Source organism: Pedobacter humicola, from assembly GCF_056490705.1.
Map to the genome: position 1 here is coordinate 519,045 of NZ_JBWJIG010000001.1, position 57,671 is coordinate 576,715.

Sequence of the window (57,671 nt, forward strand, 5' to 3'; positions counted from 1 at the left end):
CCATATCAACACCACCGACGTATTGATAGAGGTTTAAGATTTCTTCCTGCGAATTTTCGATCAGTTTGATCAATTTAAAAAAGGTAAAAATTTCGATCAGAAAAGCGGCTTTAATGATCTCGAAGAGATAAAGTGGGATCTGGCTTATATCACCCTGATTATTTCGACTAAAATCCAGGTAAAGAATGCGAATCCTGCTCTGAAATTTCTTAAAAACCGGAATGGCATTTTTAATGCGCTCCACTTCAAAGGGAAGTTTTTCTTTAACGAGTTTTCTCGAAACTTCAATTAACATATTTAGCTGAGATAGCGATTTGGTAAAAATGAGCAGGTGTCTTTTATTCCAATAGTTTAAATAGGTAGCATTAAAAGTAATTAGAAGAAGCGCCAGTATCAAACAAACGGATATTTTAATTGACAAGATTAGCAAGATGGCTAAAATTATCAAATCGATGGATAACCACTTAAACCATGATGGTTTTTCTACCAATTGATCATTTAACAGCAACACCACGGCATAACTATCGTTACTATTGAGTTTAATCAATTCGGCCTGGATTTTTTCCCTTATGGATTGGTTTGCTGTAAAAAAAGAACTCTGATCTTTTATTTTTTTAAGTGCTTCATGGTTATTGGTGGGTTTTGCCAGTTTGTTATAAAGAAATTGTTGACCGATTTTGCTGCTTGTGCGATCGATCTTTGCAAATAGCTGATCGAAATCAATATCGGCCATAGTTTGAGGAGAAAGTACGTGGAAAGTATGGTGCTTTACATAGGTGGCATACCAACTTGCCTTATCGAAATTGATAAAATCTGTTTTTACTTTCCCCCAATTTTCTTTAAGATCTTTTAAAATTTGCTGCTTCTTTTTCCTTTTATCAAAATAGTTAAATAAGATAAGGAACAGTAATGCTGCAATTCCAAATATGATGTAGGTTATGTAATGCGCTGAAAGCATAAAATATACAGGATAATGTTTTTATTTTAATAATTTTTCAATTACCTGCCTGTAACTGTCACTAACAGGCAATTCTTTATCTTCTATAAATAATGCATTTTTTCGGATCGCAGTTACTTTATTGATATTTATGATAAAGGATTTGTGGATCCTTTCGAAATGCTCAGGCAATTCCTCTTCTATATTTTTCATACTCGAACGGACTACGGCCGCTTTCGGACTAATAGAAGTGTGAATCTGGATATAATCTTTTAACCCCTCCACATAAGTAATATCGTTGAAGTTGATCTTCATTAAGCTATAGCCCACATTCACAAACATATAATCCTGTTTAGGCAGATTGGATTGCGCCGCAGACTGCTTAAGTTCGTACAAATCTTTGGCTTTATTACAGGCTTTCATGAAACGGTCGAGTGATACCGGTTTCATTAAATAATCTACCACATCAAGTGCAAAACCATCCAAAGCATATTGTTTATATGCCGTTACAACAATTACCATAGGCTTTTTAACCAAACTTTGGATAAACTGTAATCCGGTAATGCCGGGCATCTGAATATCGATAAAAATCAGATCTATCGATTGTTCCTGCATGATTTTATTGGCAGCAAAAGCATCATCGCAACTGGCTACCAGCTCTAAAAATGGAATGCGGCTAATGTTATCAGCCAATAATTGTAAGGCCAAAGGCTCATCATCAATAGCTAAACATTTTATCATGCCGTTAATTTTATGGTGAGGTGCACATTAAACCAACCATCCTTTTTTTCTATTTCCAATTGGTGGTTTTTACCGTAAAGCAAGTTTAATCGTCTGCTTACATTGGTAAGTCCGATACCCGATGCAGTATCTTTTACCTCATTTTCATCTGGATTGAATTTATTTTTTATAATAAAACTCAGCTGCTCATCTTCTGTTTTCAGATCAACAAATATTTTAGGCTTTTCGATCATCCCAACCCCGTGTTTAAAGGCATTTTCGACAAAAGGAATCAATAACATTGGTTCTATTTCATCAAATTCGCTTTCGATATGCATACTGGTTTCAATCTCTACCTTTTTTCCGAAACGTTGTTTTTGCAGGTCGATATAGGCCTGTAGATATTCAGTTTCCGTTTTGATGGATACTTTTTCTTCGTCTGTTTCGTACAGCATATATTGCATTAAACCAGATAATTTCATTACTGTTGGCTCCAGTTCGTTGCTTTTTAACCTTACCAATGCCACAATATTGTTCAGTACATTAAAGATAAAGTGTGGACTGATCTGCGAGCGCAAAAACGAAAGCTCGGTTTTCATGTTTTCCTGTTCGCGCTGTAAAGACCGTTTTTCTTCACTAATCCGGTCAGAAATCATGGTAAAGGCCGTACTTGCCGCAATGGTTAATAGAAATGTAGGGGTGTTAAACCAAAGTGTTCTGCCCAAGTTAAAGTTAAAATCGGGTAATAAAATATGGAACAATATGGAGTGGACAGTAATGGCAAGAAGTAAACAGGCCGCGAATGACAGCCCGTACCATAGATATTTTTTCGTGTAGAAGAAAGAAGGAATTAAAACCTTACTGTTTAAGTAAAAAATAGCAATCCAATAAAAGTAACTGATAAAATTTAACCGTAAAAACTGAGTTTCTTCGTAGCTGCTTAATGGATGAGGAGGACGACTTCTATTCACATTAATAATGTAAGGCAAAGTGATTAAAATAACCCAAACCAAAATATGAAGGGTCACCTTTATCCACTTTTTTGAGAAATTAATCGTCATTATTTTTTCTTTGGCGCTTTGCATCGCTAAGTTATTATTTATTATGTTTTTTAAGGTGTTTCATCATATCGAATTTTAAGGGCTACTGATATTATTAAAGATTAGCGCATCGGGACATTCACCTTTCAATAAAAGCCCCGGTGCTGTGTGCTACTCGTATCTTAATGCATCAATTGGATCTAAATTGGACGCTTTCTTTGCAGGGTAATAGCCAAAGAAAACACCCGTAATGGCACATACAACAAAGGAAATAACGATTGAGGACTCTGCGATTAAAATTGGCCAGTTTAAGAAGTAGGAGATGAGGTAAGCCGAACTTACGCCCAATATTACGCCAATAATACCACCGGTGATACTGATTAAAATGGCCTCTATTAAAAATTGCATTAAAACATCTTGTCCGCGGGCGCCAATAGACATGCGCAAACCTATTTCCCGTGTACGCTCGGTAACCGAAACGTACATAATATTCATAATACCGATCCCGCCAATGAATAAAGAAATACCTGCTATTGCAGTTAAAAGGACGGTTAACATACCACTTGTGGCGCTAATGGTACTTATTAATTCAGCCTGTGTACGCACTTGAAAATCATCGGTTTCTGCAGCTGTCAACCGGTGGCTTTGTCTCACTGCATCCGAAATTTCGGTGGTAGCCGCAGCACTTGACGCTTCAGTTGTTGCAGATGCATAAATACTTTGCAGATAATTGGTTGCAGTAATTCTTTTTTGTACGGTTGTGAAAGGGGCAAGGATGATATCATCCTGATCTTGTCCGAAATTACTTTGTCCTTTTGATTCTAACACACCAATGACCTGAAAAGGGATGTTCTTAAAACGTATAATCTGGCCAATCGGATTACTTCCATCAGGAAACAGATTATCGATCACGGTTTTACCTAAAAGACAAACCTTTGCAAAACTTTTGACATCATTTTCAGAAAACAAAATGCCATCTTTAAGTTTCAGTTGACGGATATTTAAATAATCAGGACTTACGCCTGTAATGGTTGTGGGCCAGTTATATCCACCTTTAATGGCTTGTCCGCTGGTAGATACTACTGGCGATAAGCCATTTATATTTTTCGACTGTAGCTTTTGAATCGCAGTGATATCTTCCAGTTTTAAAGTCTGGATGCTGCTTCCCTGTAAACGTACACCACCAGGTTCGTTGCTTTGCGGCATAATGGTTATCATATTCGACCCCATTCCAGAAAGTGAAGAACGGATGCTTTGTTTCGAACCTTCGCCAATCGCCATCATTGAGATTACCGCTGCTACACCAATAATAATACCCAACATGGTTAGGAAAGCACGAAGTTTATTTCGTTGCAATGCCAAAAAGGCAATCCTTAATAAATTTGTTATGGCCATGATTTCCTAAATTAATAATCATCCGATTCAGGCAAACTGGCCAAAGCCTCTTTTGCCGAACGTTGATTGGTGTTAATACTGTCTTTTTGGATCTTACCGTCCCTTAGCATAATCGTCCTGGTGCTGAAGGCTGCGATATCGGGTTCGTGTGTCACAAAAACAATGGTTTTTCCTTCTGCATTCAGCTCCTGCATTAACGCCATAATTTCGTACGACGTGCGGGTATCCAAATTTCCGGTAGCTTCATCGGCCAGGATCATCACCGGGTGATTCACCAATGCCCTTGCAATGGCCACACGCTGCTGTTGTCCGCCAGATAACTGACTGGGGGTATGATCAAAACGCTCAGCGAGTTTCACCGATTCGAGCGATTTTATGGCTCTCTCTTTCCGCTCATCAGCAGAAATGGTTTTGTTATAAAACAGTGGAAGTTCTACATTTTCCAATGCCGATGTTCTGGGCAATAGGTTGTAAGCCTGAAATACAAAACCGATTTTGGTATTTCTCAAACCGGCCAGCTCATCACGGTTTAAACTCTTAACATCAACACCATCCAGATGATAGGTCCCGTCTGTTGGTTTATCCAAGCAACCGAGAATATTCAGCAAGGTTGTTTTCCCTGAACCACTACTTCCCATAATGGTTACAAACTCACCGGCCTTAATATCGAATGTGATACCTTTTAGTGCCCGAACAGTTTGATCGCCCATTACAAACTCACGTTTTAAGTCGTGTATATCTAATATCTTCTGTTCCATTATTTCCTTCTGTTACCGCCCGGGCGTTTTGGCATGAAAGGACTAGATTGACCCTGACTTGCTGCCTGGCTCTTGCCCATACTTTGTGCCCCTGTAATCACGACATCTGTTGCTGCTAATCCTGATAATACTTCAACATGTGTATTGTCGTTTATACCTGTTGAAATTTTCTTTTGCACCAGTTCCTTTGCACTTTTTTGTACCCATACATAAGCTTCGTTTGCTGCTGCTGGTTTCCTTTCAGGATTTACCCAGGTCATTTGATATTTACCGGCCAAGGTCGAATCCGGGACATATTTTATCGCCTTTGTTGGAATGAGTAGCGCATTATTCACTTCTTTTGTAAAAATGGTAATGTTTGCGGTCATTCCAGGTTTTAGCTTATTCGCATCGTTCGAGGTATTGATAATCGTTTTATAGGTCACCACGTTCGATGAGATGGAAGGGCTTAACCTGATTTCCTGAATGGTTCCTTTAAAAGTATCGTTCAAAAAGGCATCTACGGTAAAAGTTGCCCTTTCACCTTTCGAAATATTACCTACATCAGCCTCATCTACAGATGCTTCTACCTGCATTTTGGTTAAATCTTTTGCAATACTGAAAATGGTTGGCGTACTGAAACTTGCAGCAACGGTAGTTCCTTCACTTACGCTTCTCGAAAGTACCGTACCATCAATCGGTGAATATATGCTGGCGAGTGATAAATTCTTTTGCGCAGAAGCCAGTTGAGCTTTAATGCTGTTAACAGATGCTTTAGAAGCATTGTAAGTGTATAAGGCATTGTCGTAATCGGCCTTGCTTACCGCCCCAACTTTGTACAGATTGCTCTGGCGGCTAAAATTACCCTGCTGGTAAACCAATGCACTTTGGGCACTCACCAAATTGGCCTCATACTGATTTACAGTCGCCTCGAATAAGGTTTTATCCAATTCGGCCAACAGTTGCCCTTTTTTAACTTTTGAGTTGAAATCGGCATAAAGTGTTTTAATGGTTCCCGATACCTGCGTACCTACTGCCACTGTATCAACCGGCTGTACCTTACCTGTGGCGGTAACATTTTCAGATATGTAACCTGTTTTGGGTTTCTCGGTTTCCAGAACCACCACCTGTTCTTTTTTGCGCAAAGCGAAGTACCAAACCGCAAACAAAGCTATCGCGATACCAAGGATAATGAATATTGTTTTCTTTTTCATGATTCAAATATTAAGTTGACTAGGCGGTAGCCATCATCATGTATTTTAGTTAGTTATAGGAACTCCTGTGTAAAAATTATAGATTCTGGTGTATAAGTTTGCAGTGTATTTTGCTTGTACAAAGGCCTGCAAAGCCTGTACATATAAATTTTTCTGTTGCAGGTTTTCTACAATATTGTTAGTGCCTTCTTTTAACGCCGCATTCGAAATCCTTAATGCTTCGCTTGTATAGTTAAACTGTTCCTGCGCAGCAGCATATTGACTGTTTGCATTTTGCACATTAATGTAGGCACGTTCAACATTTTGGGTCAGCGTGGTTTTGGTATCCAGAAGAGATAAACGCGCCTGTTCTATGCTGATATTTGCTTTTGCTACATTGGTTTTCGTTACCCTTCGGTCGAAAATTGGGATCGAAAGTGTTAAACCCAAATTTTGATAAAAGCTGTTGTTCAACTGGTAACCATAACCGCCTACATTATTGTTGCTATAACCTGTGTTCAGTGAACCACCTAAACTCAAAGTTGGGCGTAGTGTTGATTTGGCCTTGGCCAATTCTGTTGTTTGCAGCTGAATATTTATTTCCCCACTTTTAACTTCCGGACGGGTGCGCAATGCCTTATCCTGCGCAGAAGCTAAGTTATCCAGTGCTGGTGCTACTGATACAGTATCTGTTGTACTTACCTCGAAAGCAGTTGTTGTTGGAATTTGCAACAACTGTTTTAATGTTAAGATATTCTGTTGCAGTGTATTTTGAGCGGTAACTAAAGTGTACTTATCGTTAGCATAAGTAGCCTGCAACTGTAAAAGATCTTTTTTGGCAATAGTTCCGAATTTAAGCTGCTGTTCAGATTGTTTTACCTGTGCTTCACTGGTGGTTAACAGATCTTTTAAATAGGTAATATTTTCTCTGGCCAATAAAATATTCAGATAAGCCTGCGTGATAGAAATCGTAATATCATTTTTAGCGGCTTCTACAGATAAATTTGCGGTTTGCAGGTTTAGTTCTTTGGCTTTAATATCATTCTTTAAATAACTTCCGTTATATAAGGTGATATCTGAACTTAAGCCAAAACCACTGGTATTTTGTAATCCAGATTTGTAATTGGTAATAGCCTGCGATACATTTCCGGTTAAATTGGGAAGCACGGCCGATTTTGATGCAATTAAGTTCTGTTCGGCGGTTTGGGCATCTAATTTTAAGGTATTAATACTGATATTTTTCTCCTTTGCATATTCAATCGCAGTTTTTAAATCCCAAACTTTTGGGACTTCTTGTGCTTTAGTTGCATAAGCCGCTACAAGCAAAATGAATATGACAATATATTTGATGTATCTGCGCATGGCGAATAAATTTTGTGTCTCTTTTAGAACTATTGAACACAAAAATATATCCGGTTAAAAGGGTATTTGATCAATTGAGACGAACACCTAAAATGCTGCGACGAAAGCTGGAAACTTTGAGACCACTCAAAATTTGAGATTGAACACGCAAATACATTTACCGCGTTTTTGAACCACATTATACATCAAGACCAGCTGAATTTGTACATTCTTCTATCCAGTCACGATGCTTCGGGATCAGCATCTTTCCTAAATAAAGACCCTGAAATAAATTCAGGGTGACGACCGCATGAGGATCGTTTCTGTTAAACCGTTCGTAATGACGAGCCGCTTTCATTTACAATTAAGGTATGGTTTACCCCACATTTTAAGGCGAAGTTATTCCTTTGATGCCCCACAGGGAAGTCGAAGGCGATTGGGTAGCTGTATTCTTTTATCTTTTCGATCACAATATCATAAATGGTTTTACCAAATTCTTCCCCGGCATCATCCGGTTTTACCTTAAAACCACCAACAATTAATCCTTTTAAGTTTTTCAATTTGCCACTACGTTTCAGATTCCATAACATTCTATCGAAGCTATACAGGTATTCGCCGGTATCTTCTATAAAAAGTATTTTATCCCTTGTATCCAAATCAGAATCACTGCCTGCCAAAGTTTCAATAATACTTAGGTTCCCCCCAACCAAAATACCATCCACTTTACCCATGCGGTTATTGATATTGATAGGAGCGGTGTAGCCCATTTGCTCACCAATTAAAGCATTTTTTATCGACAAAATGGTTTCAATCTGGATCGGCTCTGCTTTGTTCCAATCATCTGGAAAACTATTGCACATTTTGGAGTGGATAGAAGCAATGCCATAATTTTTAGCCAGATGGCAGTGTAAAACGGTAATGTCGCTAAAACCAATAATCCATTTAGGATTTCTTTTGAACAACGTGAAATCAAGTTTATCGATAATCCTTACAAAACCGTAACCGCCACGGGCACACATAATGGCTTTGATCGTGGGATCATCGAGCATTTTTTGGAAATCAATTAGTCTTTCTTCATCCGTACCGCCATAGGTAAAATCGCGTTTGCCAATCGTATCACCCACTTTTATAGTAAACCCCCAGCTTTGCATCTGTAAAACTGAAGGTTGTATCTGTTCCAGTGTAATAAATCCGGCAGGACTCGTTATCCCAATAGTGTCGCCAGGTTTTAAATAAGGAGGTATCTTGAATGATGCACTTTCATTTTCTACAGTATTGGCTAAAGTTTTAAAAGCGGGAAGTATAGTTGAAGCTGCAATAAATGAAGAAAGGAAATGTTTTCTGTTCATCAAAAATAGGAATGTCATGTGATCTGGCTAATATAAGATTTTAATATTCCGTATAAAAGAAAAGGGATTTATATCCATAAATCCCTTTTTTAAACCAAACAAATTAATCTGTAAAAGATTAGTATAATGTGAATTATATAAATAACCAAGAATGAAATAAAATGTTTTGAGATTTAGAAAAAAGTTTTACTATTCTGATCCGATAGCTACTGGATGCAGTGAAGAATCCATTACTTACAAGTTGATCTTTAATATGCTTAATGATTTGGATTGTTCATAGATATGGTTTTCAGGCCACTGTATTTGCTAGACAGCACTGATGGAAACGGAAATACTTTTTGGCTAAATGATATTGTATTGCGGAAACATTCCCAAAAAAATTGAAGTGGACAGCAGGAAAAACCCCTAACTATGAGCACCAAAACTGCGCTTCTAGGTATTGAAAAAACCAAATATGGGTCGGTTAAATTTCTTAAAAGGTAAAGGCTACCCATCGCGGATAGCCTTTGCTAACAACAAAACAAATATAAGATAACCAAATCTTGCCTGATTGAGCAGAATCAGGGTAAAGTGCTATGAGATACACTTCGCGGCCTAGTAATGGATTCGAACCATTGTAAAGAGTTTATGAAACTCCAACCTTCCAATCGGTCAACTGGCCAATGTTTTATATCTGCCTTAACGCTAAATAATCCTTTAACGCTAAAATCTGTTCTTTATTTAAGCTATCTTCATCCGCCGAAACCTGATGTTCATCTTTTTCCTTTTTTAGGGGGTACAGGAGATTCGGGTATTCATCTATAGCTGGATATTGAAAATAGATGGACATGTTTTTAGTGTTTAATGGTTTAACATATTTTTGTTATTGATTAATGTTGAGCAAATATAGAAATAAGTATATAATATCTATGGATTTAGTAGTATTTATTTTGAATTATCTTTCAACTTGTTCATTTTCAGTAAAATAATTTTTAATCCGGTGTTTTTTTATCTGAAAGATATTGGTGAATCAGATATATACTATAAACATGAAGCCGGTTTTTCTTTAAAAGTATGAATAGCCCGGGGCAGTAATCCCGGGAAATTATCGTCCATCTTTCTAAGCCCATAAATTCAATTTCAGAAAAGCTAATTATTTTAAGGATATTTGCAGTTCAAACATTAAAATAGTAATTGTGTCTTTAGATAAATTAAAACTTAGCAAACCACTTGTAGCGGCCATGACTGATGCAGGATTTTTAACACCCAAAGAAATCCAGGTCAGAACGATGTCGCGCATTTTAGGTGGACAAGATGTTATAGCGGTGGGACCAGAGGGTTCGGGAAAAACAACAACTTATGTTTTAGCTACTTTAATGAAATTGAAGTATGCTTTCGAGGAGGCGCCAAGAGCTTTAATTTTAGTGCCTGATGCAGAACATGTAGATCATGTTTTAGAGCAGTTTAAATTATTAAACCGCAATAATACCTTCAGGATTTTAGGCATCGACAGCCGTGGAGCTGTTGATACTCAGATGAACGAAATAACAGATGGTGTAGATATTATTGTTGCGGTGCCTGATCGTGCCCGTGCTCTATATTTGAAACTGGCGCTCAATACCAATAAAATTCAATTATTTATTGTTGATAATGCAGAGCTTATAGTTAAAAAAGGTTTGCAGTTACCTGTTGTAGAATTAGCCAACAGTGCCTATAAATCTCAGCATGTGGTATTTACTGAAGTGATGCACGAGAAATTAAACCATATGATTTCTCCTTTCATGAAGGATTCTGCAACAACAATTGAGGTAGACGAAATCGGAGAAAAGCAGGCAGAGGTTTATCAGCAGATGCTTTACCAGGTGCCAAATTTCAGAACCAAGCTGAATCTGTTAACCCTATTATTAAATGATACAGAGGTTTTTGATAAGGTGGTGGTTTTTGTAAATACACGCTTAACCGCGCAAACCGTTTATAAAAACTTTAACCATACTAAAGAAAACGAAGTTAGTATTTACCGTTCTTTATTTTTTGATGATAAGGGTTATGATGATATTGAAGATTTTAAAGATAATCCGGAAGCCAGGGTTTTAATTGTAGCCAACGAGAATCTTGAAGAACTGGATATTCAGGGAATCCCTTTTATCCTGCATTTAGAATTGCCCGAGCAGAAAGAAACCTTAATTCAACGGATTGTTAAACATGGCGATGAAGATGTGGTAGCCATTACTTTTTCTACCGATATCGAATTGATAGAGGTGAAAAAGATTGAGCAGGCTATTGGTCAAAAGTTAGAAGTAATGGAATTGCCTGAAGATTTGAAAGTGGTTGATGCTTCCGCTAAACCAAAGAAGAAGAAAGGTGGGGAAGAGGAAGAAGATACTGATCGCGGGGCCGCCTTTCACGAAAAGAAAGCCAGTAACTTAAAAAACTACAATTATAGCGCCGGTACTAAAGCTAAAATGACTTATAAAAATAAGAAGGGGCTATCTTAAGGAGGGAGCGTTACCCTGAATTTATTTCAGGATCAATTCTGCTTTTCAGATCCTGAAACGAGTTCAGGAGAAGAGGTTTTCTATAAAATAAATAAAAAAGCTCCTCAGAAATTAATCTGAGGAGCTTTTTCTTTAATCGCTAATTATAACTAGTATAAAGTAAACTCTACACGACGGTTTTGTTGACGGCCAGCTGCAGTTTTGTTAGTTGCAATCGGTTGGTCAGGTCCGTAACCTGTAGCTTCGATTCTTGATGCATTTGCACCTTGAGATACTAAATAAGCTTTTACTGATTCAGCTCTGTCTTTCGATAAACGTAAGTTTAACTCTCTACCACCAGTATTATCAGTGTGACCAGCTAATTTTAAGCTAAAGTTTTTCTCTACCAATAGAGCAGCAACACGATTTAAAGTGGCATACGATTTAGAACGGATAGTTGATTTACCTAAATCGAACTCTAAGTTAGAAATCGCATCTTTAACTACTTTACGATCTTCTTCAGTAATTACCCTTGTTTCTTTAATGATTGTTTTTGGAGCAGCTAAAGGACATCCGGAACCATCAACTACTGTACCTGATGCAGTACCAGGGCATTTGTCGAATTTGTTTGCTACACCATCATTATCGTCATCACCCAGATCTTTGGCATACTGATCTCTGTCGCGCTGTGCATTTTGCTCAGCAGTAGATAAAGCACTTCTTAATTCAGCACTTTCTTCTGCGCTTTGTTTACGTAGGTTAGCCAAAGCACTGTAGTTTTGCAACTGAGGTTTGTCTTTGCTTCCCAATGCAAACTCTAAACCTGCGTGTGCATAGGCAAATCTGCTTTTAGGCAACGATTCAGGAGACTTAATGAAATTCACATCGTAACCTAAATCAATATTGATTCCCTTTGCAACACCTAGTTTAACACCAGCTCCAACAGGGATAAACCAACCTTCTCTGCCGTTACTTTCGCTTACAACTGCACCACTTGTGCTGTAATCAGACGACATATAACCAGCACCACCTTTTAAATAAGGGATTAACACTGCATTTTCGTTGTTGATGTTGATGTTTGCCACATTAAAAACAGCTGTTAAAGCTCCAGACCATTCAACACTTTGTTGAAAGTCGGTAGTTCCGTTTGTAGATTTAATGTTGCCTCTTAAGAAATCTGCCTGCAGACCTAAAGATGGTAAGATCTGTTTTCTAACATTTGCACCGTAACCGATACTTTTAAACTCTCTTGCTCTAACACTTCCCGATCCGAAGATGGTGTTAGGAGAAAGTATTCCGCCGTGTACACCTACACTCCAGGTACGGAAAGATTTTTCTCCGAATCTGGTGCCTGTTGTTGTACTCGTTGTGGTTGGCGTCTCCTGTGCAAATAATTGTGATGATAAACCTAGTAAAGCAACCAACATTGTTGATTTTGTAATTCTCGTATTCATGTTCTTCTATTTTGTAATTATTAGTCTCTTAACAGTTTTTATATCGTACTGTTTTGCTTCGACTAAGAAAAAATCTTGCCAAAAGATAAAATTCACACACAAATAGCATGTTATCAGAAGATTAGCAAGTTAAAATAATTTCACAAAAATGTTACTTAAGAGGAGGGGATACCCATTATTTTGTATATTATTCTATACAGATCTACATTTCGTTATCGGTTTTTTTATTTTTCAGATGGATTTTTCTTTTCGTTTAACAGCATTTCCACGGTCTTTTCGATTCTGCTGAAACGAGTTTTTTCTTGTTTAGCCGTTAAAACCCAAAGTACATATTCCTTCCGGTGGGAATAGGCGAGTTGGTTGAAATACGCTAACGCTTGAGGGGAATTTTCCAAAACAACCTTTAGATCATTAGGAAGTTTAACCGTTTTGTTTACCGGATCTATATATTCGCCAAATTCATTGGTTTTGATATGTTCGTTCCGCATCCCAGATGGTTTTACCTCAGTGATGAATTTTAAACGTAAGGCCGTCCAGGTTTCGTTTACAGCTGCAGATGCGCAGGGAGTTAAACCAAAAGTATCCAGCTCTTCCCAACTTTTCATCAAATCCAGATCAGATTTAATTTTTGATGATTTCTTCGGGTAAAATATCCAGATAATGGTTTTTGTATCAATCTGTTTAAGATTGCTTTGGATTTGTTTATCCAGCTGGTCTTTACTTGTTGAAAAGGCAATCAACACATCGAAATGAGCTTCTTCATTGTATTTCAAATCAATATCTGAAGGAATATCGCCAAATATGGCATGAGCCTGCTCTGGGGCATTAATTACCTTAATTACAGTACCTGGCTTTACCTGAAGCTTTTTTAAAAATAGATTTTCCATTTTACAGTTGAGATTTTAGCCATAGAAGCGCAGAAATACGAAATGTTGCTGTTATAATGTATTATTTCAATCAACTCTGTGTTCTTTGCGGTTAAAAACGATTACAATCTTAATTTAGCAAAGAAATCCCAAAAAACAATCCCTGCAGAAATCACGATATTAAAAGAATGTTTGGTTCCAAACTGGGGAATTTCGATGCATTCATCAATTTTTGCCATCACTTCATCGCTTACTCCATCAACTTCGTTCCCAAAGATCAGGGCATATTTTTTATTTGGATCGGGTTTGAAAGTATTCAACATCGTACTATTTTCAGCTTGCTCAATAGCCACAATCTCGTAGCCCAGATCCCTCAAAGCATCAACAGCCTGTAAAGTATCGGTATAATGAATCCAATCAACAGATTGTGTAGCTCCAAGGGCGGTTTTTTCGATTTCACGGTGTGGTGGTTGTGCCGTAATGCCACAAAGTATTACTTTTTCTAATGCAAAGCCATCCGCTGTGCGGAATACTGAACCAACATTGTGCATACTGCGCACGTTATCCAAAACCACAACAACAGGTAGTTTTTCCTGTGCTTTAAACGCTTCAATATCCGGACGGTTTAACTCGTCTAATTTTAATTTTCTCATTAATTTTTTAAAGGGATTACACCAATGAAGGGATTACACCGATTGGATATCATTCCGGAATTGTATTTATCGTTGTACATCAATGGTTAATATTTTTATAATTTAACTGGTCCGCTACCAATTTCACTGATATAAATTGCAGTAGGGTAACCTATTTTATTTACGTAATAATCTGTTAATTGTTTAGCAAAGTCATCTTCGAAACCTTTTTTCAATAAAGCAATTGCACAGCCGCCAAATCCGGCGCCCGTCATACGTGCACCGATAATATGTTCGTAGCCTGCACAAAAATCGACTACCGCGTCGAGTTCTTTTCCGCTCACCTCATATAATGTTCTTAAAGATTCGTGCGAGGCATACATTAACCTGCCGAATTCTTCCAGATTTCCTGCATTTAATGCTTTAGCTGCCAAATGAACACGATCATTCTCTTTCACCACATGCGTAGCACGGTTTAAAATAATTTCATCCTTAATTAAATGACTATGCAGTGCGAATTTTTCAGCCGTTAATTCGCAAAGATAATGCAGTGTGATTTCTTGGTTTAATAGTTTTAGTGCTTCCTGACATTCTGCTACACGTTCGTTGTATTTAGATTCGGCCAGTTCGCGGGGCTTATTGGTATTAATGATCGCCAGAACATAGTTGCCAAGGTCAACATCAACCATCTTGTACTTTAAGGTTTCACAATCCAAAACAATGGCCTTGTGTTTTTCGCCAAAAGTAACAGCAAACTGATCCATTATACCTGAATTTAAGCCGATAAAATCGTTCTCTACACGTTTAGCAATTTTAACCAGCTCAAGTTTATCATAGCCAAGATCAAAATAGGTATTCAGAGCATAAGCCGTTGCAATTTCGATAGAAGCGGAAGAAGAAAGTCCGGATCCGATAGGAATATTTCCATAGAATAAAAAATCCAATCCGGTAATTTCCTTGCCATCTTTGATAAATTCGTTAATCACACCTATAGGATAATTAGCCCATAAACTGCCATTTTTTTCGTTTATAACGTTACTTTCAACTTCTGTTTGAATATCGAAGTTTAGACTCTTAAATCTGAATTTATGATCGTTGTTTGGCGCAATGGCAAGCCAGGTGCCTAAGGTAATGGCACAGGGCATCACTAAACCCCCATTATAATCGATGTGTTCGCCAATCAGGTTAACACGCCCTGGAGTAAAATAAACCGCATCGGCATTTTTGTGGTATTGTGCTGCAAATTTTTCCGCTAGGTTAATGTTCATTTGGCTAAATTATATTTATAAAAAGCATTAATAATAGTATGTTTGTTTAGGAAACAAAAGCCCTAAGTTACAATTTATGAGCGTTCAGCAAATACCTACAGGAAAAATTATTGATGGCGAAGAAGTTATCGCAATCGAACTCACCAATAGTAAAGGCACATATGTCAAAATATTCAACTACGGTACCATTATCAACAAATTTGTAGTTAAAAATGCCAAAGGTGAAATGCAGGATATCGTTCTTGGTTTCGATACTTTCGACGAATATCTCGATCCGGCTTATTTAGAAAATTACCCCTATTTTGGTGCCATTGTTGGCCGGTATGCGAACCGCATTAAAAATGGCAGGTTTAGCATTGGCGAAGAAACCTATCAGCTGGCGCAGAATGCAGGCACCGATACCCTTCATGGTGGTGTAGTGGGCTTTGATCGAAAAGTTTGGGATATTGTTGAAATAGGTGAAGGATCACAATCATCGGTTACATTCCAATATGAAAGTGTGGATGGTGAAGAGCATTTCCCGGGTAATCTTATCGTCGACTTAACGTTCGAACTCACTGAAAATGATGAGCTGATTTTAAGTTATGAAGCTGAAACTGATAAAGCTACAGCAATTAACCTAACACACCATAGTTATTTCAACCTGGCACCAAATGGTGGAAACATCAAAAATCATCAACAGCAGATCTTTGCTTCAAATTACTTAGAGCAGGATGATAATTATTCGGTAACGGGCAAACTGATTCCTGTTGAAGGAACACCATGGGACTTTACCAAATCTAAAGCAATAGGAGCAGATTGGAATGAGGAAGAAGGGTACGATCAGACATTTGTTCTGGATAAAATTTATGGCGATTTATCCCTGGCCAGCAAAACAATTGAAGAGGATAGCGGTTTAGTTTTAAGCGTATACACCACAGAGCCGGTAGCACACTTATATACTGCGAAATATTTAGGCGTCAAGAACGGAAAAGGCGGAAAAGATTATGAAAGTTACGGTGCCTTTTGTGTAGAAACCCAGCATCATCCAAATGCGGTTAATATACCTGAGTTTCCAAGTACCATTTTAAACCCTGACGATCTCTATACGCAAACAACAATTTACAAAGTCTCACTAAACAAATAAATTATGTTCACGATCGACGACATCCACGCAGCAGAATCAAAAATTAAAACTGGTGCAGATTTCCCAATGTTTATAAAAGAAATCAGGGGAATGGGTGTTAAGCGAAACGATGTTTATGTATCAAACGGCTTGTCGATTTATTTTGATGATGAAGACAATGCCCAACAGTTAAGTCCTGACGGATATCCACCGCTGATTATAAATGATGAAGCATCTGCCGGCAAGTTAACACATGCTTTGGAAATACACCAAAAAGGCGAAACAGATTATTTCACATTCTGCAAACAGGCAGCGGATGCCGGGGTAGAGAAATGGGTTACCGATCTGGACGAAATGACCTGTACCTATTTGGATGCAGAAGGCAATGAATTGGTAAAAGAAAAGATAAGAGAAGTATAATTATATTAAAACATCAAGGCCCGAAATTTAGGGCCTTTTTTATTTATGGAAGATCGTTTGCTCGTAAGTGTAATGTAATGGAGAATTCTTTTCTTAAATCCTTTCCAACACCATTTTTATCGCTTGTTCTACAATTTTGTTGGGCTCCTTGCTAAATTTGAAATTTACACGGCTTGCCAAAATCGCATTTATGGAAATTGCGTTGTGGCCTAAAACTTTGGCCAAAGCATAAATCCCTGCGGTTTCCATTTCCAGGTTGGTAATGCGGTGTTGGTTGCTTTTAAAACTATTGATCAGCCCAATAAAATCGGGAACTGCATTTTTTGCACGCACAATTCTGCCTTGCGGTGCGTAAAATCCAGGTGCCGTGATGGTTATGCCTTTTGCCATATCTTTGCCAATGGTATTTAATAAGGCCTCGCTTGCTGCAGTTAAATAAGGATTTATATTTTTATGATGACCAAAGTGGACTTTAACAGCGTCCATCAGGAGTTGTTCATCACCAGATAATTGCTGAAGATAATAATTCATTAAAGCATCCATCCCTAAGCCGTGCGACGATGCCAGGATGGTTCCCATGGGAATATCAGGCTGAACGGCACCAGATGTACCCACACGGATAATATTTAATGAGGTAAGCGATTTTTTGATTTCACGGGTTTCGAAATCGATGTTTACCAAGGCATCCAGCTCATTAAAAACAATATCGATATTATCTGTACCAATACCTGTTGAAAGTACCGTGACACGTTTTTTACCTACAAAACCGGTATGGGTAATAAATTCGCGTTTACCCTTTTTAAATTCTATCTTATCGAAGTACTTACTTACTTCCCCAACACGGTCAGGATCGCCAACGGTAATTACCGTATCTGCAATATCACCCGGCAAAAGATTTAGGTGGTAGATACTGCCATCAGGATTGATGATTAAGTCGCTTTCGGATATTTTCATATTTATTTATTAAATAGTTTGAAGATATTTTAATTTAACACCTTCAATCTTATCAAATTTACTTAAAACCTGATTGAGCTGTGCCTTTCTAACTTCAAATTTCAATATACATTCTGTATCAAACTGTTGACCTAAAATCTGCAGGTTTTCATCTTTACTCAATTTCATCACGTCATTCATCTGCAGGTAATCGAAATGCGCTTCATAAACATCATTTACGGTTTTAGTGACAATAACAGAAGCTTTAATGGCTTCTATACTAGCTGTTTTGTAAGCGTTAATTAAACCTGGAACACCCAATAAAGTTCCGCCAAAATAACGCACCACTACGATTAATACATTGGTAATATCTTCAGACAATAGGCAGTTTAGGATCGGCCTGCCCGCAGTACCCGAAGGCTCTCCATCATCGTTCACCCTAAAAACATTTCGGTCTGGTGTTAAACGGTATGCATAACAAAAATGATTGGCCTTGTTATGTTCTGCACGAAGTTTAGCAATAATTGGTTTTACTTCTATCTCACTTAGAATTGGATAGACATAACCAATAAACTTACTTCCTTTATCACGAAATATACCTTCTGAGGCACTTTCGATAGTTTTATACGAATCATCGAACAGCATTTTGCGATAATGTAATAAAAATAACGGCTGCAATAGCCAAAATGATACCTGCGTAATTTAATTTGCTCAGTTTTTCTTTAAAAGCAATCACGCCAATCAGTGTCCCTATAATGATTACACCCAAATTCATGGCCGCAAAAACTGTTGATGGGTTTTCTGCCAGTGCTTTGTGGGCTTTCATATAAAAAAGAATATTCCCGAAATTAAAAAGGCCAAGAATAAGTCCGCAAAACAGATTGACAACCTGCAATTTGATTTTACCGGCAATCAGCATCGAAAGCACAATCAGTAAGGATACGATAAATGCGAGGCAAAAGATGGTAAAAAGCGAGGTGGTATAAGGCAGTTCCTTATAGAGTGCAATCTGTTTAAATAGTACATCGATTACACCAAAACCAATAAAAACCATAATAGGGTAGAGTAAGTTCCCTTTATCACCTTCTTTCTGATCAGATTTACGCAAAAAGGTGAGGACAATAGCTGAAAAACCAATGCATAGACCTATTATTTTGAACTGATTGAAATCTTCCTCAAAGATAAAATAAGCAGCCAGTACGGGGATAAATAAGGATAAACGCTGTGCTATATCGGTTTTAACGATCCCGAGGTTTTTAACAGAAGCGGCAAGAAATAGAAATATGGAAGGTAGCAATATCGCTAAGGCAATATAAACAGGCCATGGCGCACTGGCAGTAACCAGTTTAACATCGGGCTTAAAAAAGAGAAAACACAAGATTAATGCCGTAAAATAATTAACAGTAACGGCCTGAATAATGCTGATCTGGTACCGCTTAGCCAATTTTAATAAAATGGCCACGGTAACACTACAGCAAATGCTTAAAATAATGTAAATCATGTATTGATGTCGTTTATATAGATAGAGAGTTTGTCGGTCCCAATTTGGATTTCTTCCTGTAAATTTCCATTAATGGCAGGAGAAGGAACACCATCGTTCCAACTGTTTGATGAGGTAAAAATACGTGCTTCATCCCATAAATTGGCGGTTAAAAATTGATTTAATACATTAGCACCACCCTCAATAATGACTGATTGTACATCCATCAGGTAAAGCTGAAAAGCTATTTTTTGCGCCAAATAAAAGTGCATATCTTCCATCTGGACGTAATGGATATTATCGGTAACATCGGTTTTAATTTCGTTAAAAATAATGGTTTTGGCTTCTTTATTGAAAATATGATTACTGGCAGGTACCTGGAGATTTTTATCAATGATCAAACGAACCGGGTTTTTACCTGGCCATTCCCTTGCAGTCAATTGCGGGTTATCCATAATGGCAGTTTGTTTGCCAATTAATATCGCATCCTCCTCCGTACGCCACAGATGTGCCAGACGTTTAGCTAAAGCCCCACTGATCCATTTCTGGTGACCATCTTTTGTTGCGAAATAGCCATTTGCCGTTTCCGCCCATTTTAAAATGATATATGGCCTCTGTTGCTGTATCCTGGTAAAAAATCTTCTGTTGAAATACCGGCACTCATCATCTAAAATCCCACTTACGACTTCAATTCCTGCATTTTTCAGTTTCTCTATTCCTTTTCCATCCACCCCCGAGAAGGGATCTCTATTGCCAATCACCACCTTTTTTAACTGATTTTTCACCAATAAGTCGGCGCATGGTGGCGTTTTACCAAAATGTGCACATGGCTCGAGGTTAACGTAAGCAGTAGCTTGTTTTAATAAATTTTCAGCTTCATCTCCGTATTTTTCAAATACAGCTTTAACCGCATTGGGCTCGGCATGGGCTTTTCCATATTGCTGATGATAACCTTCGCCGATAATTATGCCATTTGCCACGATTACGCAACCCACCATAGGATTTGGACTTACATTACCAATTCCCAGGGCGGCCAACTCCAGACAGCGTTTTATATAAAATTCATCGCTCATTAGGGCAAAAGTAGTAAAAAAAGCGTCATGGGTTTATCAAAACCGATTTGTTATCATCTCAATTGAGTAATTTTGTATCATGAAAATTGGAGAACTAGCCGCGCATTACGAAGTGGAACTTGAGCCCATATATGAGGGCGATGAGGCGAAAGCGCTATTTAGTATTGCTGCCGAGCAGGTATTGGCCTTATCTCCAGGTAAACTGATTATGCTGAAGGATAGAGATATCAGTTTCATTAACATGCAAAAGCTCTTGAGCATCTTAAATGATCTGCAGATCGGTAAACCCATTCAACACATTTTAGAAGAAGCTCATTTTTATGGCTCCGTTTTTAAGGTAAATGAACATGTACTCATCCCAAGGCCCGAAACAGAAGAATTGGTAGACTGGATGATTTCAGCTTACAGCTCACGGCTGTCAATTGACGATATTAAGAAAATTAGTATCCTTGATATCGGGACCGGATCTGGATGTATCCCGATAACCTTAAAAAAACATTTGCGGAATGCCGAAGTTTCTACATTAGATGTATCGGCGGATGCAATTGTTGTTGCCCGGGAAAATGCTTTACAAATAGGCGTTCAAATCAATTTCATTGAAGCTGATATATTAACTTTTAAATCTAAACAAAAATTTGATATCATAGTCAGTAATCCCCCATATATCAGGGATTTAGAGAAGGTTGACATGCACAATAATGTTTTGATACACGAACCACACCTCGCACTATTTGTGAGTGATGAGAACCCGCTGATCTTTTATAAAGCCATCGCTGAATTCGCCAAAACAAATCTCAAACCAGTCGGGAAGCTCTATTTCGAAATCAACGAATATTTAGGTAATGAAACAGTTGAAATGCTAAAAGATAAGGGGTTTGTAAACATTGAGTTAAGGCAGGATATGCAGGGAAAGGATCGGATGGTGAAAGCTGAAAGTCCGGTATCAGAAGTGAGGGAGCAATAACATCGAAATTCTCTGTTCGTCCTCCTGATCTTATAGCTATCGGATTTGTCAGGGGCTATACTTATTATAAAATCGGTTGATCTAAGCCCTCGGATGAAACTGTGTAATTACTTCCCTTAAATAATCGCGATCGATGTGGGTATAAATCTCCGTTGTCGTAATACTCGAGTGGCCAAGCATTTCCTGCACGGCACGTAAATCAGCGCCACCCTCAATTAAATGGGTAGCGAATGAATGTCTTAAAGTATGCGGACTAATTGTTTTCTTTAAGCCTGTAGCTATTGCCAGACTTTTAATCAGGTTGAAAATCGATATTCTGGATAGTTTAGCGCCGAAACGATTCAAAAATATAAAATCTTCGTTTCCTTTCTTGATGTCAGCATGTACGCGGACTTCAGTGATGTAAATATCCAACAGCTTTAAGGCCACACCTCCGATCGGGACCAAACGCTCTTTATTTCCTTTCCCGATTACTTTTATAAACTCGATTTGCGGAAAGAGATTGGAAATTTTCAATTCTGTTAACTCGGTGACACGAAGACCACAGCCATACAATACTTCCATAATGGCCTTGTTGCGCATTCCTTCAGGTTTTGAAGCATCTATCGCTGCGATGAGTTCATTTATCTCATGGATATTTAACGTATCCGGTAATTTTCTGCTGAGCTTTGGGGCTTCAATTAATGCTGTCGGATCGTTGGAAATCACCTCTTCGAGCATTAAATAGGAGAAGAAAGCTTTCAGACCTGATATTACACGTGCCTGTGTACTGGCCTGCATCCCCAATTCATTTAGCCAGGAAATAAATGATTTTAAATGTGTGATGGTAATATCCGTCAGTTTTGGTTCTTCATTTAAAGATGTGTAATACTGTATCAATTTGTCGATATCACTCAGATAGGCATCAACAGAATTGCCGGATAACGACCGCTCTAACTTCAAGTACGACTTAAATCCTTTAATATATGATTGCCAAAGCATGTTTTTATTTGAGATTTTTTATAACATTGCAACGTTACAACATTATATGATGAAAATACAAATTATTAACGGCCCAAATTTAAACTTACTAGGCGTTCGCGAACCATCTATTTATGGTAATACCAGTATTGAAGATTACATTAAAGAATTAAAAACTGCTTATCCGGATGTCGAAATAGCATATTACCAAAGTAATGTAGAGGGAGAAATTATCAATAAACTACATGAAGTGGGTTTTAGCTACGACGGCGTAGTGCTTAATGCTGGTGGTTATACGCATACTTCTGTGGCCATTGCAGATGCCATTGCTGCCATTAAAACGCCTGTAATTGAGGTACATGTATCGAATATTTATGCCCGCGAAGAATACCGCCATGTTTCTTTAACCGGAAAAAACTGTCAGGGCGTTTTAACAGGCTTTGGCATGAAAGGTTATCGTTTGGCGATTGAAAGTTTATTGACCTAAATCTTTAATTGCTACAGCAATTCACAAATTTTCAGTTGATTCAGGTGGATTACAAATCCACAGATCTCCGGTCTGGAAAACATTTCCAGACCAAAAATTGGCGATTCAAGATTTATTTAAGATTCGAAAAATATTTAATTTTCTTAATAAAAAATGCCCAAACAATGCTGTTGTTGTACACGCCAGTATGTTTAGTGTAATCTTTTTGGATTGCTTTTCTCTTTTTGCCCGTTTTTGACAATGATTTAAGGAAATGCCAGTGCCCTTTACTTACTGCCATTGTAAACTTAGGTTTCCCGCTAAGTAAAAAATGCCACCAGGCGATAAAATCGATAAACATCCGGATTGTTATCCTAAAGATAGCATCGCCTAAGGGCAGATTTTTCTGCATAATGATCAGGTTGTTCCTGAAATTCAGGTAAGTTTTAAAAGGATTTTCTGTCTGCAATGTCCCACCGCCAACATGATAAACTTCAGCATCCGGACAGAACATAATCTTATAATTCAGGTTCTTCAAGCGCCAGCATAAATCTATTTCCTCCATATGGGCAAAAAGGTCAGCATCTAAACCGCCTGCTTCCTGCCAACACTTGCTTTTGATAAAAAATGCAGCACCACTGGCCCAAAAAACTTCTTTTTGCGCATTGTATTGGCCATTATCGAACTCATAAACATTGAATAACCTGCCACGGCAGAAAGGATAAGCATAAATATCCAGATAGCCACCTGCGGCACCAGCATATTCAAATTGGTTTTTGTTCAACTGCCATTTAATCTTTGGTTGTGCTGCTGCAATCTGTACATCGCTTTCCATCAGATCAATTACGGGCTGTATCCAATTTGGGATCACCTCTACATCCGAATTGAGTAAAATAAAATAATCAGCTTCAACACGTTCTAAAACTTGATTATATCCCCCCGCAAAGCCATAATTAAGATCATTTTGAATGATTTTAACGGTTGGGAAATTTTCTTGTAAAAACAGAACGGAGTCGTCTGTTGAGGCATTATCGCCGACAACAATTTGCAGGTTATCATATTCCGACCGCAAAATTCCAGGTAAAAACTGCTTTAAATACGCCTTTCCATTCCAGTTTAAAATTACAATAGCTACTGATGGGTTCATTCTATTTATTCGGGTTTAAATTTCCAGCGCTTATGGCTCCAAAGCCAATATTGGGGCTGTTCTTTAATAATATCTTCTAAAAACTTAAAGTGCAGATCTGTAATTTCAAATTCATGCATTTTTTCGGGCTCAAGGCACATCGGCAAAACCTCTATATGGTAATAACCTTTTTTAACTACCTTAACTTTAAAATAGTATATCGGTCTTTTAGTAGATTTTGCAATTTTTTCTACGCCCAACAAAGCAGCGGTAGGCTGATTCAGAAAATTAACAAAGTATTTTGTTTCTTCTCTCGTTGGCGACTGATCACTTGCAAAACACAAAAGCGTCGGTTCATTTTTGTAGGCGGCCATACCGCGCAAAGTTTGCCGCATGGCAATAAATACATTTCCATATTTTGTCCGTGCATAATCGAACCACTTTCCAAAAACTTTATTTGAAATGGGTTTAAAAATCACCATGGTTTTTGCAGAAATGTTAAGACCAAGCGCTAAGGTTCCCAACTCCCAGTTGCCATAATGACCTGTACAGGCGAGTACGCTTTCTCCAGCTTTAAAGTGGGCTTCTAAATATTCCAATCCAGTAAATTTTACCCTTTTTAAAGTTTCAGCCTTTGAAATACTCGTCATTTTAATGATTTCAAAAATGAGTTCGGCCAAATACAGAAAGAATTTTTTCTCTATAACTATAATTTCGTTAGGTTTTTTTTCAGGAAAGGAGCAGGTTAAATTCTGTCTGATAACTTTTTTTCTATAGCCTATTACGTAATAAAGCAGATAATATAGTAATCTTGCAAAAAAAAACAGCAAAGGCAAAGGGAGCAGCGACAATAGGTATAAAAAAAATACGCCAACGTGCGCAATCCCTCTTTTAATCATTATTTTTAAAACGTTTCAGCTACAAACATAAATTTTCAAATGCAGAATACAGCTATACTTCCATTATTTTATCTTCCGCCAGTAGGTTATTTTAGTCTATTGCAAAAGCTGGGGACAGATTTTTTAATTGAAAAACATGAACATTTAGCCAAACAGACCTATCGCAACAGAGCCAGTATTTATTCACCAAACGGGAAACTGGACATAACCGTTCCAGTGGTTAAAGGCTCAAAAACACATACGAAAATGAAGGATGTTCGGATCAGTTACGATTTTAAATGGCAACGGTTGCATTGGTTGAGTTTGGAAAGCTGCTACAGAAGTTCTGCTTATTTTGAGTTTTACGAAGATGAGTTATCGCGTTTCTACACCAATAAATTCGAATTTTTATTCGATTACAATCTCGAGTTGGTGGAATGGTTAAGCAAAAAACTAAAACTGAACAAAAGCTTTGAGGTAACACCCGAATATTTTGATGATATCGCACCCGAATTGGATTTCCGTACCATCATGAATCCCAAAAAAGAAGAAGATATTGTAAACAATAAGCCATATTATCAGGTTTTTGAAGATAGACATCAATTTTTACCCAACTTAAGTATTGTTGATCTGTTATTTAACCAGGGCCCCCAGGCCCGGCTATATCTGTAACATATGGGAAAAAACAAAGCACGTAACCGCCATAAACATTATAAGGTACCAGCACCCGGTACAAGTCCGGGGCTATATGCCATTGATGATGATGCATTAAAGCCGCAAATCGTACTGCATACTTATAACGAGAAAAGTTACAAGAAAGAAGAACTCGAAAATATCAATAACATTGATAAGCTGATTGAGAACAAAGATTTTTGTTATTGGTTCGATATCAAAGGTTTGGCTGATCCGAATATTTTCGAAACATTATATTCAAAATTGGATATCAGCAGGTTGGTTCTCGAAGATATTACCAGTTCTTATCAGCGTCCAAAATTAGATGAGTACGACAATGACAAATACATTTTCGCTGTAAGCAGGCATCTGTTTTTAGGTGAAGATAATGTTTTAAGCAACGATCAGATCTCTTTTATTTTATCAGAACGTACGCTGATTACGTTTCAGGAAACTTATGCCGATTGTTTCGAACCGGTTAGAAAACGTTTGGAAATAGGGAAGGGGAACATCCGCATTGGTGGAAGCAGTTATTTAATGTACGCCATCATGGATGTAATTGTAGATAACTATTTTACATTATTAAATTTTTGGGGCGAAGAGTTGGATGCCATCGAAGACCGCTTGTACGACCATCCCGACCGCCGGATTATGTACGATACCCAGGCGATTAAAAGGTCATTAATTATGATCCGTAAGGTAGCCTGGCCGGAAAGAGATAAACTGAATGATATTATCCGAACCGATAGTCCTTTGATATCCGATCTCACCAAAACATACATGAAAGATGCCTATGATCATTGTATCCAAATCATTGATTTTATAGAATCGTTGAAGGAAATTGCATCGGCAAATATTGATATGAATTTATCGATTATCAGCAACCGTATGAACGAAATCATGAAGGTGTTGACCATCATTTCTTCCATATTTATCCCATTAACCTTTATTGCCGGTATTTACGGGATGAATTTCAGCAGGGAAGACCCGGCAACCGGAAAAATATTAAAAGATAATATGCCCGAATTATATGCGGAACATGGTTATTTATATACCTGGATTGTAATGGGGGTGATTGCGATCTTACAGGTCATTTATTTTTGGCGCAAAGGTTGGTTTAAATAGTGTTTTTGTGCTTATACCAATAATTGGTATATTTAAATTAAATGAATATATATGAAACCATTTTAGCAATGGAAAGATAATGGATCATGTATTAAAAGGATATAGATGTTCAGCGGTCAAATCGTGTCTCATATTCTATAAGCCCGGGGAGGATGGCTGAGTTGAAATAATCAGAATTTTACATCAGATGACTAACATTAAAAATCACTTATTGTAAAAATCAATCTTTAATATTAGTAGCTTTAGGGCGTTTTAGGTTAGGTTATAGATGCAGTCATTCGAAATTGATAAAAGCGACGTACTCAAGGTTAAAAATGCAATTTTAGCTGGTGATGAAACTTTAAAGGTAGTTTTAGAGGAATACCATGCTTCAGAAATTGCCATTCTTTTCGAACGCCTGGATAAATCCGAACAAAGGCATATTATTAATCTGCTTCCGGCAGAAATCGCATCGGAGATTATCTCTGAGATGGATGAAGAATCCCACCCGGAAGATTTACTTTTTGAACTCCATCCCGATAAACGTACCGAAATTGTTGAAGAACTGGATTATGATGACGCAACCGATATCATTTCCCAGCTGGAAGATCACGAGCAAAAGGAGATTTTAGAAGACCTTACCGAAGATCATGCTTCAGAAATCCGGAATCTTTTAACTTACGACGAAAAAACCGCGGGTGGTTTGATGAATACAGAACTGATCTGTGTAAACATCAACTTAACCAAAAAAGATGCGATCGACGAGATCATCCGTCAGAGTGAGGAAATGGAAGAATTTTACACCATTTATGTGGTGGATGATGAGGATATTTTTAAAGGGATTGTTTCGTTAAAAGACATCATCAAAGCGAAACACAATGCCAAAATCACCGAATTGGTTAAAATAGATGCCGTGTATGTGCATCCTGATACCGATCAGGAAGAAGTGGCGAACCTGATTTCCCAATATAATTTAACCAGTATCCCGGTAATAGACGATCATCAGAAATTACTTGGTAGGGTAACATTCGATGATGTAATCGATGTAATGGAGGCTGAAAGTACCGAAGATATCCTGAAAATTTCGGGGGTATCAGAAGACGAGGAATTGAGCGGTAACTGGGTAGAGGCGGTAAAATCACGTTTGCCTTGGTTAATTATCAACCTTGGAACTGCATTTTTAGCTTCATCTGTTGTGCGCTACTTTGATCCAACCATCAAGTTAATTCCTTCTTTAGCAGCCTATATGACGATTATTGCAGGTATGGGCGGAAATGCGGCTACTCAGGCGCTTGCTGTAACGGTTAGGCGTATTTCACTTTACGACTTGACTGATAAACAGGCTTATCGAACTGTTTTGAAAGAATTTACAGTAGGTTTAATTAATGGTGCATCTAATGGATTAATCGTATTTATTTTTGCTTACTTTTTTGACGGCAACCCTATGCTTGGATTGGTTATCTTCCTGGCTATGACGGGTAATCTGGTTATTGCAGGCATTACTGGTGCCGGAATTCCACTTATTTTAAAACGTGTAGGTATTGATCCTGCCATTGCATCATCTATAATTATTACTACTTTTACCGACGTTTTTGGTTTTCTGCTAATTTTAGGATTGGCCAGCAAACTATTACTATAATCAGGATTTACTTGATTTGGGATTCAGGATGTTATCCTGCCAAACCTAAATGGAGCCTGCTAACTTAAAAAGATTACATAACTTTAAATCCAAAAAATCTGATCCCGATGCAAACAACAAGACACGATTGGACAAAAGAAGAAATATACGAAATTTATAACAGACCATTTTTAGATCTGGTTTACGAAGCCGCAAGCATCCACAGAGAAAATAAAGACTATAATGAAGTTCAGGTAAGTTCATTAATCTCGATCAAAACTGGTGGCTGTGCCGAAGATTGTTCATATTGCCCACAGGCAGCACGTTATCATACGGAATTAGAAGTTCAGCCCTTAATGCAGGTGAGCCAGGTGGTGAGCGCTGCCGTTAAAGCAAAAGAGGGTGGTGCATCACGTTTATGTATGGGGGCCGCATGGCGCGAAGTACGTGATAACCGTGATTTTGACCGTGTAATTGAAATGGTAAAAGCTGTAAATGATATGGATATGGAGGTGTGCTGTACTTTAGGTATGCTGACCGAAAATCAGGCACAGCGTTTGGCTGATGCGGGCTTATATGCCTATAACCACAATATCGATACTTCTGAAGATGATTACAAACGTATTATTTCGACCAGGACTTACGATGATCGTTTAAATACCATTAAAAATGTGCGTAAAGCTAAATTAACGGTATGTAGTGGTGGTATTATCGGTTTGGGCGAAACAGTAGAAGATCGTGTTTCGATGTTGCAAACCTTATCCAATATGGAAAAACACCCTGAATCGGTTCCTGTTAATGCATTGGTTCCGGTAAAAGGAACACCATTAGAAAACCAGCCACGTGTGCCAATCTGGGATATGGTAAGGATGATCGCTACGGCACGTATCGTGATGCCAAATTCGGTGGTACGTTTATCAGCAGGTAGAAATGAAATGAGTACACTTGAACAGGCTTTTTGCTTTATGGCTGGTGCAAGTTCTATTTTTGCCGGAGACAAATTGTTAACTACACCAAACCCTGCTTTTGTAGATGATATGGCGATGTTTGAATTATTAGGCTTAAAAACACGCAATGCCTTTAAAAATGGCCGTCCTGCAAATACAAGGATAGCAGAGGAAGCGGTTTAATCAAAAAATATAATATAAAAAAGTCCCGATTTTGATCGGGACTTTTTTGTTTTCAAGTGGTTTTCTTATTTAGATATTACTATCTGATCTTCTTCTATCTGTGTCTTACACGGCCGTTACCCTAACCTCAATATTTCCTTTTACAGCTTTAGAATACGGACAAGCCCGATGTGCCTTATCCGCTAAAGCTTGCGCTTCCTCATGGGAAATTCCAGGAATGTGCACATCCAGATCTGCTGACAGCACGAATGAATTGCCATCTTTATTAAAGGAAACCAGCACTTTCACATTAGCTTCACTGATATCTACACCTTCGCGTTCGGCAACTGATCCCAAGGCACCTAAATAACAAGGACCCCAGGCTGCTGCAAACAATTCTTCAGGATTGGTTGCCCCGCCTTGTCCGCCAAGTTCTTTCGGTTTTCGCAAATCAAAATCTAAAATTCCATCACTTGATTTGATGTGTCCATCTCTTCCTCCAGTAGCTGTTACTTCAGCTGTATATAGCTTTTCCATAATGTTATATTAATGTGAATAGCTTAACAATTGATAATGGCCTTTGTTTTATACAAGGTTTGTTATACTATATCAGCTCTTCCTGCTGAATATATTTTAATGCTATTAATCCGCATAATGAAACACTTGCCTTAAATCTTGATTTTTACGGATAGTTTATAGATGTCATAAGCTACTTTTTGGATAAGGTCGAATTGCTCCGGAATTAAATCTTCGCCTTTTTTTATCGTTAAGCCAGTATCATTTAGCCTGATTAACGGAACATTATCTATGGTATTTGTTCCTTGTACTAAATTTTCAATGGCAGTATCGAGTAAATAAGTGGTATTATTGGCAATGGGTTTTAAAGCATCGAAACTTTCAAAAATAAATTGATGTTCCTTATTGTATAATGAAAGTGTTGCCACATAAGAAGAGAGCAAGTGACTTAAAGCCGTAAACTGGTGTACTTCTTTAATAAACAATTGTTTGCTTTTCGGCTCAGAAAACATTCTTTGAAACAAGGAAGCTAAATTGGCAGTACTTACATAAACTTCTTTCCTTGCCAGCTTATACTCGGTTCTGTTGTAATTCTTTTCAAAATACAATTTCACTACCTGTGCGTAGTAGGCTTTATTTGCCTTTAAAATATCAAGCATGGCCTCCTTAAGTTTTTCATGCTCCCAGGTTGGGAATAAGGAATAACTCGCGATCAGGGCTATGCCTGAGCCAATAAAGGTATCGTAGATCCTTTCGCGCGCCAGCGCAATCGATCCCATACCCAGGAAATCGAATAGGATCAAGATATAAGGTGTCATAAAAAGTACGCTTACCACATAGTTTTTCCGTTGAAAACTATAACAACCAATCATACAGATCAATAAAATCACGAAAAGGGTATTTCGATCATGGATGTAGGTTAATACACCCATACCAATAAATGCGCCCACAGTAGTTCCGATCAAACGTTGATAGTTACGCTCTTTGGTTAAGCTAAAACCCGGTTTCGAGATCACCAGAATAGTAAGGAGAATCCAATAACTATGCGAGAAATTCAAAACTAGGGATACCACGAAACCTAAAAGCATTACTACGGTTACCCTTAGCGAATGTCTGAACGTAGAAGAACTATAGGTTAAATTTTCTGTAAATAGTTTGAAATCGAATTTTTGCCTCGTAATAAATTTCTCTGTATCTACCTCAGCCTGCCTGATATCTTTACTGTTCCTGATTTTAAAATAGCTGAAAATGGTTTTAACCCTGGCCAGTATATTTTCGATATTAACTTCAATATTTTTCAGGGCAATAATGCCGAGTGTATTGTATTCCTGATTCTGGTTGTTTTTTTCCAGATTATTGATTTTGATTTTTAAACGCTCGATCTCGATCAGTAAACGTTTCGAAACAACTGGCGTTCCACCGCTCTTTAAGGCAAATGCAATATCATCCAAAGCATAGGAAATCCGCTTAATGGCCATTTCATAATCCGATAAAATGCCTGCTTTATCAAACTGGTCGTGCAGCTGCTGGTAGTTATAATAGGTAGACATGACCTGTTCGAACAGATCAACCATATCTACAAATACCAGTAACAAAAATCTTCCTTCAGGGGTAGAATCCCTTACGATTTCTCTTGTTCTGAACAACAATTCCCTTACTGCATCTTGTTTTTCGTGTACAGAAACCTGAAGTTGTAAAAGATCTGAATAGGTTTTATCGTAATTGTTATTTTGATGATAAAACTTGGCTTTTTCACGCAGAAACTCTGCAACTTCTAAAATAGAATCACTAAGCGATTGTTGTACCAAACGGAACGGGCGGAGGCGGTACACAAAATAGCTTAAACCGGTATACCAAAGGCTTCCGGCCAACACCATAACCGCATGCAACAATACTTCCTGCCAGGGGCGTACATCATCAATGCTCAATACCATAATCAACAGCACTGCAGTGCCTACCGATGCAGCCCTCAAGCCGTAGATGTAAAACATCGAAAATACAAAGCTCGATACAGCGAGTAAAAAACCGATAAAATAATGGTTTTTGTTGGTTAAACCGGTAATGATCGAAAAGGTAAAAATTAGTGCTGTGGTAATCAGCATTGCATTTCTCCGGTGTACCATGGGGCCAGGACTATCCACAACACTGACACATAACGCTCCGAGAGATAAAGTCATGCCATACTTCAACAGACCAAACTGGGCCAGGATTAAAGAGGGGAGCAGCACGCCAATAGTGATGCGTAGACCGTCGGCAAAATACGTACTCAATAAAAAGTCTTGTATATTTCTAATGGGTTGCCTAATCTGCATGTTACAAAAATAACTATAATAGTGATTTTTTTGTTGTGATTAAAATTAAGTTTTTTGCTTTTTTTATGATTTTAAGCAGAAAACGGGTAATTAACTGATTAGTAAAATAATAAGAAATGTTGACAAGTGTATAATCCTAAATTGTTAACAAACTCAATATAGATGGGACACAACGAATTTGAGACCACTTTTCACCAATGTAAACTGTTGATAAACAGTATTTTTAGGTTAATAACTTTGTGCATAAAAACGTTTATTTTTCTCTTGACAGAAGTGCGTTTTCATACTAAATTAGATCATATCAAATACGAAGTACTTTGAATTCTGATAAAACAATCCAAAAGAGATAAAGAACCGAAAGGGGAATTGTTTCGGATCGTTTATAGGGAAAACGATTAATTTCTGAAAGGGTTAAACCGAGTAAGAATATATATAACCATCGAAAGATTGGACGATAAGAAAATCGCACAGGCCCAAACAGAGATTATGGAAAACTAAGAAGTTTACGGACGGAAGAGTTGGAAATAAATTTTCACGGATCGCAAAAGTTGCAAAACCTAACGAAAACGGAAAAATCAGAGTAACAAGAATTAGATGCGCTAAAATGCAACTACGGTTGTTTGTAGCGTTAAAACGGGGAACTGAATCGAAAGAAGAAGCGCCCCGTTTTTATTTTGCCCAAATCCGATCAACCGATCAAAAAAGAATAGCTAATTTTTCCGCTTATTATCCCTAAAATATTAAATTTACCGAATGGCCAAAAAAGGTAAATCAGTCTCCAGTCCTTCAAAAAAGATATTCGTTTTAGATACTTCGGTGATTTTATACGATCATGATGCAATAAATAATTTTCATGAACACGATGTGGCCATTCCCATTCAGGTTTTAGAAGAACTCGATAATTTTAAAAGCGGAAACGATACCCGGAATTTTGAAGCCAGAAGTTTCATCCGTCTAATCGACGAAACCTCTAAACAAAAACTGATCAGCGACTGGATAGCCTTGAAAAGCCCGGGTTCAGGGAAATTTAGGGTAGTATTAAATGAAAAACCTTTAACGGTAGATGCAGAAGCGGTTTATGGGAAAGGGAAAACCGACCATAAGATTTTGAACGCGGCTTTAAGCTTAAAAGAGGAACATCCTGATAAAAAAGTAGTACTGGTATCGAAAGACATCTGTCTGAGACTAAAAGCAAAGGCACTCGATTTAAATGCGGAAGATTACGAAACGGGTAAAATTAAAAACGTTGATGAGCTTTATGCCGGAAAAACAGAAATCAATAATTTCTCCGTTGAAATTATTGAAGCAGTAAAAAAGCAACCGTTTATCGATGCGGGTGAGATCGAATTGCCCCCAAAAAATGCCAATCACTTTTACATTTTAAAAAATAAGAGAAAAACAGCCAATGTATTTTACAACAATAGTTTAAAAACAATTGCAGCTGTTTCTACCGGTCCGATATTTAAGATCAAACCTAAAAATATTGAGCAGGCCTTTGCCATTCATGCCCTTTTAGATCCGGAAATTAGACTGGTAACTATCCAGGGAAACGCCGGAACCGGTAAAACCCTGCTGGCTTTGGCCAGTGCCTTAGAGCAACGTAAAAACTTCAGACAGATTTATGTTACACGCCCCATTGTTTCACTGAGCAATAAAGACATTGGCTTTCTGCCTGGTGATGCAAAATCGAAAACGGATCCCTTTATGGCACCTATCTGGGACAACCTAAGGTTCATTAAAGAACAGTTTATCGGCGATGAAAAAATGTCGGAGAAAATTGATGAACTGATTGCAACCGAAAAAATAGCCATTGCGCCATTGGCCTTCATCCGTGGAAGAACGCTCACTAAAATCTTCTTTATTATTGATGAAGCACAAAATTTAACCCCGCATGAAGTAAAAACGATTATTTCGAGAGCAGGTGAGCATACCAAAGTGGTTTTTACGGGCGATATTTATCAAATTGACACCCCTTATCTCGATTCGGAGAGTAATGGATTATCTTATCTAATCGAAAATGCAAAGAACCATCCACTTTACGCACACATTACCTTACACAAAGGCGAAAGGAGTGAATTGGCTAATTTGGCAAACGAGTTGCTGTAAAGATTAGAAGGTTTCCCGCTGATTTCGCAGACAAGAGCACAGATTTAAACTGATCTGTTTAGGCACTGGTTCAAAGCCCTTACACCACCTGAATTTATTTCAGTTCCTGGTTGCAGGGGCATTTATTGCAAATGTATTTCCTAATGATATTTCTTCAGGCTCCTCAAACAGATAAACAATCCAATTAAAGTTAACACTGCACTTAAAATAAACGGTGCACCAGGAAAGTAAACCGGCGCTTTCCCTTCAATAAAATAAGCGAAAATATGTGTCATTACCCATGGGGCAAATATAGCAGCTAAACTCTGCAAACCGGTTAATACACCTTGCATTTCACCCTGGGCATTTGCTGGTATTTGATTTGAAATCAAACCCTGCATCGCTGGTCCGCCTATACCCGCCAAACCATATGGCAACATAAAGGCAAACATCATCCAGCCTTTAGTTGCAAAGGCAAATGCTACAAAGCCGATGATGTATAAAATCAGACCAAAATAAACGGCTTTTTTTTCTCCGATCTTGGGAAGGATGACCCTGATCAAACCACCTTGAACAATACCCACCACCAAGCCTACAAAGCCTAAGGAATAACCAACCCAGGCGGCATCCCATTGGAATTTTTCCATGGTGTAAAACGTCCAGTTAGATTGCACCGAGTGACTGGCAAAGTACAATAAGAATAGGGTAGCCATTAAACCCAATAATGCCGGATATTTACCAATGCTTACCAACGAGCCGATCGGGTTTGCTCTTTTCCAGTCAAAAGCCCTGCGTTTTTCTACAGGTAATGATTCCGGCAATATAAAATAACCATAAAGCCAGTTGATTAAAGATAAGCCAGCAGCGATCATAAAAGGAACCCTTGTACCGAAATGACTAAAAACACCGCCCAAAACCGGACCTAAAATAAATCCTACGCCAAATGCCGCGCCAACCAGGCCAAAATTCTGTGCTCTTTTTTCAGGTGGCGAAACATCGGCGATGTAGGCTTGCGCCGTGGTAAAACTGGCTCCGGTAATGCCTGCGATAATTCTTCCTACAAATAACCAGATAATAGAAGGGGCGAATGCCAGGAAGATATAATCGATGCCCAGTCCGAACAAAGAGCTTAACAAAACGGGCCTGCGCCCATACCGATCGCTCATGGCCCCGATAATTGGAGAAAATATAAATTGAACAGATGCATAAGCCAATGTAAGCCAACCACCGTATTCTGCAGCCAAACCGAAACCTCCGCCGGTAAAATCCTGTATCAGTTTTGGTAAAACAGGAATGATCAACCCAAAGCCTGTAAAATCGATCAGGAGGGTAACCATAATAAAACTCATTGCAGATTTCTTCTTGTTTGCCATTGTATAAAGGTTGAAACGCAAAAGTATCAGAATTAGTTAAGAATGTAAATTTTAGTTCTGTACAGCCCAATAAACCTTACACTATTTGAAACCTGTAAGATTTAGGCAAAAGCGCTTAAACTGGCCCTCAATAAGTTAAAATCCCGCCGGGAGTAAAAAACCTATCACAAAGGTCAAAACTTTTCCACAATGCCTTAATTCGGGTAAATTTTGTTAAATTCGCAAGGTTATAGTAATACCCTTTTTTAATATCGTTTTAAGTAACGAGAATAATAATTTATGGCAGAAGATTTAGAAAATCAGCAGAACGACAAAATCATTCAAATTAATATAGAGGAGCAGATGAAATCGGCCTACATTGATTATTCAATGTCGGTAATCGTATCAAGGGCTTTGCCTGATGTACGCGATGGACTGAAACCGGTACACCGCCGTGTTTTATATGGTATGCTCGATCTTGGTGTAACCAGTAATAAACCACATAAGAAATCTGCCCGTATTGTAGGGGAGGTTTTAGGTAAGTATCACCCACATGGTGATGCCTCCGTATATTTCACCATGGTTCGTATGGCGCAGGATTGGAGCTTACGTTATCCTATGGTAGATGGACAGGGAAACTTTGGTCACATTGATGGTGACTCTCCGGCTGCGATGCGTTATACCGAGGCACGTTTCTCGAAAATTGCCGAAGAAATGCTTGCCGATATCAATAAAGATACTGTAGATTTTCAGTTAAACTTTGATGATACCTTACAAGAACCAACAGTACTACCCGCAAAAATCCCTAACTTATTGGTGAATGGATCTTCTGGTATCGCAGTAGGTATGGCCACCAATATGGCACCCCACAATTTAACCGAAGTAATCGATGGTGTTGTAAACTATATCGACAACAGAGATATCACTATTGAAGAATTAATGAAGTTTGTAAAAGCTCCTGATTTTCCTACAGGTGGTATCATTTATGGTTATACCGGGGTAAAAGAAGCTTTCGAAACAGGCCGTGGCCGTATTGTAATGCGTGCTAAAGCTGAAATCGAAAACATTAAAGACCGTGAAGTAATCATTGTTACCGAAATTCCTTACCAGGTGAACAAAGCCCAAATGATTGAGCGTACTGCTGAATTGGTTGGCGAGAAAAAACTGGAAGGTATTTCGAACATTAAAGACGAATCGAACAAAGATGGTATCCGTATCGTTTACGAAATTAAACGCGATGCAAATGCCTCTATCGTTTTAAACAACCTATATAAGTACACTGCTTTACAAACTTCTTTCAGTGTAAATAATATTGCATTGGTAAAAGGCCGTCCGCAAATGTTGAATCTTAAAGATTTAATTGTACATTTTGTGGATCACCGTCATGATGTAATTGTTCGCCGTACCCGTTACGAATTGGCGGAGGCTGAAAAACGCGCTCACATCCTAGAAGGCTATTTAATTGCCTTAGATCATTTAGATGAGGTAATTAAATTGATCCGTGCTTCCGAAACGCCTGAAGATGCGCGGTTAGGATTAATGGAAAAGTTTGGATTGAGCGATATCCAGGCCCGGGCGATTTTAGATATGACGCTTCGTCGTTTAACAGGACTAGAGCGTGATAAAATCAAAGAAGAGTATGCAGAATTAATGAAAACCATCGAATACTTAAAATCCATCTTGGAGGATGAAAGTTTACGTATGCAGATCATTAAAGATGAATTAGCGGAAATCCGTCAGAAATTTGGTGATGAGCGTAGAACAACTATTGTTCACTCTGCCGAAGACATGAGTATGGAAGATTTCATCGATGATGAAGAAGTGGTGATCACGATTTCTCACGAAGGTTATGTAAAACGTACTCCGGCTACCGAATTCAGAGCACAGGGCAGAGGTGGAAAAGGATCGAAAGGCAGTACTTCAAGAAATGAAGATTTTATTGAACATATGCTCGTGGCCACCAACCACAATTATATGTTGTTCTTTACCGAAGCAGGAAGATGTTTCTGGCTGAGGGTTTACGAAATCCCTGAAGGGTCGCGTACCAGTAAAGGAAGAGCAATCCAGAACATCATCAATATTCCGAAAGAAGAGAAAATTAAAGCTTACATTAAGGTTAAAAACCTTAAAGATCAGGAATATTTAGAGAACAATTTTATCATCATGTGTACTAAAAAAGGTACCATTAAGAAAACTTCTCTTGAGGCTTATTCACGTCCACGTGTTAACGGTATCAACGCCATCAATATTAATGAAGGTGATGTACTGTTAGAAGCTTGCTTAACCAATGGTGAAAGCGAAATTGTAATGGCATTGCGCTCTGGCAGGGCAATCCGTTTCAACGAAAAAACCGTTCGTCCGATGGGTAGAACAGCAACCGGTGTTCGTGGTGTTAGGCTTGCACACGATCAGGATGAAGTTGTTGGCATGATTGCTGTAAACAATCCTGAAGTTACGGTGTTAGTAGTATCAGAAAAAGGTTACGGAAAACGTACCGACATTGAAGATTACCGTGTAACCAACCGTGGCGGTAAGGGAGTAAAAACAATTAATGTTACTGAAAAAACCGGGCAATTGGTTTCAATTAAAGATGTTACTGATAGCGAAGATCTGATGATCATTAACCGTTCGGGCATTGTAATCCGGATTCCGGTTTCAGCTTTAAGGGTAATGGGTCGTGCCACTCAGGGGGTACGTTTAATATCGTTAAAAGGTGATGATGAAATTGCATCGGTAACCAAGATCGATCATGAAGAGGATGAAGAAGAAACAGTAGATCTGGAAGATGTATTGGTAGTTGATGGTGAAGAAATAGAGGCCGATACCACTCCGGAAGCAGATGATACCGAAGAGGAGGGCGAATCAGATAACGAAACGGAAGAAGAAAATTAACTAAAATTAAGATTAGAATAAAAATTATGAAAAGAGTATTTCTAAGTATACTTCTAGCAGGTGCGGTGAGCTCTGCATTTGCTCAGAAAAGTGAAATAACCGCGGCGAAAAACGACTGGGGTTTATTCCAGCTGACTTCTTCAAGTGCATCAACACCCTTGGCGAAAAAACTTGAATCGTTGGCAAAAGGATTGGCACATACTGATAAAGCCATTGCTGATGAGAAATCTAAAGTAATCGCAGAAGCATGGTCTTATCGTGCATTATTTGCTTCATCTGCAGCTATCTTAGATTCAACAAGTACAGCAAATGCTGATGCAAACTTGAAAATTGCACAAGACGCGGTTGTTGAAGCTAAAAAACTGGATACCAAAGGAAGTGAAAAAGAAAATATTGCTTTAGCTGAAACCAATATCAGTAATGCAGTGAGAAACGGTGGTGTAATTGCTTACAACAAAAAAGATTACAAAACTGCTTACGAAAAATTCGTTGCGGCAACCGTAATCAATCCTAACGATACCGCAATGTATTTAAATGCGGGTATTGCTGCTAGAAACATTGAGGATTATCCAGGCATGATTACCCAGTTTAAAAAAGTAATCTCTTTAAATTCTCCTCAGTCAAAAGATTTGTATTCTGAAGTAATCAGTACGGTATTAAGCAAACAAAAAGATACAACTGCTGCATTGGCTATCATCAAGGAAGCAAGTGCTAAATTCCCAGAAAACACAGATTGGATCAAAACTGAAACTCAGATCTATATTGATAGGGGCGATGCAGCAAAATCAGAGCAAATGTTAGTGGCTTTGGCAACAAAAGAGCCAAACAATCCAAATTATCAGGTTTTATTGGGTAATATTTATTTTAGCCAGGCTTTAAAATTACAGGCCGACAGAAATAAAATCGATCCTAAAAAGGTAAAAGAATTTAACGAAGTAACCGGTAAAATGAATGCTTTGTTAGATAAATCGCTACCATTTTACAAAAAAGCGTTAGAAGTTGATGCTAAAAATCAAGGTGCATTAGAAACGTTAAAAACGATCTATGCTTTTAGGAACGATACTAAAAACTACGAAGATATCAAGAAACGTTTAGACGCTTTGCCTAAGCAATAATTTGTTAATCGATTCAAAAAAAGAGCCCTGAAATTTCGGGGCTCTTTTTTTTATGTTTATTTTTATGGTTTATTACGGTTTTACCTCATCAATATATCTATGCAGAATTGCCTTAAAATATCATTAACCGCTTTAATTTTCGTCTCTTTTAATGCTGTAGCGCAAAAAAGTCAAATTCTTATCGCTAGAAATGCTGTGGGGAAACTGCAGGCATCGATCGCCAATAAGGAAGATGAGAAAAAACAGTTATCGATCATAACAGAAGGCTTAAAGTCAATCGAATCTGCCGAAAAAGACAATAAAACAAAGAATTGGGGAGAAACCTGGTCTATAAAATCTTACCTCACATCTTTTGCTTCATTGATCGATACTGATCCTAACAATGCCAATAAGTTTTACGATACTGCTGTTGAAGCCGTAGCCAAAGCTAAATCTTTAGACCGTTATGACGATAATGGGGGCTTGATTAAAGCATCAAACCACAATATCCTGATCAAAAAACAGGAGAAAGGCAATGAAGCCTATTTTAACAATGATTTTAAAGAGGCATTTGCTGATCTAAAGGAAGTATGCGATAACTTCCCTGCAGATACCACTTTAGCCTTAAATACGGCAATCTGTGCCTTAAATATTCAATCTTATGATGAATCTTTAACTTATTTTAAGCGCGCAAAAGAAAATGGCATCAAAAATCCATCTGTTTTTCAGAAAATGGCGCAGATGTATGTGGTGAAATCTGAGAACGAAACCGCTATTAAAACCTTAGAGGATGGTCTGGTTCTGAATCCATTTAACCGTTTTTTAACCAATGATTATATTAATCTTTTGCTCGACACTGAAAATTACAGTAAAGCACAGGGACTGATCGAAAACAATCTGAAAGTAGAAAAAGGAAGTAAGCTGCTTTATTTTCTCTATGGTTATCTGCAACAGATTGGCGGAAATAATGCAACAGCAATTTTATCCTATGATAAAGCTTTGTCTACAGATCAGAATTATTTTGATGCATTGTACCAGTTGAGTTTAGCATATATCAATACCGCCAACGAAACCCTGAGCAAAAATGATACTGATAAAACCGACAAATATAAAGGTTTGATAAACCGTGCACAGTTCGCTTTGCAGCGTGCAAATGAAATTAATCCGAACGATAAAAAAACGGTGCAATTACTTATCGATATCTACACGAAAAAAGGAGCAACGAACAAAGTACAGGAACTTAACCGTAAACTCCAAGAATTATAATTTATGGATTAATGTGTGGGAATAGGATGGTGTTATAAAACACAACTTAACATAATATTAATTATAAGACAAACCAATAAAACATTTGTTCAAACAAATTGTACTATTATTATGTACGACCATTATAGCTTCGAAGATGCTGCTGCTTACCAGATTGAGCTTGCCAGTCGATTAAAGTTTCAACATCTGGATAAAATTGAAACCATTGCCGGTGCAGATATTTCATTCAATAAAAACAGCACAACTATGTACGCGGGAATCGTGATTTTAACTTATCCGGCTATGGTGCTAAAATCTTTCGCATTGGAAACTTACGAAACCAGTTTTCCGTATAAAGCCGGATTTTTGGGTTTTAAAGAAGTTCCGGCGCTGTTAAAAGTCTGGGATTTGATAAACGATAAACCAGATGTTGTAGTACTTGACGGCAATGGAATTTTGCATCCGCGGCGTATGGGCGTGGCTTCACATTTCGGAATCCTTGCCGATCAGGCTACAATTGGTTGTGCGAAGAGCCTTCTTCATGGCGAAAATCATGTTCCTGAAAACATAAGATTGAGTACCGCTGAGATTGTCAGTCATGGTGAAACATTGGGCTTTGCCTTACGCACAAAAATAAACTGCGAATCAATATACGTGTCTGCAGGTCATTTAATTACGGCCGACCAGAGTTTGTCGATTATTAAAAAATGCGCTGGCAATTATAGGATCCCAGAACCAACACGTATAGCGCACAATATTGTAAATGATTTTCGGATTGGCAAGCTAAAAGCCGGCTGCCACGAATTATCGCCGCCCTTAACTTTATTTTAAAACACGCTGCAAGAATTAATTCAAACTGCAATTTTCCAAATTACCGTCCCAGGTTTCCTTTTCATTGGTTACGATTTCAAGGAAATCCATTTTACCGTTTGTAACATCTAAACAATAGGTTAAATCGTTTTTCAGGCCCGGAGCGCTGAGTTTATGTTCTGCGCTTAATAAACCGTTTTCAAATTCTTCTTCCTGAAGAAATTCTTTCAGGTAAGCAAAGCTTAAATACAGGCCTGTAACTGTTGCTTTGGTACTTTCGATTCTTACAAAATCTAAATGCTCAGAAAGATATTGAAATTTTTTAGCGTTATTTTCAATTATAGTGTTGAGCAATAATAGCTCAAATTCGCTCAATTCAGTCATTTAAATCCAGTTAATTCCTTTTTTAAGCAGTTGTTGGGTTTTATATTCATCAGAATTAATTTCAGGCTGAACATTGTAGCCCCAGTTTGCCTGTGGTGGTAAACTCATTAAAATAGATTCTATACGGCCGTTTGTTTCTAATCCAAATTTTGTTCCCGAATCGTAAACTAAATTAAATTCTACATAACGGCTACGACGCTGATATTGCCATTGTTTTTGGGCTTCCGTAAATTCTTTATCACGGTTTCTATCGATCAGTTCGGTGTAAATTGGTAAAAATGTTTCGCCAACATGCGCTGAGAAATCCAAAATCTGCTCCCAGGATAAATTGGTGGTTTCTGGTTTCAGTCTGTCATAAAAAATCCCACCGATACCACGGGTTTCTTCACGGTGTTTTATGAAAAAATAATCGTCGGCATGGGTTTTAAATTTTGGATAAAAGTCACTGCTGAAATCGTCGCAAGTCTGCTTCAATTTATGGTGAAAAAAACGGGCGTCGTTTTCAAATACATAATGTGGTGTTAAATCGATACCGCCACCAAACCAGCGCGTTTCTTCGTTCAGCTCAAAATAACGGATATTCATGTGAATAATCGGAACCATTGGATGGTTTGGGTGGATTACAATGGATACTCCGGTAGCAAAAAAATCATCCTCAGTTACATTAAAGGCTTTTTTTACGCTTTCAGGCAATTTACCATGTACTGCAGAGAAATTTACGCCGCCTTTTTCGATTATTGCTCCGTTTTGCATAATCCGGGTGCGTCCGCCTCCCCCACCGTTTCTTTCCCAAAGTTCCTCTTCAAATTTCCCTTTGCCATCGGCAATTTCCAATCCCCTGCAAATTTCATCCTGTATTTGCTGATACCTCGCTGCTACTTCTTCTTTAAACATGACGGCTTTTTCTAATTCCATACAAATTTAAGCCTATTAAAGCAGCTATATTGATTTATGTTTAGATAGTACATTTTATTGACATTGGTTTTAGTTTGATGTAAACTACTCTTCTAAATAATTAAGATCCTTATTAAAACTTTCTTTCAAATAGGATACTGAAATCATGGCAATTACCGTTACAATTCCCATTACAATAAATGCAGCTGAAACTATATTATAGCGGTGAACAAAAAATTCGAAAACCAAAGTGATTGGAATTAAAGCGCCGCGTACAAAGTTAGGGGCTGTTGTAGTTACGGTAGAGCGGATATTGGTACCAAACTGTTCGGCAGCGATGGTTACAAATGTTGCCCAATAGCCAACCGCAAACCCCATAAACAAACAGATTAAAATAAAACGGCTCTCCGTTAAGCCTGCACTTGTAAGGTAAATAATTACTGTAATCACCGAAAGACTTTGGAAAATCAGTACAGTTTTCTTGCGCGATTTTAATACCTGTGCCAAAAAGCCACATACTACATCACCAATGGCAATACCAAAATAAGTATACATAATACCTGTACCGGCATTAAGCAGGTCTTTTGCACCTAACGCCTTCCCTATTTCTGGCGATTGGGTAACCAAAATCCCTACAATGAACCACAGTGGAAGCCCTAAACATATACAGGCCAAATATTTTAAAAACCGCTTTCTGTCAGAAAAAAGCATAAAGAAATTACCTTTTGAAACTTCGGTGTGCTGTTCAGCATGTTTAAACATGCCTGATTCGAAAGTACCTACGCGTAAAAGTAATAATAGAAGGCCCATTCCACCGCCAACGAAATAAGAAGTTTGCCAGGTGAAATGTTTACCTATGGTAGCGGCCGCCGCTGCACCCAGTAAACCGATACCAGCTACCACCATTGTTCCATAACCACGTTTTTCTTTATCCATTGTTTCGGTAACCAGTGTGATCCCAGCACCAAGTTCGCCTGCGAGACCAATGCCCGCTATAAACCTAATCATGGCATAAGTGTGTACATCGGTTGCAAAACCATTCGCAATGTTGGCCAACGAATACATTAATATAGAGCCAAACAAAACCTTTATCCGACCAAATTTATCGCCGATAATTCCCCATAGCAAACCGCCAAGCAACAATCCGAACATTTGCATGTTAATCACATATTCGCCATCAGTACGCATGTGTTCAGCAGAAACACCGATATCAGTAAAGCTTTTAAGACGTACAACGGAGAATAAAACGAGGTCGTAAATGTCAACGAAATAGCCTAGGGCAGCTACTATGACCAGGAAAAATACATTACGCTTGTTGGTTTGGGCTTGAAGATCCATTTAATTATTTGGTTTAAACGCTGAAAGTACGCAATAACACAAATATTTAAAATAGATTTTTTAAAATAAAAGCCACTCTGGTTTCAGAGTGGCTTTTATCAACCTACATAGGAGGATTTTTTTTTGTGGTATCAGGTGGCATTTTTGTGGTGTCAGGCATTTTTTTAGACGTGGTGTCTGGTGCCGTTTTTGTAGTATCCATAGGTACTGATTTTGTAGAATCCGTCGCAGTGCTGTCCGAAGAACCGGCCATATTTTTAGACGAATTGCATGCTGAAGTGGCTATCATAAGAGAACCCGCGAAAGCAAGACTTAAGATTATTTTTTTCATAGTTTTTTATTGTTATCTATCAACGTAACAACCCTATAATCATTTGGTTTTATTTTTTTTTATTTTATACCCATTATCCGTATGTGATTATACTGATTACCAGTGTTTTGCGCGATTAAATTATCTTCCTGTTTGTGGTAAATCTTTGGTGAGGCTTTCGAAACGGCAACTTCTTTAATCTCAAATTCTCCGGCCATCAAGAAATATCGGTTGCTTTACACGTCAACTCATCAGGCACTACATTGATGTTTGCTTATAAGCCCATCTGTCTAAATCAGCTAAGCTTCGATAATGATATTGAGAACATGCCTCATTCTATAATTACGGAAATATTACCAAAACAAGATCTCTAAAACTTTAAAAGGTGATAAAACTTTCTGATATTAGTAAATATGATTATTTCTCAGAACACCCTGAAATGGGTAATGCGCCTTTACCCACCCCTGTTTTTTCAGCGCATTTGGGTTCAGAAATTTGAAAATGAATTTAGAAGCTGTACGGTTAAGCTTAGTAAGAGTTTCTTGAATAAAAATTATAACGGTTCTATTTTTGGAGGCACCATTTATGCTGCAACAGATCCGTTTTATGCCTTGTTATTCGATCAGTTGATGCAGCGTAGGGGTTTTAAAGTTCGTGTTTGGCTAAAGAGCGCTTCCATACAATATTTAAAACCCGGACGTTCTACATTATATTTTACGATAACTGTTACAGACGAAATGTTGAACGAGGCCGAACACGCTTTAAAAACCGTTGGAAAGTTTGTAAAGGCCTACCCCATGGAAATTACCAATAAAGATGGTGACCTGTGTGCTACTGTAATGAATGAAGTGTATATCCGAAACCTGCACCAGGGCGAAACGCCTAGAGTTGCTTATTAATTTTTAGATTATGCCGAGTATTAAGAGTTTAATTTTGCAGGGCGAAGGTGTGATGCTCGATTTCAAAAAAACGATTACCAGTACCGAAAAAATAGCCAAAAGCCTGGTGGCCTTTGCCAACAATAAAGGTGGAAAATTATTAATTGGTGTAGCGGATGATGGATCCATTAAAGGTGTAAAATCGGAAGAGGAAGAAAAATACATGATCTTAACTTCTGCACACCAGTTTTGCAAACCTGCAATTGAACCTTATTTTGAGGAAATTTATGTGGATGATAAATTGGTACTGGTGGTAAACATCCCTGAAAGCGATACCAAGCCACATTATGCGCTTGATGACCAAAAAAAATGGTGGGCCTATATCCGCATTGATGATAAGAGTGTTCTGGCCAGTCGGATTATTATTGAAGTGCTTAAACAGGAGTATAAAAATGATGGGGTGCTCATCTCCTACTCTGATAACGAAAAAAAATTGCTCGAATACTTAGCGCAGAACGAAAAGATTACTTTAAAAGAATTTAGCAAGCTGTTGCGCAGTTCTTACCGGAAGGCACAAAAGGTATTGGTCAATTTAATTTTGACCAATGTGATCAAGTCGCACACCTCGGAAAAGGAAGAGTACTTTACCGCGGTGAGGTAAGCTTTGCAGCCGTTCTGCCGGAGGTCCTTCTTTCCGAACTTATTTAAGGATCTAAAAAGAAAATTTACCTCTGAGTTGGTTTTTTGTCTCTAATCTTAGGAGCAAGATGACTGTCGAATTTGGAAAACCAAGCATTAACTTTTCTACATCCCTACTTTTTGATGTTTAAAAAACCGACCTTTGCAAACTTATGTTTTCTAAAATTTACACCAAATATAAACCTTATTACAAAGAAAACCTTCATTTGGCACTGCCAATTGTTGGCTCTCAGGTAGGTCATACTTTGGTACACATGGCCGATAGTATTATTGTAGGCCACTTTACTGATACCATTCAATTGGCTGCTGTTTCGCTGGTAAACAGCATTTTTATGCTCATTTTAGTGATTGGCCTGGGGATTTCCTATGGCTTAACACCACTTATCGCACAAGAAAACGGTCGGCAAAATGATGATGAATGTGGAAAGCTTTTATCCAACAGCCTAATCATCAACATTTGCGTGGGCATATTTTTATATCTACTGGTCCAATTGGGCATATTTTTCGTGATCGATCACCTGGAACAAACACCAGAGGTCGTGCGGTATGCAAAGCCGTACCTCAATCTTTTATCTGTTTCCATTATTCCATTGTTGATTTTTCAAACCTTTAAGCAGTTTGCAGAAGGTTTGGGTTTTACCAAACAGGCTATGTTTGTTTCCATCTGGGGAAATGCCATTAACATTATTTTAGGGATTATTTTTGTAAAAGGAATGTTTGGCATTAAATCGATGGGGGTTAGTGGTGTAGGCTTAAGTACCCTAATCGATCGCATTTTAATGGCTACTGTAATGTGTTTTTATGTACTCCGCTCCCAACATTTTAAAAAATACCTGGTCAGTTTTAAAGCCACATTTTTTGATAGTCTAAGAGCCATTAAGATTGCAAAGATCGGAATGCCTGTTGCAATGCAATATTCTTTCGAAATCAGCGCTTTTAGCGGTGCTGCAGTATTGATTGGTACCATCGGAGCGGTTGAACAAGCTGCACATCAAATCGCCATCAGCTTAGCCGCAATGACCTACATGATTGCCAGTGGCGTAGCTTCGGCTGCTACCATCAAAACCGGTAATAATTTTGGCAAGAAAAATTTTGATGATTTGCGTAAATCTGCCATAGCCAGTTATCATGTTATTTTACTATTTATGTGCTGTACGGCAGTTATTTTTGTGCTGGCCAATAACCTGATGCCCTTTATCTACACTGAAGATGCTGCTGTTATTCCAATTGCAGCTCAATTATTGATTATTGCGGGCTTTTTTCAATTGTTCGATGGGACACAAGTGGTGGGATTGGGTGTATTACGTGGTGTTGGTGATGTAAATATTCCTACTTTTATTACTTTTCTAGCGTATTGGGTTGTCGGAATCCCCATTGGATACATATTGGGATTTCATTTCAGCCTGGGGGTTAATGGCATTTGGTACGGATTAACCTTAGGTTTATTAACGGCCTCTATCCTGTTATTTATGCGCTTTCAAAACAAAACAAGGAGTTTGAAAACCGGTTAGTTTAGTACCTGCATCGTCATTAAGAGGTATAAAGCAATTCTGCAAGGGTAGCTTATGACCCATGATGGTCGATTTCCTCTTCGAAAATTCTGGGCAGGCTGTCATTCTTCTCGCAATGGAAAACAATTCATTATTTCCCACCCACATTGACCACCACGCCAATGGTGAAGATCGAATTGCCTGCCGACATGTATTTGCGGTTCTTTAAGCCGATATTACTGCTTGTGGTATACTGTAGCTGGAAAGTTTTACTCAAAGCCATACGCGTAAAGAATACAGGTTCAAAGAAAATATTATCTTCCTTAGGTTGTACAACACCATTTAAAAAGAAACGGTCCATTTTAACGTGACTGATTCTTAATGCGGTACCGTAATTGATGGGGAAATCAGTTCCAAATAAATGCAGGTTGTTCTTCTTTTTTGAACTATAGTTTACCTGTAAAAATGTTTTCCTGTAATCTACTTCCTGTAGTTCACTGCTGATCAGTATATCATTTTTAAAATCACGGAAGGTAATGTCGCTCCAACCTTTTCCTACACCGGCGTAAACCTCAATAATCCGGTTATTGTCAGGACCAAAGGTATCAAAATAGCCACCGCCAATTTCAATCAGTTTATGGCCGAAATCTTTGCTCTTTCTTTCGCTGTTCATTCTTGAACCACTAAAAAGCACACCGATGTGATCAGAAACAGCATATGCCCCATTAACACTGGCATTACCTTTTAAAGAAATGTGCGCGCCTCCGCTAAACTCGCCCTGTTTGCTCAACATGGGGGTATTTGGAACGTTTGGCATATAAACTGAAGAACAACTTGCCGCGAAAAGCGCTAAAACTGGAAGTGTAAAACGTAGGTATTTAATCATAGATGTTATATAAACAGATTTTGAAAGTAAAAATTGTGTTAGCGTTCCATTTTCATGAAATCCAATACCCGCTTAAACTCATCATGTAAACCAGCTTTTAAATGGATGCTTTCTTTAGTGATGGGATGCGCAAATTCCAGTTCAGAGGCATGGAGTAACATGGTGGTCATCTCCCACTGATCTTTAAAGAATTTGTTCTGTTTGTTGCAGCCATGTGTCCGATCGCCAATGATGGGATGCAGGATATGGCTAAAGTGTCTTCTCAGTTGATGCGTCCTTCCTGTTTTTGGGGTAGCCTCAATTAAAGAATATCTTGATGTTGCGTGTTTCCCAAAGGCTACCGGAACCTCTGCCCTTTGGAGCGTGATAAATGAGGTAAACGCATCCTGCATGGTTCCGTTTTCTTTGGCCAAAGGATAATCTATTTCCATTACATCTGGGGTGAAACCACGTAAGATGGCTAAATATTTTTTATTGGTTTCGGTATTCATAAATTGCTGATGCATAGCAATTTCTGATGTCTTATCAAAAGCAAATAATAAGATTCCGCTGGTCTTCCTGTCTAAGCGGTGTACAGGACTAACGTGTTTGCCAACCTGGTCTCTCAGTAACTGCAGTGCAAATTCAGTCGCATCCCTGGCAATCGACGATTGATGCACCAACAATCCGTGGGGTTTGTTAATCGCAATTAGATGCTCGTCCTGGTAAATAATCTCCAACATATTGCCGCGAAGATAAGGATATTATAGTTTTTGCATAATGGGCTAAGTAAATAAATCGAATGCCAGTCTGTAGGTATTGCAGTGTGCATCTACAATATCTTTGATATCTGCAGAGTAACCACCACCCATACTCACTTGTAAAGGCAGATTTTTGTTCTTGCAGGCCTGCAGCACTATTCTGTCGCGTTCTTTACAGGCAGCCTTACTCAGCGCTAGTTTTCCCAGTTTATCTGTAGAAAGCACATCTACGCCTGATAGATAAAATACAAAGTCAGGTTTAGCCCTTTCAAACGCTTTTTTGAGGTTGATGTTCAAAAGTGATAAGTATTCTTCATCCTGCATGCCGTCATCCAAAGGCACATCCAGGCTTGAAATTTCTTTTCTAAAAGGGAAATTTTTATCGCCATGCATCGAAAAAGTAAATACCTTTGGCTCATGCTGAAAGATTTCGGCTGTACCATTCCCCTGATGCACATCTAAATCGATAATTAAGATGCGTTTGGATAATCCTCTATTTAATAAATAGTTAGCGGTTATAGCCTGATCATTTAACAAACAGAATCCTTCGCCCCAATTACTGCCTGCGTGATGCGTCCCTCCAGCCACATTAAAGGCAATTCCATGGTTTAGTGCAAAATGTGCCCCATCAATTGTCCCCTGTGTTATCCTTAATTCACGTCCCAATAGTTGATCATTCAAAGGAAAGCCGATCCGCCGTTGATCTTTTGCCGGGAGCGTTAAATCCCTTAACTGCTCCCAGTAAAGCTTCTCGTGTGTCAATAGTATGGTATCTTCACTAACGGGCTCAGGACTAAACAGATTTTGTTGCTCGATGGTTCCTTCATGCAACAGCTGTTCGGGTATGAGTTCGTATTTGAGCATTGGAAAACGATGCCCTTCTGGTAATGGGTGTGCATATAATGGATGCCAGGCAATCTTGATCATCAACCTAAAATCTCTTCTACGTGTTTTTCGATATTATTGCAGATCTGATCTACAGGGAGATCATTTGCATCCTCCCCAAATGGATTCTCTATTTCTTCAGCTATCAACTCCAAACTCGCTAATACATAGAGGATAAAGGGAACAATTGGCACAACAAAATATCCCAAACTGAATACCCATCCAAACGGTAAGGTGATCACGTAAATGAAGATGAATTTTTTAATAAATGCACTGTACGAATATGGAATCGGCGTGTTTTTGATTCTTTCACAAGCTCCGCAGATATCAGTAAACTGGTTAAAATCGCTTGAAAACACAATGAACTGTTCCTGAGAGATAGCGCCTTTTTGCAATAACTCGTAAAATCTGTTGATTAAACTGCCTGCGATCTGGTTTGGAACGTGCTTGCCTTCTTCCACCTCAATTAACAGGCTGTTTTTACCAAAATACATCCTTTCGCGCAAGTGTTCTTTTAAGGCAAAAGCATATTTAGGGATTCCATATGTATAAAAACGAACATCCTCTTCTATTAATTTGAGGGCTTTTATCTTCATGGCCAGGTTTCGGCTCACGTTTGTTAATGATCCCAATAGCTTTCTACCTTCCCACCACCTGTCGTAAGCTGTATTCGTTCTAAAAACCAGTAACATCGATAATACAAAACCCAGTAAGCTATGCATCATGCCGATGTTGGTTACATAACTGCTTTTAGAAAGTTGGAAGAAATTCAGTTCGGCAAAAGCAACTATACCCGAAAAAATGGCTACAGCTAACATTAAAGGCCAGAGTTTCCTGAAAGTATCACTCTTGTGTATATGGAAAATGAAGGTGCTCCAGTCTTTAGGGTTGTAGTTGATCATTTTTAATTCTTTTATGAACGGATTATAAAATGTTTTTACTTACTGTTAAAAGTGCCTGTCCTGCTAAAAATACATCTTCAAAAGAGTTGTAAAGTGGCACGGCACTAAGGCGGATTACATCGGGTTCACGCCAGTCGCCAAGCACATGATTGGCCATTAACCCGTCAAAAATCTGCTTACCTTTACGCTGTGCGATGATGGAAAGTTGAGCGCCCCTATCTTTTTCTTCTTTTGGAGTGATGATTTTATATTGAACGACTCCTAATTCTTTATTTACTTCATTTATAATAGATTCAAGATATCCAGTTAAAGCAATACTCTTATTCCGTAATGGTTCGATAAAGCCTGCCTGTTCAAATATTTGAAGCGAAGCATGGTATAAAGCCATAGGCATCACCTGTGTGCAGCTCACCTGCCAGCCATCTGCTCCAACCTCAGGAACAAAACCTTTTTCCATTTTAAAACGCTTGTTTTCCTGATAGCCCCACCATCCTGCGAAACGGTTTAGTTCAGTATTGTTAAAGTGTTTTTCATGGACGAAAATGCCACTTATTCCACCCGGTCCCGAATTCTGGTATTTGTATGAGCACCAGCAGGCAAAATCTACATCCCAATCGTGAAGTTGCACGGGAACATTTCCAGCTGCATGTGCCAAATCCCAACCCACGAGGGCACCAATTTCATGACCTGCTTTTGTAATGATTTCCATATCATACCATTGTCCGGTGTAATAATTAATCCCGCCAAATAATACGAGTGCGATTTCGTCTCTATTTTCTTTGATCTGAGCTACGATATCCTCAGTTCGAAGCACTTCTTCGCCCTCCCTGGGAAAAACCTCTACAATCGCTTCTTTTGGGTCAAAACCGCGAAATCTAACATGGCTTTCTATCGCATACTGATCAGACGGGAAAGCACCACCTTCCATAATGATTTTAAATCGCCTTCCTTTGGGCTGATAAAAGCTGACCATCAGCAGATGGAGGTTTACCGTCAAGGTGTTCATTGGGCAGACTTCTGATGGCAATGCGCCAACAATCGGGGCCATTAAATTTTTAAGCTCCTTATGATAGAACATCCAGGGCTCATTTCCATCAAACCAACCTTCTACCGCATAGTTTGCCCAGTTATCAAGCTGACGTTTTATAACTTCTCCCACTACTTTAGGTTGAAGCCCTAATGAATTACCACACAGGTAAATAAAATCTTTATCATTATGTTTTGGAAATAAAAATTGTGACCTGAAATGACTGAGCGGATCAGCCTCGTCCTGTGCCTGAGCGAATGAAAAGTTATTTTCGTAATTCATGACCTCAATATTACAAAAAAAGCAGGCATTGTTTCCAATCCTGCTTTACGATTTATGTTGTTTTGTTAAAATTTTATCGTGTCGTGTTTGCCTAAATCCGGCGTATCACCAGTGACTACTGCTTTTAAAATACTAAACAGCACCACAATTTTTGAGGCGGAAGCATCCCAATATTCAGCCTCTTCAGGAGTAACCTTTATCAGGATTAATCTTGGATCTTCTATTCCGTCAGGGAACCAGGCTTTAATAAAAGGTGAGAAATACGCCTCTTTGCGCACTTTGTCGTCCACCAATTCCGCCTTGCCTTTTACCGTGAGGTAAGTATTTTTAGATGGGTCGCTATAGGCCAACAGCACATTATTCTCCTTCGAAATTTCTTTTGACTTTGGCGAATATTCGTTGGTGTAAAACCATAAACTTCCGTCATCTTCAATTTTCGCTGTACCCATTGGCCTGCTTCCAAATTCATCTCCGGAAGAAAATGTGGTAAACATACAGGTACGCACACTTTCGGCCATTTCTTTCAGGATCGCTATGTTTTTCTCGTTTTTCATTTTTATAATCGTTTATAAAGAAAAACAGGAAGTACGCTAAAAGGTTTCTGTTAATTAAACCTTATTTGGTTTGCTTACATATTTATTACCTTTAACAAAGAACCGCCATGGTAACAATGCATGTTCTTTGGCATAAGCAATGCCAACTCGTGGCGTAGCGGCAATTTCTTCCTCTTGATAGTGGATGGAATGATCCTCAATCCAGATTTCATCTCCCATAAGATTTTTTGCATTGAATGTTTTGTCTATACCTAATGCTTTTGCTGCAGAACCTGGCCCGGCTGAAATCGCACCTTTGGTATGGGACATATTTCTTCTTTCTTCAATGATATCGATGCCAATTAAGGGCTCAATGCCTCTTATGAGGACGGCATGTGGATCATTTTCTTTCGAACTTACAATATTGAAAAGGTTGTGCATCCCGTAACAGAGATACACATAAGCGATCCCGCCATTTCCGTACATCGTTTCAGTTCGGTTCGTCCGGCGCCCACCATAAGCATGCGAAGCCTTATCTTTAATACCGAAATAAGCCTCAGTTTCTACGATAATGCCCGCAGTGATTTTATCATTGATTCTGGTATACAAAACTTTGCCCAATAGATCTTTAGCCAGGCCGACCACATCTTCGCTGAGGTAATATTCTTCTTTTAATTTCAAGATAAAGAAATTAACTATCTGTTTAATATAATGGTTATAACCTGCTCTAAATAAGATCGATCTGTGTCATCAAATTTATCTAATTCGTCACTGTCCACATCTAAAACGCCCATTACTTCTCCATTGACGATCAGTGGTAATACGATTTCGGATTTTGAAGCAGATGCACAGGCGATATGACCTGGAAATGCATCTACATCCGGAACAATGATGGCTGCAGCCTGCTCCCATGATGCACCGCACACCCCTTTGCCCTTTTTAATCCGTGTGCATGCTACCGGACCTTGAAATGGGCCTAATACGAGCTCATCTTGCTTAACCAGGTAGAATCCTACCCAGAACCAATTAAACTGTTCTTTAAGGGCTGCAGCAACGTTTGCCAGGTTTGCAATAAAGTCTGTTTCACCATAGAGTAAAGCCTCTATTTGCGGGATAATTGATTGGTATTGTTCTTCCTTTGATATATTTCTGGTAATGGTTAAATCTTCTGCCATTTTTATTTTGTCTATGGTCAAAGTTAATCATGATTTGTGAGATGTTAAGCCGTAGTTAGTTTTAATGACGAAAATTTGAACGACAGGCTATTTAAAATTCCTTAGTTTTGGCCTATTAACCGTGATTTATGATTGTAGCCTTAACCATTACCAGATTCCGTAGCCTGACCGTTCCTTTTGCATTTATAGGCATGGCGGCTTTAAGGTTGCCACTATGGTTAAATAAACACTGTAGATTCTGGAAATTAATGGGAAGCGGAAAAAATGCGCAGGTAGATATTGCCCCGGATTACAGACACTGGGCGGTATTGACTGCCTGGGATGACCGTAAGAATTGTGATAATTTTTACGCTGATTCGGTTGTTATAAAATGGTTCAGGTTATTTGGGATCGAAAGTTTTACGATATTACTGAATCCTTTATCCAGTCACGGGTTATGGTCTAAGGTAGAGCCCTTTAAAGTTGACGAATCCAACAAAAACCATATTGGAAAAGTTGCAGTAATTACAAGAGCGGCCATTAAATTTAACAAGCTAAAAGAGTTTAGGCGCAATGTTAAAAGAGCAGCAGATGCCATGCGGATTGCTCCCGGTTTTATCCTTTCTGCAGGAATAGGCGAAAACCCATTCTTTGATCAGGCTACCTTTTCGATCTGGACTGACGCAGAAAGCATGAAAAACTATGCATACAAATCTTTTGACCATACCGATGTAATCAGGCTTACCAGGGAGCGGGAGTGGTATAAGGAAGAACTATTTGCCCGATTCGCAATTGTAGATAGCTGGGGTACGCTGAATGGCGTTTCCATTGACATATAAATAAAAATTTAATCAATAAGCAAATGAGAGTAGTAGCAGAGCTTCCGCATCCGGAATGTAAGATTACCATTTTTTCGATGAACCAGAAATACATCGTAAAGTTTGAGCAGGGAACCTTTGAGCAAAGTTATAAACTGGCTGAACTTGACCTGAGTGGCGGAGGGGTGAACGACGTGTTCGAAATTATTGATGAAGAATTTATCCAAACAGTGATCGAACGATTTAAGGTCATGCGCTCAGATTTCACAACTGCATATAACAGACATCAATACTAACAAATACCACATATAAAAAATTGATTTACCGAAGATTAATATATAAAACAGAATTAAATTTTGAATTTACGGGCTATTTATTTGTCGAAAATAATCTCAACCGTTCATTATTATTTAATTAAAACTACATAAATCATTGATATATTGATTCTTATATAAGAATACAAAATATAATTTCGTGTAGTATTTTCACCAAATAAATGGGAGGTTTTGTAGGTTAGTGATTCATTTGGTATTGGTTGATTGGTTAGTAGAAACAGCCGACAGCGTACGATGAATCGTCATCACAACCGAATGCTTTCCCTATACTGAGCACTGCATGGTTTCCGACTTTTTACACCTTGCTCAAAATGACGGAACGTGGGAAGAAATAAATAGTGATAAAATTTGCTTTCTCATACATCATCCCTATTCCTAAGGAATCACACTTTGTGACAAACAAAGGGTGATGTGGAATAAACATAATGGAAAAGGCCCTGAAGCGGATTCAGGGCGATGTGACGATAGGGATTTGTTATCTGTACTCCTTGCCTGATTAACAGCACAAGTGTAGTTAAATTTGGGACAAAGTGCACCTTAAACACGTTCAATGGAACTACCGAAAGAAGTTTTCAGTGTTCTACATGTTCGGTCGCTAAACTAATGAAAATCTCGTATTAAGAAACCAAGGTATCATGCACCACTACCCTGTACCAGTTTTTAGAGAATTTTTCTACAGCATCTAAATGTGTTTTATCTTCCTGATAAGCATTATGATCTGCAATGTTGGCAAAGGTAATGGTAAGCGAATAGGTAAAAGAATTATCGGTAACCGGACGTACAGGTGTGTTAGCTGCTAAGCCATAACTTAATGTTTTAATATATTTTATTGGTTTTAAACTTTCGAAGAAGTTGGCGAAATCTGAAATTTCAGTTTTGGTTAACTGAGGTTTTAACCAGAACATCACGAAGTGTTGGATCTGGCCTTTATCTGCGTTATGGGTTTCTGTCATGGGGTTCTTTTTCGCTAATATATAAATCATTTTTTGGGACACAAAAAAAGCCCCGATTTATATCGGGGCCAATACTATAGTTAATTAAAAACCTTTTTTAGTTTTTAGGCTGCACACGGCCTGATTTTCTGTCTTCACCTCTTCCGATTAAATAACCGCCACCAGCTCCAACTAATCCACCGATAATGGCACCTCTACCTTTTTTCTTATCAATTAAGGCACCACCAACTGCGCCACCAACGCCGCCAATTACGGCACCTTTTGCAGCATCACTCCAGCCTTTTTTCTTAGCCGTAGGTTGAGTACCACCATATGCGCCGCTAGAAGTACCGCTAGAACTACTACCTGAGCTTGCATACGATCTTGATGACGCTGCGCCTGCTCTTCTGGCCGCTACTAATTCTGCCTGATGCTTGGCCTCTTTTTCCTGTTCTACTTTTGCAGCAGCAGCTTTATTAAAGCTATCTAACCTTAAACTGTCTTTTACAGCTTTAACGGCCAATTCTTTTTCTGCTTGTTGTTGTTTTAATGCAGCTTCTTCTTTTGCCTTATTGTTACAGGCAAATAAAACTGATGAACTTAATGCGATTACTACCAATATCTTTTTCATAACTCTTAATTTTTACTTGACGCTTGTTTAACTACCTAACCTCGCTAAACAGGTTTCAATGGAATGTGTGATTTAGTTAATTATATGTAGTAAAGAAAAAATGATGCCAAAATGTTTTGAAAATGAAAAATTATTCCACCAGGTCGATATACCAGAAGCCGGAAAGTGCTGTGGTTGAGCATGGTGAGTCTTCATTTGCATCGGTTTTGTTTGGCGCATTGTAAGTTCGAAATACCTTCTCTCCAATGGTGAAAGCGATCTTATTCCTGAAAATTGGTCCTTCAAAAGCGAAAGTATGAAACTCTCCATTTTCTCCGCAAGGGTCAATACCATCGGGCAATTGCTCAACCAAATCCAGGCTGATTACTTTTCCACAAATATTTTCGAGATTTTGCTGGGTGCAAACAATGATGGTTTTATAGCTCAGATTTACAAATTCTTCAATCAATGCCTTTGTGTTTCTTTGCCACAGCGGAAAAATAGCTTTCAGACCTATTTCCGCTAATTTGTTTTCGCGATATAAGCGGAGGTCTTCTAAAAAAATATCGCCAAAAATAGAATGCGTAATGCCTTCTTCCTTAAACTTAAGAAGGTGCATTTTCATTGTATTATTGTAGGTATCCATGTCGGGCATTTCTCCCAGGCGGATCTGATACAGTGGAATACCAATACTTTCAGCCTGTTTGAGCAGCAATGCCTCCCTCACCCCATGCATTGAAATGCGGTTGTATTTTTCGGTAACCGTAGTAATCAGGTATCGGATTTCAATGGTAGGGTCTTGTAGTGCATAATGAAGTGCCAAAGTACTGTCTTTACCCCCGCTCCAGTTAAAAATGCAGATCTTTTTATCTCTCATTGGCTAAAATTTCTTTTAGTTCTGCCACACCATCTACGGCATTTTTCTCGATATTGATTACATTCTTATAGCGTTTTACATCTGGTGTTTTCGGATCA

The 57,671-nt window shown here is 38.4% G+C and carries 58 protein-coding genes (2 of these 58 cut by a window edge); 19 read left to right on the plus strand and 39 right to left on the minus strand.

What is annotated here, in order from left to right:
• From AC04Q1_RS02135 to AC04Q1_RS02175, 9 genes are all read right to left on the minus strand, one after another.
• Nucleotides 1-958, minus strand: partial view of a MutS-related protein gene (locus AC04Q1_RS02135; RefSeq protein WP_478361361.1) — the 5' portion only. 728 nt of this gene lie to the left of the window's left edge; the window shows 958 of its 1,686 coding nt (coding positions 1-958); its start codon is at nt 956-958; its stop codon lies beyond the left edge, outside the window.
• 21 nt (nt 959-979) lie between these two features.
• Complete coding sequence (locus AC04Q1_RS02140; protein WP_478361363.1) at nt 980-1,678, minus strand: LytR/AlgR family response regulator transcription factor; 699 nt, start codon at nt 1,676-1,678, stop codon at nt 980-982.
• Nucleotides 1,675-2,742 carry a sensor histidine kinase gene (locus tag AC04Q1_RS02145; RefSeq protein ID WP_478361365.1) on the minus strand — a complete coding sequence of 356 codons (1,068 nt, stop codon included), beginning with the start codon at nt 2,740-2,742 and terminating at the stop codon, nt 1,675-1,677. Before AC04Q1_RS02145 ends, AC04Q1_RS02140 begins: the two co-directional genes overlap by 4 nt.
• A gap of 126 nt (nt 2,743-2,868) precedes the next feature.
• Nucleotides 2,869-4,092, minus strand: a complete 1,224-nt coding sequence (locus AC04Q1_RS02150; RefSeq protein ID WP_478361367.1) for an ABC transporter permease — start codon at nt 4,090-4,092, stop codon at nt 2,869-2,871.
• Nucleotides 4,093-4,103: 11 nt separating this feature from the next.
• On the minus strand, nt 4,104-4,850 hold the full coding sequence (locus tag AC04Q1_RS02155) for an ABC transporter ATP-binding protein (RefSeq protein ID WP_478361369.1): 747 nt from the start codon (nt 4,848-4,850) through the stop codon (nt 4,104-4,106).
• Nucleotides 4,850-6,043: an efflux RND transporter periplasmic adaptor subunit gene (locus AC04Q1_RS02160; RefSeq protein ID WP_478361371.1), complete on the minus strand. Its 1,194-nt coding sequence runs from the start codon at nt 6,041-6,043 to the stop codon at nt 4,850-4,852. Before AC04Q1_RS02160 ends, AC04Q1_RS02155 begins: the two co-directional genes overlap by 1 nt.
• A gap of 45 nt (nt 6,044-6,088) precedes the next feature.
• A complete protein-coding gene (locus tag AC04Q1_RS02165; protein WP_478361373.1) occupies nt 6,089-7,384 on the minus strand; it encodes a TolC family protein in 1,296 nt (431 codons plus the stop codon).
• 305 nt (nt 7,385-7,689) lie between these two features.
• Complete coding sequence (locus AC04Q1_RS02170) at nt 7,690-8,712, minus strand: S66 peptidase family protein (protein ID WP_478361375.1); 1,023 nt, start codon at nt 8,710-8,712, stop codon at nt 7,690-7,692.
• 667 nt (nt 8,713-9,379) lie between these two features.
• Entirely contained in the window at nt 9,380-9,541 is a 162-nt protein-coding gene (locus tag AC04Q1_RS02175) for a hypothetical protein (RefSeq protein ID WP_478361377.1), read from the minus strand.
• A gap of 346 nt (nt 9,542-9,887) precedes the next feature.
• On the opposite strand from AC04Q1_RS02175, the gene AC04Q1_RS02180 reads away from it, so the two are divergent.
• Nucleotides 9,888-11,186, plus strand: coding sequence for a DEAD/DEAH box helicase (locus tag AC04Q1_RS02180; RefSeq protein WP_478361379.1), 1,299 nt, complete (start codon nt 9,888-9,890; stop codon nt 11,184-11,186).
• 149 nt (nt 11,187-11,335) lie between these two features.
• On the opposite strand, the gene AC04Q1_RS02185 is transcribed toward AC04Q1_RS02180, so the two are convergent.
• The 4 genes from AC04Q1_RS02185 to AC04Q1_RS02200 form a co-directional block, all read right to left on the minus strand.
• On the minus strand, nt 11,336-12,619 hold the full coding sequence (locus AC04Q1_RS02185) for an OmpA family protein (protein ID WP_478361381.1): 1,284 nt from the start codon (nt 12,617-12,619) through the stop codon (nt 11,336-11,338).
• A gap of 224 nt (nt 12,620-12,843) precedes the next feature.
• Complete coding sequence (locus AC04Q1_RS02190) at nt 12,844-13,506, minus strand: YdeI/OmpD-associated family protein (protein ID WP_478361383.1); 663 nt, start codon at nt 13,504-13,506, stop codon at nt 12,844-12,846.
• Between the two features lie 101 nt (nt 13,507-13,607).
• Entirely contained in the window at nt 13,608-14,138 is a 531-nt protein-coding gene (locus AC04Q1_RS02195; protein ID WP_478361385.1) for an RNA methyltransferase, read from the minus strand.
• A gap of 95 nt (nt 14,139-14,233) precedes the next feature.
• Entirely contained in the window at nt 14,234-15,385 is a 1,152-nt protein-coding gene (locus AC04Q1_RS02200; RefSeq protein WP_478361387.1) for a galactokinase, read from the minus strand.
• Nucleotides 15,386-15,461: 76 nt separating this feature from the next.
• Between AC04Q1_RS02200 and AC04Q1_RS02205 the strand changes: the two genes are divergently transcribed.
• Both AC04Q1_RS02205 and AC04Q1_RS02210 read left to right on the plus strand, forming a co-directional pair.
• Nucleotides 15,462-16,511 (plus strand): aldose epimerase family protein, encoded by a 1,050-nt coding sequence (locus tag AC04Q1_RS02205; protein ID WP_478361389.1) that lies wholly within the window; start codon nt 15,462-15,464, stop codon nt 16,509-16,511.
• A gap of 3 nt (nt 16,512-16,514) precedes the next feature.
• Nucleotides 16,515-16,910, plus strand: a complete 396-nt coding sequence (locus tag AC04Q1_RS02210) for a DUF1398 domain-containing protein (protein ID WP_478361391.1) — start codon at nt 16,515-16,517, stop codon at nt 16,908-16,910.
• A 93-nt stretch (nt 16,911-17,003) separates the two neighbouring features.
• On the opposite strand, the gene AC04Q1_RS02215 is transcribed toward AC04Q1_RS02210, so the two are convergent.
• The 4 genes from AC04Q1_RS02215 to ribD are packed head-to-tail and all read right to left on the minus strand — an operon-like array spanning nt 17,004 to nt 20,396.
• On the minus strand, nt 17,004-17,864 hold the full coding sequence (locus AC04Q1_RS02215; RefSeq protein ID WP_478361393.1) for a nucleoside phosphorylase: 861 nt from the start codon (nt 17,862-17,864) through the stop codon (nt 17,004-17,006).
• 9 nt (nt 17,865-17,873) lie between these two features.
• Complete coding sequence (locus tag AC04Q1_RS02220; protein ID WP_478361395.1) at nt 17,874-18,488, minus strand: IMPACT family protein; 615 nt, start codon at nt 18,486-18,488, stop codon at nt 17,874-17,876.
• Complete coding sequence (locus AC04Q1_RS02225; protein WP_478361397.1) at nt 18,475-19,344, minus strand: EamA family transporter; 870 nt, start codon at nt 19,342-19,344, stop codon at nt 18,475-18,477. Before AC04Q1_RS02225 ends, AC04Q1_RS02220 begins: the two co-directional genes overlap by 14 nt.
• Nucleotides 19,341-20,396, minus strand: coding sequence for a bifunctional diaminohydroxyphosphoribosylaminopyrimidine deaminase/5-amino-6-(5-phosphoribosylamino)uracil reductase RibD (gene ribD, locus AC04Q1_RS02230; protein WP_478361398.1), 1,056 nt, complete (start codon nt 20,394-20,396; stop codon nt 19,341-19,343). Before ribD ends, AC04Q1_RS02225 begins: the two co-directional genes overlap by 4 nt.
• A 79-nt stretch (nt 20,397-20,475) precedes the next feature.
• On the opposite strand from ribD, the gene prmC reads away from it, so the two are divergent.
• On the plus strand, nt 20,476-21,360 hold the full coding sequence (prmC, locus tag AC04Q1_RS02235; protein WP_478361400.1) for a peptide chain release factor N(5)-glutamine methyltransferase: 885 nt from the start codon (nt 20,476-20,478) through the stop codon (nt 21,358-21,360).
• Nucleotides 21,361-21,441: 81 nt separating this feature from the next.
• Here prmC and xerD read toward each other — a convergent pair whose 3' ends face one another.
• The gene (gene xerD / locus AC04Q1_RS02240) at nt 21,442-22,341 is read right to left on the minus strand and encodes a site-specific tyrosine recombinase XerD (RefSeq protein ID WP_478361402.1); all 900 of its coding nucleotides are present in this window, start codon (nt 22,339-22,341) and stop codon (nt 21,442-21,444) included.
• 49 nt (nt 22,342-22,390) lie between these two features.
• Here xerD and aroQ point away from each other — a divergent pair, with 49 nt between their 5' ends.
• Complete coding sequence (aroQ, locus tag AC04Q1_RS02245) at nt 22,391-22,807, plus strand: type II 3-dehydroquinate dehydratase (protein ID WP_478361877.1); 417 nt, start codon at nt 22,391-22,393, stop codon at nt 22,805-22,807.
• Between the two features lie 112 nt (nt 22,808-22,919).
• Here aroQ and AC04Q1_RS02250 read toward each other — a convergent pair whose 3' ends face one another.
• Both AC04Q1_RS02250 and AC04Q1_RS02255 read right to left on the minus strand, forming a co-directional pair.
• Nucleotides 22,920-23,933, minus strand: coding sequence for a glycosyltransferase family 2 protein (locus AC04Q1_RS02250; RefSeq protein ID WP_478361404.1), 1,014 nt, complete (start codon nt 23,931-23,933; stop codon nt 22,920-22,922).
• 5 nt (nt 23,934-23,938) lie between these two features.
• A complete protein-coding gene (locus AC04Q1_RS02255; protein ID WP_478361406.1) occupies nt 23,939-24,811 on the minus strand; it encodes a lysophospholipid acyltransferase family protein in 873 nt (290 codons plus the stop codon).
• 39 nt (nt 24,812-24,850) lie between these two features.
• Here AC04Q1_RS02255 and AC04Q1_RS02260 point away from each other — a divergent pair, with 39 nt between their 5' ends.
• The 4 genes from AC04Q1_RS02260 (at nt 24,851) to bioB (ending at nt 29,314) form a co-directional block, all read left to right on the plus strand.
• Nucleotides 24,851-25,462: a WbqC family protein gene (locus AC04Q1_RS02260; protein WP_478361408.1), complete on the plus strand. Its 612-nt coding sequence runs from the start codon at nt 24,851-24,853 to the stop codon at nt 25,460-25,462.
• Between the two features lie 3 nt (nt 25,463-25,465).
• Entirely contained in the window at nt 25,466-26,587 is a 1,122-nt protein-coding gene (corA, locus tag AC04Q1_RS02265) for a magnesium/cobalt transporter CorA (RefSeq protein ID WP_478361411.1), read from the plus strand.
• Between the two features lie 268 nt (nt 26,588-26,855).
• Nucleotides 26,856-28,205 (plus strand): magnesium transporter, encoded by a 1,350-nt coding sequence (mgtE, locus tag AC04Q1_RS02270; RefSeq protein ID WP_478361413.1) that lies wholly within the window; start codon nt 26,856-26,858, stop codon nt 28,203-28,205.
• A gap of 107 nt (nt 28,206-28,312) precedes the next feature.
• Nucleotides 28,313-29,314: a biotin synthase BioB gene (gene bioB, locus AC04Q1_RS02275; RefSeq protein WP_478361415.1), complete on the plus strand. Its 1,002-nt coding sequence runs from the start codon at nt 28,313-28,315 to the stop codon at nt 29,312-29,314.
• A gap of 105 nt (nt 29,315-29,419) precedes the next feature.
• On the opposite strand, the gene AC04Q1_RS02280 is transcribed toward bioB, so the two are convergent.
• A complete protein-coding gene (locus tag AC04Q1_RS02280; protein WP_316843606.1) occupies nt 29,420-29,830 on the minus strand; it encodes an organic hydroperoxide resistance protein in 411 nt (136 codons plus the stop codon).
• 131 nt (nt 29,831-29,961) lie between these two features.
• Entirely contained in the window at nt 29,962-32,121 is a 2,160-nt protein-coding gene (locus tag AC04Q1_RS02285) for an FUSC family protein (protein ID WP_478361417.1), read from the minus strand.
• A gap of 753 nt (nt 32,122-32,874) precedes the next feature.
• Between AC04Q1_RS02285 and AC04Q1_RS02290 the strand changes: the two genes are divergently transcribed.
• Nucleotides 32,875-34,227, plus strand: coding sequence for a PhoH family protein (locus AC04Q1_RS02290; protein ID WP_478361419.1), 1,353 nt, complete (start codon nt 32,875-32,877; stop codon nt 34,225-34,227).
• Nucleotides 34,228-34,367: 140 nt separating this feature from the next.
• On the opposite strand, the gene AC04Q1_RS02295 is transcribed toward AC04Q1_RS02290, so the two are convergent.
• Nucleotides 34,368-35,579 (minus strand): TCR/Tet family MFS transporter, encoded by a 1,212-nt coding sequence (locus AC04Q1_RS02295; RefSeq protein ID WP_478361421.1) that lies wholly within the window; start codon nt 35,577-35,579, stop codon nt 34,368-34,370.
• A gap of 279 nt (nt 35,580-35,858) precedes the next feature.
• Here AC04Q1_RS02295 and gyrA point away from each other — a divergent pair, with 279 nt between their 5' ends.
• From gyrA to AC04Q1_RS02315, 4 genes are all read left to right on the plus strand, one after another.
• Entirely contained in the window at nt 35,859-38,450 is a 2,592-nt protein-coding gene (gene gyrA / locus AC04Q1_RS02300) for a DNA gyrase subunit A (protein ID WP_478361423.1), read from the plus strand.
• A gap of 26 nt (nt 38,451-38,476) precedes the next feature.
• A complete protein-coding gene (locus AC04Q1_RS02305) occupies nt 38,477-39,565 on the plus strand; it encodes a tetratricopeptide repeat protein (RefSeq protein WP_478361425.1) in 1,089 nt (362 codons plus the stop codon).
• Nucleotides 39,566-39,664: 99 nt separating this feature from the next.
• On the plus strand, nt 39,665-40,810 hold the full coding sequence (locus tag AC04Q1_RS02310; protein ID WP_478361427.1) for a tetratricopeptide repeat protein: 1,146 nt from the start codon (nt 39,665-39,667) through the stop codon (nt 40,808-40,810).
• A gap of 111 nt (nt 40,811-40,921) precedes the next feature.
• On the plus strand, nt 40,922-41,620 hold the full coding sequence (locus AC04Q1_RS02315) for an endonuclease V (RefSeq protein WP_478361429.1): 699 nt from the start codon (nt 40,922-40,924) through the stop codon (nt 41,618-41,620).
• A gap of 15 nt (nt 41,621-41,635) precedes the next feature.
• On the opposite strand, the gene AC04Q1_RS02320 is transcribed toward AC04Q1_RS02315, so the two are convergent.
• From AC04Q1_RS02320 to AC04Q1_RS02335, 4 genes are all read right to left on the minus strand, one after another.
• Entirely contained in the window at nt 41,636-41,983 is a 348-nt protein-coding gene (locus AC04Q1_RS02320; RefSeq protein WP_478361430.1) for a hypothetical protein, read from the minus strand.
• On the minus strand, nt 41,984-42,877 hold the full coding sequence (gene hemF / locus AC04Q1_RS02325) for an oxygen-dependent coproporphyrinogen oxidase (protein ID WP_478361879.1): 894 nt from the start codon (nt 42,875-42,877) through the stop codon (nt 41,984-41,986).
• Nucleotides 42,878-42,982: 105 nt separating this feature from the next.
• A complete protein-coding gene (locus AC04Q1_RS02330; RefSeq protein ID WP_478361432.1) occupies nt 42,983-44,215 on the minus strand; it encodes an MFS transporter in 1,233 nt (410 codons plus the stop codon).
• A gap of 103 nt (nt 44,216-44,318) precedes the next feature.
• Nucleotides 44,319-44,546 (minus strand): coproporphyrinogen III oxidase, encoded by a 228-nt coding sequence (locus tag AC04Q1_RS02335; protein ID WP_478361434.1) that lies wholly within the window; start codon nt 44,544-44,546, stop codon nt 44,319-44,321.
• 392 nt (nt 44,547-44,938) lie between these two features.
• Between AC04Q1_RS02335 and AC04Q1_RS02340 the strand changes: the two genes are divergently transcribed.
• The 3 genes from AC04Q1_RS02340 (at nt 44,939) to AC04Q1_RS02350 (ending at nt 47,613) form a co-directional block, all read left to right on the plus strand.
• Nucleotides 44,939-45,424, plus strand: a complete 486-nt coding sequence (locus tag AC04Q1_RS02340; RefSeq protein ID WP_478361436.1) for a DUF4442 domain-containing protein — start codon at nt 44,939-44,941, stop codon at nt 45,422-45,424.
• A gap of 10 nt (nt 45,425-45,434) precedes the next feature.
• Nucleotides 45,435-46,064, plus strand: a complete 630-nt coding sequence (locus AC04Q1_RS02345; RefSeq protein WP_478361438.1) for an AlbA family DNA-binding domain-containing protein — start codon at nt 45,435-45,437, stop codon at nt 46,062-46,064.
• Nucleotides 46,065-46,254: 190 nt separating this feature from the next.
• A complete protein-coding gene (locus AC04Q1_RS02350; protein ID WP_478361441.1) occupies nt 46,255-47,613 on the plus strand; it encodes an MATE family efflux transporter in 1,359 nt (452 codons plus the stop codon).
• Nucleotides 47,614-47,743: 130 nt separating this feature from the next.
• Here AC04Q1_RS02350 and AC04Q1_RS02355 read toward each other — a convergent pair whose 3' ends face one another.
• The 8 genes from AC04Q1_RS02355 to AC04Q1_RS02390 all read right to left on the minus strand — a co-directional run bounded on the left by AC04Q1_RS02355 (nt 47,744) and on the right by AC04Q1_RS02390 (nt 54,022).
• Nucleotides 47,744-48,478 (minus strand): hypothetical protein, encoded by a 735-nt coding sequence (locus AC04Q1_RS02355; protein ID WP_478361443.1) that lies wholly within the window; start codon nt 48,476-48,478, stop codon nt 47,744-47,746.
• Nucleotides 48,479-48,516: 38 nt separating this feature from the next.
• The gene (locus tag AC04Q1_RS02360) at nt 48,517-49,200 is read right to left on the minus strand and encodes a pseudouridine synthase (RefSeq protein WP_478361445.1); all 684 of its coding nucleotides are present in this window, start codon (nt 49,198-49,200) and stop codon (nt 48,517-48,519) included.
• A 42-nt stretch (nt 49,201-49,242) separates the two neighbouring features.
• Entirely contained in the window at nt 49,243-50,145 is a 903-nt protein-coding gene (locus AC04Q1_RS02365; protein WP_478361447.1) for a histone deacetylase family protein, read from the minus strand.
• Nucleotides 50,145-51,005 carry a bestrophin family protein gene (locus AC04Q1_RS02370; RefSeq protein WP_478361449.1) on the minus strand — a complete coding sequence of 287 codons (861 nt, stop codon included), beginning with the start codon at nt 51,003-51,005 and terminating at the stop codon, nt 50,145-50,147. The genes AC04Q1_RS02365 and AC04Q1_RS02370 overlap by 1 nt, the downstream gene beginning before the upstream one ends.
• Nucleotides 51,006-51,027: 22 nt before the next feature.
• Nucleotides 51,028-52,314, minus strand: coding sequence for a kynureninase (gene kynU, locus AC04Q1_RS02375; RefSeq protein WP_478361450.1), 1,287 nt, complete (start codon nt 52,312-52,314; stop codon nt 51,028-51,030).
• Between the two features lie 65 nt (nt 52,315-52,379).
• Nucleotides 52,380-52,868, minus strand: a complete 489-nt coding sequence (locus tag AC04Q1_RS02380) for a pyridoxamine 5'-phosphate oxidase family protein (protein WP_086546385.1) — start codon at nt 52,866-52,868, stop codon at nt 52,380-52,382.
• Between the two features lie 54 nt (nt 52,869-52,922).
• Complete coding sequence (locus AC04Q1_RS02385) at nt 52,923-53,528, minus strand: DNA-3-methyladenine glycosylase (protein WP_478361452.1); 606 nt, start codon at nt 53,526-53,528, stop codon at nt 52,923-52,925.
• Nucleotides 53,529-53,542: 14 nt separating this feature from the next.
• A complete protein-coding gene (locus AC04Q1_RS02390) occupies nt 53,543-54,022 on the minus strand; it encodes a GAF domain-containing protein (protein WP_478361454.1) in 480 nt (159 codons plus the stop codon).
• 128 nt (nt 54,023-54,150) lie between these two features.
• Here AC04Q1_RS02390 and AC04Q1_RS02395 point away from each other — a divergent pair, with 128 nt between their 5' ends.
• On the plus strand, nt 54,151-54,840 hold the full coding sequence (locus AC04Q1_RS02395) for a DUF3291 domain-containing protein (RefSeq protein WP_478361456.1): 690 nt from the start codon (nt 54,151-54,153) through the stop codon (nt 54,838-54,840).
• 23 nt (nt 54,841-54,863) lie between these two features.
• The gene (locus AC04Q1_RS02400; RefSeq protein ID WP_478361458.1) at nt 54,864-55,115 is read left to right on the plus strand and encodes a hypothetical protein; all 252 of its coding nucleotides are present in this window, start codon (nt 54,864-54,866) and stop codon (nt 55,113-55,115) included.
• Nucleotides 55,116-55,771: 656 nt separating this feature from the next.
• On the opposite strand, the gene AC04Q1_RS02405 is transcribed toward AC04Q1_RS02400, so the two are convergent.
• The 4 genes from AC04Q1_RS02405 to AC04Q1_RS02420 all read right to left on the minus strand — a co-directional run.
• On the minus strand, nt 55,772-56,137 hold the full coding sequence (locus tag AC04Q1_RS02405) for a Dabb family protein (RefSeq protein ID WP_478361460.1): 366 nt from the start codon (nt 56,135-56,137) through the stop codon (nt 55,772-55,774).
• A 67-nt stretch (nt 56,138-56,204) separates the two neighbouring features.
• Entirely contained in the window at nt 56,205-56,717 is a 513-nt protein-coding gene (locus AC04Q1_RS02410; protein WP_478361462.1) for a YMGG-like glycine zipper-containing protein, read from the minus strand.
• A 130-nt stretch (nt 56,718-56,847) separates the two neighbouring features.
• Nucleotides 56,848-57,573 carry a Dph6-related ATP pyrophosphatase gene (locus tag AC04Q1_RS02415; protein ID WP_478361464.1) on the minus strand — a complete coding sequence of 242 codons (726 nt, stop codon included), beginning with the start codon at nt 57,571-57,573 and terminating at the stop codon, nt 56,848-56,850.
• Nucleotides 57,563-57,671, minus strand: partial view of an SIR2 family NAD-dependent protein deacylase gene (locus AC04Q1_RS02420; RefSeq protein ID WP_478361466.1) — the 3' portion only. The gene runs 578 nt beyond the window's last position; 109 of the gene's 687 nt are visible here — the last part of the coding sequence; its start codon lies off the right edge, out of view; the stop codon is at nt 57,563-57,565. Before AC04Q1_RS02420 ends, AC04Q1_RS02415 begins: the two co-directional genes overlap by 11 nt.

Coding starts and splice junctions, on each gene's coding strand:
- AC04Q1_RS02140 (WP_478361363.1), bottom strand. CDS start 1,678: ATGATAAAATGTTTAGCTATTGATGATGAGCCTTTGGCCTTACAATTA.
- AC04Q1_RS02145 (WP_478361365.1), bottom strand. CDS start 2,742: ATGCAAAGCGCCAAAGAAAAAATAATGACGATTAATTTCTCAAAAAAG.
- AC04Q1_RS02150 (WP_478361367.1), bottom strand. CDS start 4,092: ATGGCCATAACAAATTTATTAAGGATTGCCTTTTTGGCATTGCAACGA.
- AC04Q1_RS02155 (WP_478361369.1), bottom strand. CDS start 4,850: ATGGAACAGAAGATATTAGATATACACGACTTAAAACGTGAGTTTGTA.
- AC04Q1_RS02160 (WP_478361371.1), bottom strand. CDS start 6,043: ATGAAAAAGAAAACAATATTCATTATCCTTGGTATCGCGATAGCTTTG.
- AC04Q1_RS02165 (WP_478361373.1), bottom strand. CDS start 7,384: ATGCGCAGATACATCAAATATATTGTCATATTCATTTTGCTTGTAGCG.
- AC04Q1_RS02170 (WP_478361375.1), bottom strand. CDS start 8,712: ATGAACAGAAAACATTTCCTTTCTTCATTTATTGCAGCTTCAACTATA.
- AC04Q1_RS02175 (WP_478361377.1), bottom strand. CDS start 9,541: ATGTCCATCTATTTTCAATATCCAGCTATAGATGAATACCCGAATCTC.
- AC04Q1_RS02185 (WP_478361381.1), bottom strand. CDS start 12,619: ATGAATACGAGAATTACAAAATCAACAATGTTGGTTGCTTTACTAGGT.
- AC04Q1_RS02190 (WP_478361383.1), bottom strand. CDS start 13,506: ATGGAAAATCTATTTTTAAAAAAGCTTCAGGTAAAGCCAGGTACTGTA.
- AC04Q1_RS02195 (WP_478361385.1), bottom strand. CDS start 14,138: ATGAGAAAATTAAAATTAGACGAGTTAAACCGTCCGGATATTGAAGCG.
- AC04Q1_RS02200 (WP_478361387.1), bottom strand. CDS start 15,385: ATGAACATTAACCTAGCGGAAAAATTTGCAGCACAATACCACAAAAAT.
- AC04Q1_RS02205 (WP_478361389.1), top strand. CDS start 15,462: ATGAGCGTTCAGCAAATACCTACAGGAAAAATTATTGATGGCGAAGAA.
- AC04Q1_RS02210 (WP_478361391.1), top strand. CDS start 16,515: ATGTTCACGATCGACGACATCCACGCAGCAGAATCAAAAATTAAAACT.
- AC04Q1_RS02215 (WP_478361393.1), bottom strand. CDS start 17,864: ATGAAAATATCCGAAAGCGACTTAATCATCAATCCTGATGGCAGTATC.
- AC04Q1_RS02220 (WP_478361395.1), bottom strand. CDS start 18,488: ATGCTGTTCGATGATTCGTATAAAACTATCGAAAGTGCCTCAGAAGGT.
- AC04Q1_RS02225 (WP_478361397.1), bottom strand. CDS start 19,344: ATGATTTACATTATTTTAAGCATTTGCTGTAGTGTTACCGTGGCCATT.
- ribD (WP_478361398.1), bottom strand. CDS start 20,396: ATGAGCGATGAATTTTATATAAAACGCTGTCTGGAGTTGGCCGCCCTG.
- prmC (WP_478361400.1), top strand. CDS start 20,476: ATGAAAATTGGAGAACTAGCCGCGCATTACGAAGTGGAACTTGAGCCC.
- xerD (WP_478361402.1), bottom strand. CDS start 22,341: ATGCTTTGGCAATCATATATTAAAGGATTTAAGTCGTACTTGAAGTTA.
- aroQ (WP_478361877.1), top strand. CDS start 22,391: ATGAAAATACAAATTATTAACGGCCCAAATTTAAACTTACTAGGCGTT.
- AC04Q1_RS02250 (WP_478361404.1), bottom strand. CDS start 23,933: ATGAACCCATCAGTAGCTATTGTAATTTTAAACTGGAATGGAAAGGCG.
- AC04Q1_RS02255 (WP_478361406.1), bottom strand. CDS start 24,811: ATGATTAAAAGAGGGATTGCGCACGTTGGCGTATTTTTTTTATACCTA.
- AC04Q1_RS02260 (WP_478361408.1), top strand. CDS start 24,851: ATGCAGAATACAGCTATACTTCCATTATTTTATCTTCCGCCAGTAGGT.
- corA (WP_478361411.1), top strand. CDS start 25,466: ATGGGAAAAAACAAAGCACGTAACCGCCATAAACATTATAAGGTACCA.
- mgtE (WP_478361413.1), top strand. CDS start 26,856: ATGCAGTCATTCGAAATTGATAAAAGCGACGTACTCAAGGTTAAAAAT.
- bioB (WP_478361415.1), top strand. CDS start 28,313: ATGCAAACAACAAGACACGATTGGACAAAAGAAGAAATATACGAAATT.
- AC04Q1_RS02280 (WP_316843606.1), bottom strand. CDS start 29,830: ATGGAAAAGCTATATACAGCTGAAGTAACAGCTACTGGAGGAAGAGAT.
- AC04Q1_RS02285 (WP_478361417.1), bottom strand. CDS start 32,121: ATGCAGATTAGGCAACCCATTAGAAATATACAAGACTTTTTATTGAGT.
- AC04Q1_RS02290 (WP_478361419.1), top strand. CDS start 32,875: ATGGCCAAAAAAGGTAAATCAGTCTCCAGTCCTTCAAAAAAGATATTC.
- AC04Q1_RS02295 (WP_478361421.1), bottom strand. CDS start 35,579: ATGGCAAACAAGAAGAAATCTGCAATGAGTTTTATTATGGTTACCCTC.
- gyrA (WP_478361423.1), top strand. CDS start 35,859: ATGGCAGAAGATTTAGAAAATCAGCAGAACGACAAAATCATTCAAATT.
- AC04Q1_RS02305 (WP_478361425.1), top strand. CDS start 38,477: ATGAAAAGAGTATTTCTAAGTATACTTCTAGCAGGTGCGGTGAGCTCT.
- AC04Q1_RS02310 (WP_478361427.1), top strand. CDS start 39,665: ATGCAGAATTGCCTTAAAATATCATTAACCGCTTTAATTTTCGTCTCT.
- AC04Q1_RS02315 (WP_478361429.1), top strand. CDS start 40,922: ATGTACGACCATTATAGCTTCGAAGATGCTGCTGCTTACCAGATTGAG.
- AC04Q1_RS02320 (WP_478361430.1), bottom strand. CDS start 41,983: ATGACTGAATTGAGCGAATTTGAGCTATTATTGCTCAACACTATAATT.
- hemF (WP_478361879.1), bottom strand. CDS start 42,877: ATGTTTAAAGAAGAAGTAGCAGCGAGGTATCAGCAAATACAGGATGAA.
- AC04Q1_RS02330 (WP_478361432.1), bottom strand. CDS start 44,215: ATGGATCTTCAAGCCCAAACCAACAAGCGTAATGTATTTTTCCTGGTC.
- AC04Q1_RS02335 (WP_478361434.1), bottom strand. CDS start 44,546: ATGAAAAAAATAATCTTAAGTCTTGCTTTCGCGGGTTCTCTTATGATA.
- AC04Q1_RS02340 (WP_478361436.1), top strand. CDS start 44,939: ATGATTATTTCTCAGAACACCCTGAAATGGGTAATGCGCCTTTACCCA.
- AC04Q1_RS02345 (WP_478361438.1), top strand. CDS start 45,435: ATGCCGAGTATTAAGAGTTTAATTTTGCAGGGCGAAGGTGTGATGCTC.
- AC04Q1_RS02350 (WP_478361441.1), top strand. CDS start 46,255: ATGTTTTCTAAAATTTACACCAAATATAAACCTTATTACAAAGAAAAC.
- AC04Q1_RS02355 (WP_478361443.1), bottom strand. CDS start 48,478: ATGATTAAATACCTACGTTTTACACTTCCAGTTTTAGCGCTTTTCGCG.
- AC04Q1_RS02360 (WP_478361445.1), bottom strand. CDS start 49,200: ATGTTGGAGATTATTTACCAGGACGAGCATCTAATTGCGATTAACAAA.
- AC04Q1_RS02365 (WP_478361447.1), bottom strand. CDS start 50,145: ATGATCAAGATTGCCTGGCATCCATTATATGCACACCCATTACCAGAA.
- AC04Q1_RS02370 (WP_478361449.1), bottom strand. CDS start 51,005: ATGATCAACTACAACCCTAAAGACTGGAGCACCTTCATTTTCCATATA.
- kynU (WP_478361450.1), bottom strand. CDS start 52,314: ATGAATTACGAAAATAACTTTTCATTCGCTCAGGCACAGGACGAGGCT.
- AC04Q1_RS02380 (WP_086546385.1), bottom strand. CDS start 52,868: ATGAAAAACGAGAAAAACATAGCGATCCTGAAAGAAATGGCCGAAAGT.
- AC04Q1_RS02390 (WP_478361454.1), bottom strand. CDS start 54,022: ATGGCAGAAGATTTAACCATTACCAGAAATATATCAAAGGAAGAACAA.
- AC04Q1_RS02395 (WP_478361456.1), top strand. CDS start 54,151: ATGATTGTAGCCTTAACCATTACCAGATTCCGTAGCCTGACCGTTCCT.
- AC04Q1_RS02400 (WP_478361458.1), top strand. CDS start 54,864: ATGAGAGTAGTAGCAGAGCTTCCGCATCCGGAATGTAAGATTACCATT.
- AC04Q1_RS02405 (WP_478361460.1), bottom strand. CDS start 56,137: ATGATTTATATATTAGCGAAAAAGAACCCCATGACAGAAACCCATAAC.
- AC04Q1_RS02410 (WP_478361462.1), bottom strand. CDS start 56,717: ATGAAAAAGATATTGGTAGTAATCGCATTAAGTTCATCAGTTTTATTT.
- AC04Q1_RS02415 (WP_478361464.1), bottom strand. CDS start 57,573: ATGAGAGATAAAAAGATCTGCATTTTTAACTGGAGCGGGGGTAAAGAC.